This is a genomic window from Pseudomonas sp. GD03875 (assembly GCF_029840585.1).
In the GTDB taxonomy this organism is placed as follows: domain Bacteria; phylum Pseudomonadota; class Gammaproteobacteria; order Pseudomonadales; family Pseudomonadaceae; genus Aquipseudomonas; species Aquipseudomonas paralcaligenes.
The window spans coordinates 284,088-327,082 of sequence record NZ_JAOCCV010000001.1 but is presented as its reverse complement, the minus strand read 5'-3'; the positions used below and the strand labels follow the sequence as shown (position 1 = coordinate 327,082).

Sequence of the window (42,995 nt, the reverse complement as noted above, 5' to 3'; positions counted from 1 at the left end):
GCACCTGACAGGCATGCGGGAAGAGGACGCTTGCGGTACGCTTGATAGATCGTTTGCCCCATGAATTGGTCCGCTGCCTGCGCAGCCTGAACTAGAGGTTGAGGAACAACCCCGATATGCGGCTCAAGTGCATCAAGCTGGCAGGTTTCAAATCCTTCGTCGATCCCACGACGGTCAGTTTCCCGAGCAATATGGCGGCTGTGGTCGGCCCCAATGGCTGCGGCAAGTCGAACATCATCGACGCCGTACGCTGGGTGATGGGCGAGAGTTCGGCGAAGAACCTTCGTGGCGAGTCGATGACCGACGTCATCTTCAACGGCTCCAACACCCGCAAGCCTGTGACCCAGGCTTCCATCGAGCTAATCTTCGATAATAGCGACAACACCCTAGTGGGCGAATACGCTGCCTTCGCGGAGATTTCCATCCGCCGCCGGGTCACCCGGGATGGGCAGAACACTTATTTCCTCAACGGCACCAAGTGTCGCCGCCGTGACATTACCGACATCTTCCTCGGCACCGGTCTGGGACCACGCAGCTACTCGATCATTGAGCAGGGCATGATCTCCAAGCTGATCGAGGCCAAGCCGGAAGACCTGCGCAATTTCATCGAGGAAGCCGCCGGCATCTCCAAGTACAAGGAGCGCCGGCGGGAAACCGAGAGCCGAATCCGCCGCACCCAGGAGAACCTGGCGCGCCTGACCGACCTGCGTGAGGAGCTGGAGCGCCAGCTCGAACGCCTGCACCGCCAGGCCCAGGCCGCTGAGAAGTACCAGGAATACAAGGCCGAAGAGCGCCAGCTCAAGGCTCAGCTCTCGGCCCTGCGCTGGCAGGCGCTGAATCAGCAGGTGGGCGGCCGCGAGCAGGTGATAGGCGACCAGGAGGTGGCCTACGAGGCGCTGGTGGCCGAGCAGCGCAGCGCCGACGCGAGCATCGAGCGGCTGCGCGATGGTCACCATGAGCTGTCCGAGCGCTTCAACCAGGTCCAGGCCCGCTTCTATTCCGTGGGCGGCGATATCGCCCGGGTCGAGCAGAGCATCCAGCACGGGCAACAGCGCCTGCGCCAGTTGCAGGATGACCTCAACGAGGCCGAGCGGGCACGCCTGGAAACCGAGTCCCACCTCGGCCATGACCGTACCCTGCTGGCGACCCTGGGCGAGGAGCTGGCCATGCTCGAACCCGAGCAGGAGATCACCAGCGCCGCCGCCGAGGAGTCCGCCGCTGCCCTGGAGGAGGCCGAAGGCGCCATGCATGGCTGGCAGGAGCAGTGGGAGGGCTTCAACCAGCGCAGCGCCGAACCGCGTCGTCAGGCCGAAGTGCAGCAGGCTCGCATCGCCCAGCTCGAGCAGAGTCTCGAACGTCTGGTCGAGCGCCAGCGCCGTCTCGGGGACGAACTGAGCCAGCTGTCCGCCGACCCAGAAGACGCCGCCATTCTCGAACTGGCCGAACAGCTGGCCGCCAGCGAACTGCAATTGGAAGAGCTACAGGCCGCCGAGGGCGACCAGGCCGAGGGCCTGGAACGGCTACGCACCGAACTGCAGGAGGCTACTCAGGCCCAGCAGCAGGCCCAGGGCGAACTGCAACGGCTGAACGGTCGCCTCGCTTCGCTGGAGGCGCTGCAGCAAGCCGCGCTGAACCCGGGCAAGGGCGCCGCCGAATGGTTGAAAGACCAGCAGTTGAGTCATCGTCCCCGCCTGGCCGAGGGGCTGCGCGTGGAGAGCGGCTGGGAGCTGGCGGTCGAGACCGTGCTCGGTGCCGATCTGCAGGCCGTACTGCTGGACGATTTCGCGGGCCTGGACCTGGGCGGCTTCGACCAGGGCGAGCTGCGCCTGATCAATCCGCAGGGTGGCGGTTCGCGGGTGGCCGGCAGCCTGCTGAATAAGGTCGAGTCCAGCATCGATCTGGCGCCCTGGCTGGCCAAGGTACTTCCGGTGGAGAGCCTGGAGCAGGCCCTGGCCCAGCGTCTGCAGCTCGGCGAGGGCGAGTCGCTGATCAGCCGCGATGGCTACTGGGTCGGGCGTCATTTCCTGCGCGTGCGCCGGGCCGGTGAGGCTGAGAGCGGTGTGCTGGCCCGTGGCCAGGAGCTGGAGCGTCTGCAGGGCGAGCGCGAGGAGCGCGAAGCGGTCCTCGCTGACTTGGACGAGCGCCTGCAACGACTGCGCACCCGCCAGCGCGAGCAGGAAGAGGCGCGCGAGCAGCAGCGTCGCCTGGTCCAGGACGAGTCACGTCGCCAGGGCGAATTGAAGGCCAGGCTGTCCGCAGGTCAGGCCAAGGTCGAGCAGCTGGCCTTGCGTCGCCGCCGCCTGGAGGAAGAACAGGGCGAGACCGCCGAGCAGCGCGAACTGGAGCAGGAGCAACTGGGCGAGTCGCGCCTGGTACTGCAGGACGCACTGGATACCATGGCGACCGACACTGAGCAGCGCGAGGCCTTGCTGATCAAGCGGGACCAGTTGCGCGAGCGCCTCGACCGGGTGCGTCAGGAGGCCCGTCAGCACAAGGACCATGCCCATCAGCTGGCGGTGCGCCTCGGCTCGATCAAGGCCCAGCACGAATCCACGCGCCAGGCCTTAGAACGCCTGGAAATGCAGTTCGAGCGCGCCATTGAGCGTCGCGAGCAGCTCAGCCTCAATCTGGAGGAGGGCGCCGCGCCGCTGGAAGAGCTGCGTATGAAGCTCGAGGAGCTGCTGGAGAAGCGCATGGGCGTGGAGGACGAGCTGAAGCTCGCCCGACTGGCCCTGGAAGATGCCGACCGTGAGCTGCGCGAAGCCGAGAAGCGCCGCAGCCAGGCGGAGCAGCAGGCGCAGTTGCTGCGCGGACAATTGGAGCAGCAGCGCATGGACTGGCAGGCGCTGAGCGTGCGCCGCAAGGCCTTGCAGGAGCAACTGCTGGAAGAGGGCTACGACCTGCACGGCGTGCTGGCAACCCTGCCGGCCGAGGCCGGCGAGCAGGCTTGGGAGGAGGAGCTGGAGCGCTTGGCCGCGCGCATCGGCCGGCTCGGGCCGATCAACCTGGCGGCCATCGACGAATACCAGCAGCAGTCCGAGCGCAAGCGCTACCTCGACGCCCAAGACGCCGACCTGGTGGAAGCACTCGATACCCTGGAAAACGTCATCCGCAAGATCGACCGAGAAACCCGCAACCGCTTCAAGGAAACCTTCGACCAGATCAACTCCGGCCTGCAGGCGTTGTTCCCCAAGGTGTTCGGCGGCGGCCATGCCTATCTGGAGCTAACGGGCGAGGACCTGCTCGACACCGGCGTGGCCATCATGGCCCGCCCGCCGGGCAAGAAGAACAGCACCATCCACCTGCTGTCGGGCGGCGAGAAGGCGTTGACCGCCCTGGCCCTGGTATTCGCGATTTTCAAATTGAACCCAGCACCCTTCTGCATGCTCGATGAAGTGGACGCGCCGCTCGACGACGCCAACGTCGGTCGTTATGCACGCCTGGTCAAGGAGATGTCGGAGACGGTGCAGTTCATCTATATCACCCACAACAAGATCGCCATGGAGATGGCCGATCAGTTGATGGGGGTGACCATGCACGAGCCGGGGTGCTCGCGTCTGGTGGCGGTGGATGTGGAGGAGGCGATGAACCTCGTGGAGGCGTGAAACTTCAGGAAATGCCTTGCGGCGGTGCACATTTACCGTTCGTCGTGCTAGCTTAGGCCACACTTTTGTTACGCGCGAAAACGACTGCAGAAACATAGGGTTGTTCGCGTTCCAAAGGGGCAGGAAGCCCTTATTTTCATTACATTTTCATCGTTCAGGGGCTTGGGAGTTTCATGGAGCTGCGCTATTGGCTGATCGTCGTGGGAGTCATCGTCATCGTTGGCATTCTATTTGATGGCTGGCGCCGCATGCGCGGCGGCAGCGGCAAGCTGAAGTTCAAGCTGGACCACAGTTTCAGCAACCTGCCCGACGACGATACCGACCCTGACCTGCTCGGCCCCGCGCGAGTCATCGATCGCAAGCTCGAACCCGAATTCAACGAAGCGGACATGCCGACCGTCAGCGCCAGCGAGATCAATCGCCGGCGCAACATCGAGCCGAAGCAGGGCGACCTGGCGCTGGACACCGACGAGCCGGTGCCGACCCTGCTGACCCCGGTCGAGGAAGAGGACGAAGAGCCTGCCAAGCCGGCCAGGGAGCCGCTGCCGGTGGAGGAGGTGCTGGTGATCAACGTGATCGCCCGCGACGCCGATGGCTTCAAGGGCCCGGCGCTGTTGCAGAACATCCTGGAAAGCGGCCTGCGCTTCGGCGAGATGGACATCTTCCACCGCCACGAGAGCATGGCCGGCAACGGCGAGGTGCTGTTCTCCATGGCCAACGGCGTCAAGCCGGGCACTTTCGATCTGGACGATTTCGAACTGTTCTACACCCCGGCGGTGAGCTTCTTCCTCGGCCTGCCGGGCCCGCGTCATCCCAAGCAGGCCTTCGACGTGATGATCGCCGCCGCCCGCAAGCTGGCCCACGAGCTGAACGGCGAGCTGAAGGACGACCAGCGCAGCGTGATGACCGCGCAGACCATCGAGCACTACCGCCAGCGCATCGTCGAGTTCGAGCGCAAGCAGCAGCTCGCCGGCAAGCGCTGACCGCTTCGCCACATACCCTCCAAGAGCAGCCTAGGCTGCTCTTGTCGTTTCCAAGGACACGCCCACCATGACCGACTCCCAGACCGCAGCCCGACAGATCGCTGCCCGACGCGTTCTCGAGCTTCGCGCCGAACTGGACGAGCACAACTACCGCTACTACGTGCTGGACGAGCCAAGCATCCCGGACGCCGAGTATGACCGTCTGTTCAACGAGTTGAAGGCGCTGGAGGCCGAGCATCCCGAACTGGTGACGCCCGACTCGCCGACCCAGCGCGTGGGCGGCGCGGCGCTCAGCGCCTTCGGCCAGATCCGCCACGAGATCCCGATGCTCAGCCTGGGCAACGCCTTCGAGGAGACCGACCTGCTCGACTTCGACCGCCGGGTGCGCGAGGGGCTGGACCTGCCCGCCGACGACCTGTTCGGCGCCGCGGTGGAGTACAGCTGCGAGCCCAAGCTGGATGGCCTGGCGGTCAGCCTGCTGTACGAGAACGGCCAACTGGTGCGAGGCGCGACCCGCGGCGACGGCACCACCGGCGAGGATATCAGCGCCAACGTGCGCACCATCCGCAACGTGCCGCTCAAGCTGCAGGGCCAGGGCTGGCCCGCGCTGCTGGAGGTGCGCGGCGAGGTATTCATGTCCCGGGCCGGCTTCGAGAAGCTCAACGCCAGCCAGGCGGAGCAGGGCGGCAAGACCTTCGCCAACCCGCGCAATGCCGCGGCCGGCAGCCTGCGCCAGCTGGATTCGAGGATCACCGCCAGCCGCCCGCTGGAGTTCTGCTGCTACGGCGTCGGCCAGGTCGATGGCACGCTGCCGGCCACCCAGTTCGACATGCTGCACCAGCTCAAGGCCTGGGGCCTGCCGATCAGTCGCGAGCTGAAGCTGGCCAAGGGCGCCGACGAGTGTCTGGCCTACTACCGGGACATCGGCGACCGGCGCCAGGGCCTGGCCTACGAGATCGACGGCGTGGTGTTCAAGGTCAACAGCATCGGCCAGCAGCGCGAGCTGGGCTTCCGCGCCCGCGAGCCGCGCTGGGCCATTGCCCACAAGTTCCCGGCCAGCGAGGAGCTGACCGAGCTGCTCGACGTGGAGTTCCAGGTCGGCCGCACCGGCGCCGTGACCCCGGTGGCCCGGCTCCGGCCGGTCAAGGTGGCCGGCGTCACCGTGTCCAACGCCACCCTGCACAACATGGATGAGGTGGCGCGCCTCGGCCTGATGATCGGCGACACGGTGATCATCCGCCGCGCTGGCGACGTGATCCCGCAGGTGATGCAGGTGGTCGCCGAGCGCCGCCCGGCCGATGCGCGCCCGGTGTGCATTCCCGAGCTGTGCCCGGTGTGCGGCTCCCACGTCGAGCGCACCCAGCTGGTCAAGCGCAGCAAGGGGCGGGAGAGCGTCAGCGAAGGCGCGGTGTACCGTTGCGTCGGCCGCCTCAGCTGCCAGGCCCAGCTCAAGCAGGCGATCATCCACTACGTGTCGCGCCGCGCTATGGACATCGACGGGCTCGGCGACAAGATCGTCGAACAACTGGTGGATACCGGCCTGATCGCCTCGCCAGCTGACCTTTACACCCTGACCTACGAGCAGGTGGTGGCCTTGGAAGGCTTCGCCGACCTCTCCACCCGCAATCTGCTGGCCGCTATCGAGGGCAGCAAGCGGCCGCCGCTGGCACGCTTCATCTTCGCCCTCGGCATTCCCGACGTGGGCGAGGAGACGGCGAAGCTGCTGGCCCGCGCCCTGGGCTCGCTGCGGCGCATACAGGTGGCACTGCCCGAGGTGCTGACCTGGCTGCCGGACGTGGGCGCCGAGGTGGCCTACGAGATCAGCAACTTCTTCGCCGACGAGCACAACCGCACGGTCATCGCCCAGCTGCTGGAGCGTGGCGTGGAGCTGCAGGAGGAGGGCGAGCTGCACGCCGAGTTCGCCGCCTGCGCCACCCTGGGCGAGTTCCTCGACCGCCTCGACATCCCCTTCATCGCCGCCACCGGCGCGCAGAAGCTGGCGGACAAGGCCGGCAGCCTGGAGGGCGTGATCGCGCTCGCCCAGGACTGGCTGGAACTGTCGGTGCTCAAGGGCCTCAACGAGCGGGCCAAGCAGTCGCTGCGCGAGTTCTTCGCCGATCCGCTCAACATCGCCCGCGCCACCGCCATCGAGGCGCAGTTGCGCGACTTCGGCATGCACTGGGCGAGCGAGAAGAAGGTGGCCGAAGGCCTGCCGCTGGCCGGGCAGACCTGGGTGCTGACCGGCACCCTTGAGGCGATGAGCCGCGACGTCGGCAAGGAGAAGCTGGAAAGCCTCGGCGCCAAGGTCGCCGGCTCGGTATCGGCCAAGACCGCCTGCGTGGTGGCAGGGCCGGGGGCCGGCTCCAAGCTGACCAAGGCCAACGAGCTGGGCGTGAAGGTGCTGGACGAGGCGCAGTTCCTCGCCCTGCTGGGCGAGTACGGTATCGCGCCCTGAAACGGGGCGGGCTGGACGGTCAGTTCAGCCCGTCGACCAGGGCCTTGGCCGGCACCAGCTTGACCGCCCGCTTCGCCGCAATCTGGATCGCCTTGCCGGTCGCCGGGTTGCGTCCGGTGCGCGCCGGGCGCTCGGCCACCTTGAGCTTGCCGATACCGGGCAGGCTGATCTCGCCGTCGTTTTCCAGGGCATCGGCCACGATGTCGCCGAGCTGCTCGAGCAGGGCGCGCACGTCGCTCTTCTGCAGGTCGGTGGCTTCGGCAAGGTCGGAAATCAGCTGGTCTTTGGTGATGGCCATGGGGCGCTCCCTGGAGGTGAGAAAGTGCCCGGGGGCGGGCTTCGAGGCGGGCACGCTACCACAAAGCGGCGAAGAATGAGGGCGACTATGCTGGAGGCATAACAACATCATCCGCCCCGGAGTCGATCATGCCGCGTCTGTTCGCCGATCTCGGTTTCCGCTGGAAAATCGCCCTGCCGATCCTGCTGCTCGCCGTGCTGCTGCTGGTGATGGGCGGGCTGGGCATGCAGGGCATCGGCCAGGTGGCCGACTCCAGCACCCGCCTGACCAACCGCTACCTGCCCGCCATCAGCCTGCTGCTCAACGCCGACCGTGATCTCTACCAGGCCTTCGTCGCCGAGCGCAGCCTGCTCGACGAGGCCGCGGGGCAGTACGCTGATGCGCTGAAGGCTTCCCATGCGGAGAACCTGCAGCAGGCCTACGACCGCGTCCACAAGTACGCGCAGATGCAGCCGGGGCCGGAGGCGGAAAGGCTGGTGGCTGATTTCGACCGGGGCTTCGCCCAGTGGAAGGCCACTTCCAGCCGGGTGGTCGAGCTTTCCGCCAGTGACCCGACGGCGGCCTCGACGCTCAGCTACGGCGACAGCGAGGCGCACTTCGAGGCGGCGCGCGCGCCCATCGACCAGCTCGGCGAGCTGGAAGACGGCGCGGCCAACGCCGAGGGCGCCGCCGCCATCGAATTGGGCGACCGGCGCAGCTGGCAGCAGGGCATGGTGATCGCCATCGGCCTGCTGCTCTGCGTGGTGCTGGTGCTGGGCTTCCCGGTGCTGGTGACCCGCCCGTTGCACAATCTGCTCCATCGCATCGAGCAGATCGCCGAGGGCGATGGCGACCTGCGCGTGCGCCTGGAAGTGCTGTCGCGGGACGAACTGGGCCAGCTCAGTGATGCCTTCAACCGCTTCCTCGACAAGCTGCAACCACTGATCCGCGAGGTCGGCCGGGTCACCGGCGAGGTGGCCGACTCGGCCCAGTCGCTGGCCGGCATGGCGGCGGCCAACGACCGGCTGATCAGCAGCGAGCACGCGGCGGTCGATCAGGTCAGTACCGCCGCCACCGAGATGAGCGCGGCGGTGAACGAGGTGGCGCGCAACGCGCAGAACGCGGCCGATGCCGCGCGCAGCGCCGAGGTGCAGTCGCGCGAGGGCGCCCAGGTGGTCGGCGCGACCATCCACGCCATCCGTCAGCTGGCCCACGAGGTCGAGAGTGCCTCCGATTCCATCCAGACCCTGGAGCAGGAAACCGCCAACATCGGCGCCGTGCTGGCGGTGATCAAGGGCATCGCCGAACAGACCAACCTGCTCGCCCTCAACGCCGCCATCGAGGCGGCGCGGGCCGGCGAGCAGGGCCGCGGCTTCGCCGTGGTGGCCGACGAGGTGCGCGCCCTGGCCGCGCGCACCCAGGACTCGACCAAGGACATCCAGCAGATGATCGAGCGCCTGCAGTCCGGCGTGCAGAACGCGGTCACTGCCATGCATTCGGGCAGCGCCAAGGCCCGTGACAGCGTGGAGCGTGCCGCCGGGGTGGACGGCGCGCTGTCGGCCACCGGCGATTCGGTCGCCCGGATTAACGACATGGCCGCGCAGATCGCCACCGCCTGCGAGGAGCAGAGCAGCGTGACCGAGGAGATCGCCCGCAACATCAGCGATATCCGCGACCTGTCCAACGAGGCGGCGCAGACCTCGGAGCAAAGCACCCAGGCCAGCGCCCGACTGTCCGAGCTGTCCCACGGACTGGCCCAGCTGGTCGGCCGCTTCCGCGTGTAAGTGGTTGAAGCGGTTGTAAGTTATCGGTTTACCAGTACAATGGCGCGGCCCGTCGTTCGACGGGCTTCGTTATGGTGGTCCCATCGGTCCCCCCGCAACGATCAGCCGTGAACCCGGTCAGGCCCGGAAGGGAGCAGCCGTAGCGGTGACATCGTGTGCCGGGGTGTGGCTGGTGGGGCCGCCTCCAATCTCCTCCCCATTCTGTCTTTGTTGCTATCCATGGCGGCGGGCCTCTGTTCGGCCCTCGATTGGCCGGCGGGTGCAATTTGCCCGGTGCTCCGCTAGGATTAGCCACTTCCGCTCTCCCAGCCGCGACGGTTTTTCATGAGTTATCAGGTTCTTGCACGCAAATGGCGCCCGCGCAGCTTCCGCGAGATGGTCGGCCAGACCCATGTGCTCAAGGCCCTGATCAACGCGCTGGACAGCCAGCGCCTGCACCATGCCTACCTGTTCACCGGCACCCGCGGCGTGGGCAAGACCACCATCGCGCGGATCATCGCCAAGTGTCTGAACTGCGAGACCGGCATCAGCGCCAGCCCGTGCGGGCAGTGCTCGGTGTGTCGGGAGATCGACGAGGGCCGCTTCGTCGACCTGATCGAGGTGGACGCCGCGAGCCGCACCAAGGTCGAGGACACCCGCGAGCTGCTGGAGAACGTGCAGTACGCGCCGACCCGCGGTCGCTACAAGGTCTACCTGATCGACGAAGTGCACATGCTCTCCACGCACTCGTTCAACGCGCTGCTCAAGACCCTCGAGGAGCCGCCGCCCCACGTAAAGTTCCTGCTCGCCACCACCGACCCGCAGAAGCTGCCGGTCACCATCCTCTCGCGCTGCCTGCAGTTCTCACTGAAGAACATGCCGCCGGAACGGGTGGTCGAGCATCTGACCCATGTGCTGACGGCCGAGAGCGTGCCCTTCGAGGAAGACGCCCTGTGGCTGCTGGGCCGCGCCGCCGACGGCTCGATGCGCGACGCCATGAGCCTGACCGACCAGGCCATCGCCTTCGGCGAGGGCAAGGTGCTGGCGGCCGATGTGCGCGCCATGCTCGGCACCCTCGACCATGGCCAGGTCTACGGCGTGCTGCACGCGCTGCTGGAGGGCGACGCCCGTGCGCTGCTGGAGGCCGTGCGCCAGCTGGCCGAGCAGGGGCCGGACTGGAACGGCGTGCTGTCGGAAATGCTCAATGTGCTGCACCGGGTAGCCATCGCCCAGGCCCTGCCGGAGGCGGTGGACAACGGCCAGGGCGACCGCGACAGGGTGCTGGCCCTGGCCCGCGCGCTGCCGGCCGAGGACGTGCAGTTCTACTACCAGATGGGCCTGATCGGCCGCCGCGACCTGCCGCTGGCGCCGGACCCGCGCGGCGGCTTCGAGATGGTGCTGCTGCGCATGCTGGCGTTCCGCCCGGCCGATGCCGACGGGGCGCCGAGGTCACCTTTAAAGGACCTGGGGATCAGCAAGGCCACAGCTGATTCCGACCAGACCCCGGTGGCCGGCCCGGCCCCCGTCGCCGCGCCGGCCGCTATCGTTGCTCCGGTTGCTCCGGCTGTTGCGCAACCCGCGCCGCCGGCCGAACCTGTCCCGGCTCCGGCTCCGGCTCCGGCTCCGGCTCCGGCTCCGGCTCCGGCTCCGGCTCCGGCTATCAGCGCTGCGCCGGCGCCCATGCCCGAGCCCGTTGCCGTGACTGCGCCACCGGCCGAGTCCGCGGCCATGCTGGAGGCGTTGGCCGAACCCGCCGTGGCGGTCGGCGTGCCCTGGGCCGAGAGCGAGCCGGCCGCCGTGGCCGAGCCGAGCCCGCCCACGCCGCCGGAGCCGGTGCCCGCCGAGCCGCGTGCCGTGGTGGTCGAAGGGCCCGCCGATACACCCGTGGCGCTGCCCTTGGACGAGTCGGCGGAGCAGGTCGTCGAGCTGGCCGCTGACGCTGACGCCGAGGACGACGACGAGCCGCCGCCCGGCGACTACGACTATTACGAGGCCGACGCCGACAGCCTCGACTACGATTTCGACGAGCCGGCTGCGGCGCCAGCCGAGCCCGAGCCGCTTCCGGCGACGCAGCCGGCCACCGGCCTGGCCGCCGAGTGGCTGGACTTGTTCCCGCGCCTGGGGCTGTCCGGCATGACTGGCAGCATCGGTGCCAACTGCACCCTGGTCGAGGCCAGCGGCGACGACTGGCTGCTGCACCTGGACCCGGCGCACAGCGCGCTGTTCAATGCCACCCAGCAGCGCCGTCTGAACGAGGCGTTGAACCAGCACCTGGGGCGCAGCCTGAAGCTGCGCATCGAGCTGATCCGCCCCGAACAGGAAACCCCGGCCCAGGCCGCCGCGCGCAAGCGCGCCGAGCGCCAGCGCCAGGCCGAGCAGTCGATCCACGACGATCCGCTGGTGCAGCAGATGATCCAACAGTTCGGCGCGGCGATCCGCGCGGACTCCATCGAACCCCTGAACACTTGAGGACAGCATCATGATGAAAGGCGGCATGGCAGGCCTGATGAAACAGGCCCAGCAGATGCAGGAAAAGATGCAGAAGATGCAGGAAGAGCTGGCCAACGCCGAGGTCACCGGCCAGTCCGGCGCGGGCCTGGTCAGCGTGGTGATGACCGGTCGCCACGACGTCAAGCGCATCACCCTGGACGACAGCCTGATGCAGGAAGACAAGGAAGTGCTGGAAGACCTGATCGCCGCGGCGGTGAACGATGCTGTGCGCAAGGTCGAGCAGAACAGCCAGGAGAAGATGTCGGGCATGACCGCAGGTATGCAACTCCCCCCCGGCTTCAAAATGCCTTTCTGAATCCGTGACGCCCAGTCACTGCACATAGCGGCGTTGCGCTCCGGGCCGGGCATGCTCATTTACGGGCAGTAAACTCCGCTGCCCGGCCCGAAGCGCGCCTTGCTCTGCACAGCGCCTGGTCGCCACTTGCACCGAGTCGCTTCTACGCGTTTTTCCCGGATGATCCCATGAGCTTCAGCCCGCTGATCCGCCAACTGATCGATTCGCTGCGTCTGCTGCCCGGTGTGGGGCAGAAGACCGCGCAGCGCATGGCGCTGCAGTTGCTGGAGCGCGACCGCAGTGGTGGCATGCGCCTGTCGCAGGCGCTGGCGGCGGCGATGGAGGGGGTGGGGCACTGCAAGCGCTGCCGCACCCTGAGCGAGGACGAGTTGTGCCCGCAGTGCAGCGATCCGCGCCGGGATGACTCGCTGCTGTGCGTGGTGGAAGGGCCGCTGGACGTGTTCGCCGTGGAGCAGACCGGCTACCGCGGCCGCTACTTCGTGCTCAAGGGGCATTTGTCCCCACTCGACGGCCTGGGCCCCGAGGCCATCGGCATCCCCGAGCTGCTGGCGCACATCGGCGCCAGCCAGTTCGGCGAAGTGATCCTCGCCACCAACCCGACGGTGGAGGGCGAGGCCACCGCCCACTACATCGCCCAGATGCTCACCGGCAAGGGCATCGTGCTGTCGCGCATCGCCCATGGCGTGCCCCTGGGCGGCGAGCTGGAACTGGTCGACGGCGGCACCCTGGCCCATGCCCTGGCGGGGCGCCGGCCGATCAACGGCTGATGGCGCCGCGCCTCTGTTCAAAGTGACTTGAGAAGCATTACCATTCGCGCCTCATTGGGCGCGAGCGGCGAACGCTTTTCATGACAGGCAGTGCGACTTCCCGGCAGCAGGACCTGCAACGGCTCTACCACGACCACCACGGCTGGCTGCAGGGCTGGCTGCGCAAACGCATGGATTGTAGCCAGGGCGCCGCGGACCTGGCCCAGGACACCTTCCTGCGGCTGCTCGGCAAGGAGCGTGACCCGGCGCCGCTGCGCGATCCGCGCGCCTATCTCTCGACCATCGCCCACTCGCTGCTGGTCAACCACTGGCGGCGCCTGGCCGTCGAGCGCGCCTACCTGGAATCCCTGGCCCTGCAGCCTGAGCGCTACGCGCCCTCGCCGGAGGAACGCGAGCTGATCATGGCCACCCTGCTGCAGATCGACGCCATGCTGCGCCGCCTGCCGGGCAAGGTGCGCGACACCTTCCTGATGGCCCAGCTCGACGGCCTGATCTACGCGACGATCGCCGGCCGGCTCGGCGTGTCGGAGCGCATGGTGAAGAAGTACATGGCCCAGGCCATGCTCCACTGCCTGACCCTGGCCGAGGACTGAGCCATGGCCAGCCAGATCGATTTCGCCGTGCTGCAGCAGGCCGCCGACTGGTTCGCCCGGCTGCGCGACGAGCGCGCCAGCGAGCAGGACCGCCTCGCCTGGCAGCGCTGGCTGGAGGCCCAGCCGCAGCACCGCCAGGCCTGGCAGCGGGTGGAGACGATCAGCGGCCAGTTCGAGCGCCTGCCCCAGCGCCAGGCGGCGCGCTCGGCCCTGCAAACGCGCGGCATGGACCGGCGCCAGGCGGTCAAGGTGCTGTCGGTCATCGGTGGCGGCAGCATGCTGGCGCTCGCCGGCCGTTCGCTGCCCTGGCAGCAATGGCGGGCCGACCAGCGCACGGCGGTGGGCGAGGTGCGCGGCCGCCAGCTGGCCGACGGTAGCCGCCTGTGGCTAAACACCGACAGCGCGCTGGACGTGGACTTCAGCGCCGGTCTGCGGCGCTTGGCGCTGTACCGCGGCGAGGTGCTGGTCGAGGTGGCCGAGGACGCCCGGCCGCTCTGGCTGGAGACGCAGCATGCGCGCCTGCGCGTGGCGGGCGGCCGCTTCGCCGTGCGCGAGCAGGGCGGCGGCTACCTGGTGTCGGCCCAGAGCGGCGCGCTGGAGATCGTCGGCGTCCGCCGCCAGGCCCTGGCGGCGGGGCAGCAGGCGCATTTCGACGGCCTGCGGGTGGAGGCGCCGGCGCCGCTGCGCCCGGGCATGCAGGCCTGGATCCACGGCATTCTCCAGGCCGACGACATGGCGCTCGGTGAGTTCGTCGCCGAGCTGGCCCGTCATCAGCGCGGCCACCTGGGCTGCGACCCGCGGGTGGCCGACCTGCGCCTGGTCGGCGCCTTCCCCCTGGCCGAGCCGGAGCGCATCTACGCGGCGCTGGAGGCCAGTCTGCCGGTGCGTGTGGTGCGACGCCTGCCCTGGTGGATCACCGTCGAGCCGCGGCAGCCCGCCTGACGCCCGGAAAAAATTTTCACCGGCGCGGTTCCCTTTTTTCCGTCTCGCCTGGCTCCAGATGCAGAAGGGCGATTTCGCCCACTCGCTCACGCAGACCCAGGGGAATTTCCATGCGCACCACCCATACCCAACGCCCGGCCTCCCAGGCCCTGCGCCGTGCCATTCGCGCCGCCGTGCTGGCCATGCCGCTGGCCGCCCTGCAACCGGTCCTGGCCGGCCTGGCCCACGCCGCCGACGCGCAGCACAGCCTGCGCAGTTACGACATTCCGGCCGGCCCGCTGTCCGGCGCCCTCAGCCGCTTCGCCGGTGAGGCGCGCATCCTGCTGGCGGTGGACGGCCAGCTGACCGCCGGCAAGCGCACCGCTGGCCTGCACGGCCAGTATTCGGTGGACGAGGGCCTGGCCCAACTGCTGCGCGGCAGCGACCTGCAGGTGGTGCGCGACGCCAGCGGCGGCTACTCGCTGAGCCCGCTGGCCGAGGGCGCCAGCATGGCCCTGCCGGCGACCCTGATCGACGGCTTCGCCCTGGGCAACGCCCTGGGCAGCATGGACGGCTACAACGCCACCCACAGCAGCGTGGCGACCAAGACCAGCAAGGAGCTGGTGAAGACCACCCAGGCCGTGTCCGTGGTGACCCGCGAGCAGGTCGAGCGACAGGGCTCGCGCACTGTCGCCGAGGCCACCCGCTACACCGCCGGCGTGCTCACCAACCCCTACGGCAACACCCACCGCTACGACTACCTGGCCATGCGCGGGATCAACGATGGCTCGGTGGACAACATCGTCATCGACGGCCTGAAGTCCATGGGCGACCCGGGCTCCTTCACCAGCCTGCAGATCGACCCCTACTTCATCGAGCGCATCGACGTGCTCAAGGGGCCGTCCTCGGTGCTCTACGGGCGCAGCAACCCGGGCGGCCTGGCGGCTCTGACCACCAAGCGACCGGACTTCGAGCAGGCTGCCCGCATCGACCTGTCCTACGGCAGCCACGACTACAAGCAGACCGCCTTCGACGTCACCGGCCCGATCAGCGACCGGGTCGCCTATCGGGTGGTCGGTCTGGCCAAGGATGCCGACGTGCAGGTCGACCACGTCGAGGAGACCCGCTACGCGCTGATGCCCAGCCTGGCGCTGAACCTCGACGACGATACCCTGCTCAACCTCTACGCCTACCTGCAGCACGAGCCGAACGGCGGCTACCACGGCAGCGTGCCGGCCTCCGGCACCCTGCACAAACGCGACGGCGAGCGCATCTCCGGCCGCTTCTTCGAGGGTGACCCGGCCATCGAGGAATTCACCCGCACCCAGCAAATGCTGGGCTACGAGCTGGAGCACCGCTTCGACGATACCTGGAGCGCGCGGCAGAACTTCCGTTACCTGGACGCCAGCACCGAGAACAGCCAGGTCTGGGCCAACGGCTACCTGGGTGGCGACAGCAACGAGCTGTACCGCGGCTACAGCGGCGGCGAGGAGCAGCTGCACGCCTGGATCGTCGACAACATGCTGCAGGCCGACTTCGCCACCGGCGCGGCGCAACACACGGTGGTCGCCGGCCTCGACTACCAGTACTCGAAGAACAAGGTGCGCTACGACCGCGACTACAGCAGCGTCGGCCCGATCGACGTGTTCGACCCGGTCTACCGTCGCAACGACCTGGCCGGCCTGGCCACCGTCAGCAACGCCCTGCGTCGGCAGAAGCAGGCCGGCCTGTACCTCCAGGACCTGGTCGAGCTGGGCGGCTGGAACCTCAGCGTCGGCCTGCGCCAGGACTGGTACGACGTGTCCATCGACGACGGCCGGCAGAACACCAAGGACGCCAACACCGGCGAGAAGCTCAGCGGCCACGCCGGCGTGCTCTACGCCTTCGACAATGGCCTGTCGCCGTACCTGAGCTACTCCACCTCGTTCAACCCGACCTCGAACTACTCCGATGGCGCGCAGATCCTCAAGCCGACCACCGGCGAGCAGTGGGAGGCCGGTCTGAAGTTCCAGCCGCCGGGCACCGACGACCTGTACACCCTGTCGTTCTTCACCATCGAGATGGAGAACCTGTTCGCCAAGGAGAACAGCTTCACCGACAGCTACGAGTACAAGGGCGTGGGCGGTATCGACTCGCGCGGCGTGGAGCTGGAGGCGCGGGTGCAGGTCACCGACAACCTGCAGCTGATGGGCAGCTACACCTACAACGACGTGGAGTACAGCAAGTCCTATTTCGTCTTCGACGCCCTCGGCGGCGTGGTCGACGCCAAGGGCCACACGCCGTACCAGACCCCCGAGCAGATGGCCAGCCTGTGGGCCGACTACGCCTTCAAGGAAGGCCCGCTGGCCGGCCTGACCCTCGGCGCCGGTGCGCGCTACGTGGGCGAGAGCTACGGCAGCGACCTGAACGACTTCGAGGTGCCGTCCTACACCCTGTTCGACGCGGCGATCGGCTACGACCTGAGCCACGTCGGCCTGGCGGGCACCTCGGTGCGGGTCAACGCCAACAACCTCACCGACGAGTACTACGTGGCGTCCTGCTACTCGGAAACCGCCTGCTACCTGGGTGAGGAGCGCACCGTGGTGGCCACCGTCACCCAGAAGTTCTGAGGCGTCACTCCAGGCCGGTGAAGGCCGGCGCGTTGTCGCGGTAGTAGTGCAGGGCGTCGACGAAGCGTTCCGCCTGGTGGCGGTCGGCCACGCGGAATTCGCGGAGCAGGTCGCCGCCGGGGCCGTTCAGGCGTACCCGGTAGCCGCGCAGGGCATGGTCCAGGGAGATGGTGTCGAGTGAGTTGAAGTAGATACGCTCGCGGATGTCCTGTGGCGTGCCCACCGCCTCGCGCTCGTCGCGGAAGCCCAGGAATCGGCTGTCCAGGTAGGCAGAGTCGGGGCTGCGGGCGGCGGGCTGCTGCAGTGCCACCTCGGTGATGACCGCGTAGGCCTCGCGTTCGGAAATGGGCTGTGGCCGATAGTCCTCGCGGGTCACGCAGCCGGCCACGAGGCAGGTGACGAGGGCGATCCAGATAGCGCGCATGGCGTGTTCTCCCTGGCAGCGTGATCGGATGCGCCGGTCCCCCGAACCGGCCTGGCGTCGGCGGCCATCCGCTGCCAAGATGGCGCCCCGACTTCCCCCGAAAACCTTCCTGGACCCTCCGTGATCCCTGCGCCTTTCCGGTTTGCCGCTCTGTGTCTCGTCCTCGGCGTTTCTCCCGGCGCGTTCGCCGCCTGCCCCGCGGGGCAGGTCGAAATCTGCTTCAACGGCTGCCTGTGCGTGCCCGAGTTCGAGCGGGTGAAGGAGGACGTGGTCAACCTGGCCGCGCTTTCCCTCGAACGCTGGATCCTGCAGTCCCGTGCCACGGCCCTGTCCAGGGGCACACGGCCGGTTCCGCCGTCCATCCGCGAGCAGCTGCTGTCCTATTACGACCGCGAGCTGCTCGACGCGGTTCGGTTCCGCGTCGGCGGTCATGAGGAACTGGATGTCGCTACGGCCATGCTGCAGAACCCGGACGTGCAGGCGGTCACCCTGGTGGATGTGGTGGTGTTTCGCAACGAGGAGGACGCCGAGCTGGACATCGCCCTCTGGGCCCACGAGCTGCACCACGTCCGCCAATACCGGCAGTGGGGCAGCGCCGGCTTCGCCCAGCGCTACACCCGCGACTTCGAGGCGGTGGAAGGCCCGGCCTACGACGTGCAGCTGCAGGTGGCGCGGGACATACGGCGACGCTGACGTACGGTTTGGCTTGAAAACCAAGCAAGCGCTCGGTTAAGTTGGCGGGAAAACAAAACGGGAGCCACCCGCATGTCCGCCTTCCAGGAATACTTCGACGATTCCCATCAACTGATCCGCGACTCGGTGCGCCGCTTCGTCGAGCGCGAAATCCTGCCCCACGTGGCGGACTGGGAGGAGGCGGAGGAATTCCCCCGCGCGCTCTACCGCAAGGCCGGCGAGGCCGGCATCCTCGGCATCGGCTATCCGGAGCGCTTCGGCGGCAGTCACGAGGGCGACCTGTTCGCCAAGGTGGTGGCCAGCGAGGAACTGATGCGCTCCGGCTCCGGCGGCCTGGTCGCCAGCCTCGGCTCGCTGGACATCGGCCTGCCGCCGGTGCTCAAGTGGGCGCGCCCCGAGGTGCGCGACCGGGTGGTGCCGCAGGTGCTGGCCGGGGAGAAGATCGCCGCGCTGGCGGTGACCGAGCCCTCCGGCGGCTCTGACGTGGCCAACCTCAAGACCCGCGCCGTGCGCGACGGCGACTGCTACCGCGTCACCGGCAGCAAGACCTTCATCACCAGCGGCGTGCGCGCCGACTACTACACCGTGGCCGTGCGCACCGGCGGCGAGGGCTTCGGCGGGGTCAGCCTGCTGCTGGTGGAGAAGGGTACACCCGGCTTCACCGTCGGCCGCTCGCTGAAGAAGATGGGCTGGTGGGCTTCGGACACCGCCGAGCTGTTCTTCGACGACTGCCGGGTGCCGGCGGAGAACCTGATCGGCGCCGAGAACATGGGCTTCGCCTGCATCATGGCCAACTTCCAGAGCGAGCGCCTGAGCCTGGCGCTGATGGCCAACATGACTTCCCAACTGGCGCTGGAGGAAGCCCTGGCCTGGGCCCGCGAGCGCGAGGCGTTCGGCAAACCGATCGGCAAGTTCCAAGTGCTCCGTCACCGCCTGGCCGAGATGGCGACCCAGCTGGAGGTGTCCCGCGAGTTCACCTACCGCCAGGCCGCCAAGATGGCCGCCGGCAAGAGCGTGATCAAGGAAATCTCCATGGCCAAGAACTTCGCCACCGACGTGGCCGACCGCATCACCTACGACGCGGTGCAGATCCTCGGCGGCATGGGCTACATGCGCGAGAGCCTGGTGGAACGCCTGTACCGCGACAACCGCATCCTCTCCATCGGCGGCGGCTCGCGGGAGATCATGAACGAGATCATCGGCAAGCAGATGGGCCTGTAGCGCCTCCTTTCCCGCGAGCGCGGCGTCGCCGGTTTGAACCTGGCCGCCGTCTCGACCCTCCTATGCGATACGCCATCTCGCGCCTGGCCGGATGACGCCTGAGCTATGCTCGGCTGAAGCCGGTCGTTATATGCAGAATGTAATAATTTATCCATGGCTTGGATCTGATAGTTATGGATAATCGCAGCGAACCCTTCGCTGACAGAGGCAGAGCCGCGCGAGGAGACTGATCAATTCGCCCCATCCGGCCATGGACGGGGCACGGGACAGGGGAGATTCATGGAGCTGTTGCTCATCGTCGGCTTGCCGTTTCTCGGCGTCTTCCTTCCCATTCTCTTCGAGCGCCATGGGCGCCTGGCCAGCAGCCTGGCGACCTCGGTCGCGCCGCTGCTGGGCTTGGGTATCCTGCTGTGGCTGGCACCGCGGGTGTTCGTCGGCGAACCGCTGGTGGTGTCCCAGCCCTGGCTGACCCAACTGGGCTTCAACCTGTCGCTGCGCCTCGACGGCCTGTCCTTCCTGTTCGCCCTGCTGATCCTCGGCATCGGCCTGCTGGTGATCCTCTACGCCCGCTACTACCTGTCCGAGCGCGAGCGGATCGGTCGCTTCTTCGCCTACCTGCTGCTGTTCATGGGCGCCATGCTCGGCGTGGTGCTGTCGGAAAACCTGCTGCTGATGCTGACCTTCTGGGAGCTGACCAGCCTGTCGTCGTTCCTGCTGATCGGCTTCTGGAGCAAGCGCAGCGACGCCCGCCGCGGCGCGCGCATGGCGCTGGCGGTCACCGGCGGCGGTGGCCTGGCGCTGCTGGCCGGCATCCTGCTGCTCGGCCACATCGTCGGCAGCTTCGAGCTGAGCGTGGTGCTGGCCTCGGCCGAGCTGATCCAGGGTCACGCGCTGTACCCGCTGACCCTGGCGCTGGTGCTGGTTGGCGCCTTTACCAAGTCGGCGCAGTTCCCGTTCCACTTCTGGCTGCCCCACGCCATGTCGGCGCCCACCCCGGTGTCCGCCTACCTGCACTCGGCGACCATGGTCAAGGCCGGGGTGTTCCTGCTGGCACGCCTGTACCCGGCGCTGGCCGGCTCCGACCTGTGGTTCCAGCTGGTGGCCAGCGCCGGCCTGGTGACCCTGCTGCTGGGCGCGTTCATGGCCCTGTTCCAGCACGACCTCAAGGGCGTGCTGGCCTACTCGACCATCAGCCACCTCGGCCTGATCGTCCTGCTGCTGGGCCTCAACTCGCCGCTGTCCAACGTCGCGGCGGTGTTCCACATCATCAACCACGCCACCTTCAAGGCCTCGCTGTTCATGGCCGCCGGCATCATCGACCACGAGACCGGCAGCCGCGACATGCGGCGCATCAACGGCATGTGGAAGTACATGCCGCACACCGCCGTGCTGGCCATGGTGGCGTCCTCGGCGATGGCCGGGGTGCCGCTGCTCAACGGCTTCCTGAGCAAGGAGATGTTCTTCGGCGAGACCCTGCAGCAGGCGCTGCTGGGCAGCTTCTTCAACTGGCTGATCCCGGTGGCGGCCACCGTGGCCGCGGTGTTCTCGGTGGCCTATTCGCTGCGTTTCATCCACGACGTGTTCTTCAACGGCGAGCCGGTCAACCTGCCCAAGTTCCCGCCCCACGAGCCGCCGCGCTACATGAAGGTGCCGGTGGAAATCCTGGTGTTCCTCTGCCTGCTGGTGGGCATGCTGCCGGCCTACACGGTGGCGCCGCTGCTGGCGGTGGCGGCGCAGGCCAGCCTGGGCGGCCCGCTGCCGGAATACAGCCTGGCGGTCTGGCACGGCTTCAACTTCCCGCTGATAATGAGCTGCGTGGCGCTGGTCGGCGGCGTGCTCATCTACATCGGCCGCAAGCCGCTGTTCCGCTGGTACGAGGGCCTGCCGGAGCTGGACGCCAAGGACCTGTTCGAGCGCGCGGTGCTGCGCCTGGTCGGCGCGTCGGCGTGGATCACCGGGCGCCTGGAGAACGGCTCGCTGCAGCGCTACCTGGCCCTGCTGCTGCTCAGCGCCCTGGTGCTCACCGTCGTCACTCTGGCGCCGATGCCGCAACTGGTGGGCGAGCGGGCGCTGACGCCGCTCGACGGCATCACCACGCTGGGCATGCTGCTGCTGGCGGGCAGCGGCCTGCTCGCCGCCGCCTACCATCACCAGCGCCTGGTGGCGCTGCTGATCCTCGGCGTCGCCGGTCTGCTGGTGTCGCTGGCCTTCGCCCGTTTCTCCGCGCCGGACCTGGCCCTGACCCAGCTGGTGGTGGAGGTGGTGACCATCATCCTGCTGATGCTGGCGCTCTACTACCTGCCCTCCGTCACCCCCCGCGAAAGCTCCAGCCTGCGGGTGCTGCGCGACGTGGCCCTGGCCGGCGCCGGCGGTACCGTGGTGGGCATGCTGGCCTACGGCGTGCTGACCCGTGGCTACGAGACCAGCATCGGCGAGTTCTTCCTGGCCAACAGCGTCAGCGGAGGCGGCGGCACCAACGTGGTCAACGTGATCCTGGTGGACTTCCGCGGCTTCGATACCCTGGGCGAGATCACCGTGCTGGCCATCGCCGCGGTGGGCATCTTCGCCATGCTCGACGGCCTGCGCCTGACCAACCCGACCTGCGATCCCCAGGGCCGCCGCTGGGCCTGGGCGAAGAACCCGCTGATCCTGATGACCCTGTCGCGCCTGCTGTTCCCCCTGGCGCTGCTGATCTCGGCCTTCATCTTCCTGCGCGGGCACAACCTGCCGGGTGGCGGCTTCATCGCCGGCCTGGTCACCGCCGTGGCCCTGGCCCTGCAGTACATCGCTAACGGCGTCGCCTGGATGGAGGAGCGGCTGCCGCTCGACTACCAGCGCATGGCCGGCGCCGGCGTGCTGATCGCCGGGCTCACCGGCCTCGGCAGCCTGGCCTTCGGCCAGCCGTTCCTGACCTCGGCCTTCGGCCACTTCGAGCTGCCCCTGGTGGGCGAGTTCGAACTGGCCACCGCCATGCTGTTCGACCTCGGCGTGTACCTGACCGTGATCGGCGCCACCCAACTGGTGCTGGTCAACATCGGCAAACTTGCCCTGTCCCCGCCCGCGAGCAAGGAGATTCACTGATGGAAGCACTGTTCGCCGCGACCCTCGGCCTGCTCACCGCCAGCGGCCTGTACCTGCTGCTGCGCGCGCGCACCTTCGCGGTGGTGCTCGGCCTGACCCTGCTGTCCTACGCGGTCAACCTGTTCCTCTTCGCCATGGGCCGGCTGGCCGGCGACGCGGCGGTGCTGGGGCAGGGTGGCGCGCACGCCGACCCGCTGCCCCAGGCGCTGGTGCTGACCGCCATCGTCATCGGCTTCGCCATGACCGCCTTCGTCGTGGTGCTCGCCCTGCGCGGCGTCGCCAACCTGGGCAGCGACCATGTCGATGGCCAGCCCGGCGGGCGCCTGGACGAGGAGCGGCCGCGTTGAACCACCTGATCATCTTGCCGATCCTGATCCCGCTGCTGGTCGGCGCGCTGCTGCTGGTGCTGCCGTCCCACGAGCGGCTCAAGCGCACACTGTCGGTGCTCGCCGTGCTGGCCCTGGTGCCGCTGGCGCTGCTCCTGCTGCAACAGGCCGACGAGGGGCCGCTGCGGGTCTACGCCCTGGGCGGCTGGCGCCCGCCGTTCGGCATCGTGCTCATGCTCGACCGGCTCAACGCCCTGCTGCTGCTGGCCGCCGCCGTGCTCGGCAGTGCGGTGGCGATCTACGCGGTGCGCGGCGACGACCGCCTCGGCCCGCGCTTCCACGCGCTGCTGCAGTTCCAGATGCTCGGCATCAACGGCTCGTTCCTCACCGGCGACCTGTTCAACCTGTTCGTATTCTTCGAGATCCTGCTGATCGCCTCCTACGCGCTGCTGCTGCACGGCGGCGGTGCGGAGCGGGTGAGGGCGGGGCTGCACTACGTGATCCTCAACCTGACCGGCTCGGCGCTGTTCCTCATCGCCCTGGGGCTGATCTACGGCGTCAGCGGCACGCTGAACATGGCCGACCTGTCGGCGCGGGCTGCCGCCGCCAGTGGCGACCGGATGCCGCTGCTGGCCGCCGCCGGGCTGCTTCTGCTGCTGGTGTTCGCCCTCAAGGCGGCACTGCTGCCGCTGCACTTCTGGCTGCCGCGGGCCTACGCCGCGGCCAGCGCGCCGGCGGCGGCGCTGTTCGCGATCATGACCAAGGTGGGCATCTACGCCATCCTGCGGGTGTGCACGCTGATCTTCGGCGACGACGCCGGCGAGCTGTCCAACCTGGCCCAGGCCTGGCTCTGGCCGCTGGCGCTGGCCACGGTGGCGCTCGGCGCGCTCGGCGCCCTGGCCGCGGACAGCCTGCAGAAGCTGCTGGCCTACCTGGTGCTGATCTCCGCCGGCACCCTGCTGGCGGCGGTGGCCATCGGTACGCCCGAGGCCCACGCGGCGGCGCTCTACTACCTGCTGCACAGCACCTGGGTGGCCGGCGGACTGTTCCTGCTCGCCGACCTCATCGCCCGCCAGCGCGGCAGCCGTGGCGCGACCCTGGTGCCAGGGGCCGCGCTGGAGCACCCGGGCCTGCTCGGCGCGTTGTTCTTCTTCGGCGCGGTGGCCGTGGTCGGCCTGCCGCCGCTGTCCGGTTTCCTCGGCAAGCTCCTGCTGCTGCGCGCGGCGCCGTCGGTGGCGCTGTGGAGCGTGCTGCTGCTGGGCGGCTTCGCCGCGCTGCTGGCCCTGAGCCGCGCCGGCAGCACCCTGTTCTGGCGCGTCGGCACCAGCAGCCTGGACAGCGCCGAGCTGGACCGCGGCCGGCTGTTCGCTACGGTGCTGCTGCTGGCCGGCTGCCTGCTGCTGGTGGTGCTGGCCGAGCCGCTGCTCGCCTACACCGAGGCCGCCGCCGCGCAACTGCATGACCCGGCGGCGTACCGGGCGATCCTCCAGGAGGGCCGACCATGAACCGCCTGCTGCCGCACCCGGCCCAGAGCCTGCTCCTGCTGCTGATCTGGCTGATCCTGATGGGCTCCTTCGCCCCCGGCCACTGGCTGCTCGGCAGCCTGCTGGCGGTGGTCATCCCGCTGGCCTGCAACCGCCTGCTGATCGAGCACCCCCACGGCTGGAAGCCGCTCAAGCTGCTGCGCTTCCTGGGCCTGGTGATCTTCGACATCCTGATCGCCAACTTCCAGGTGGCGCGCCTGACCCTCGGCCGCATCGACAAGCTGCGTCCGGCCTTCGTCGAAGTGCCGATCGACCTGGATAACGAACTGGCCGTCAGCGTGCTGGTCAGCGTGGTGTCGCTGACCCCCGGCTCGCTGGCCGCGGACCTCAGCGTCGACCGCCGTACCCTGCTGGTGCACGGCCTCGACGTGCCGGACGCCCAGGCCATGATCGACGAGATCAAGCAGCGCTACGAGGCGCCGCTCAAGGAGATCTTCCCATGCTCGGATACGTGATCCCGATCAGCCTGGTCATGCTCGCGGCGGCCCTGCTGCTGGCCGTGGCGCGCCTGGTCAAGGGCCCGTGCCTGCCCGACCGGGTGCTGGCGCTGGACACCCTGTACATCAATGCCATCGCCATGGTGGTGCTGTACGGCATCTGGAGGAACACCCAGCTGTTCTTCGAGATCGCCCTGCTGATCGCCGTGCTGGGCTTCGTCAGCACCGTGGCCGTGGCCAAGTACATGCTGCGTGGAGACATCATCGAATGAACCTGTGGCTGGAACTCCTCGTCTGCGCGCTGCTCCTGCTCGGCAGCGGCTTCGTCCTGATCGGCGCCATCGGCCTCTACCGCCTGCCGGACTTCTTCACCCGCCTGCACGGCCCGACCAAGGCCACCACCCTGGGTGTCGGCGGCATGGTCGTGGCCTCGCTGGTGTTCTTCAGCGCGGGCGAGCGCGGGCTCAGCCTGCACGAGCTGCTGATCAGCCTGTTCCTGTTCATCAGCGCCCCGGTCAGCGCCTACATGCTGGCCAAGGCCGCGGTGCTGCAGCAGCTGCCGCTGGAGCCGAAGACCCGCGGCAAGCCCTGGGAGCAGTAGCGCTTTTATCTGTGTGTGGGAGCGGCCTCGGCCGCGATGGCGGTTGGCGGCCAATCGAAATGCCGCCCAACCGCTCCCGCACAGTTTTCGCCGCCCGCTGTGCCTGTCGGCACCCGTGCCCGGCGCCTACACTCAGGCTTTTGAGTGGAGGTGGCGATGGCCCGGCAGGGACGTGCGTTCGCGATGGCCTGCCTGGTGCTGGCGATGGCCCTGTGGGGCAGCTCGTTCATCGCGCTCAAGTTCGCCTTCGCCGAGCTGCCGCCGATGTGGGTGATCTTCGGCCGCATGTTCCTCGGCAGCCTGGTATTCCTGCTGGCCTGGCGCTGGCGCGGCCGCCTCGACTACCGCCGCGGCGACTGGCGCTACCTGCTCGCCCTGGCCGCCTGCGAACCCTGCCTGTACTTCATCTTCGAGGCGCTGGCGCTGCAGAACACCAGCGCTACCCAGGCCGGCATGATCACCGCGCTGCTGCCGCTGATGGTGGCCATGGGCGCCCTCGTCTTCCTGCGCGAGCGGGTGGCCCGCAGCACCTGGGCCGGTTTCCTGCTGGCGGTGTGCGGGGCGATCTGGCTGAGCCTGACCGGCGAGGCGGACGCCAGCGCGCCGGCGCCGCTGCTCGGCAACTTCTACGAATTCGTCGCGATACTCTGCGCCACTTGCTACACGCTGCTGCTGAAGTTCCTCTGCGAGCGCTACTCGCCCTTCGTGCTCACCGCCATGCAGGCGTTCATTGGCTCGCTGTTCTTCCTGCCGCTGGCGCTGCTCACCGAGCCGCTGCCGAGCCAGTTCGGCGCGCTCGGCATCGGCTCGGTGATCTACCTCGGCCTGGTGGTCACGGTGGGCGCCTACGGCCTGTACAACTTCGGCGTCAGCCGGCTGCCGGCCAGCCAGGCGTCCGGCTTCACCAACCTGCTGCCGGTGTTCACCCTGATCTTCGCCGCGCTGCTGCTGGGCGAGAGCCTGGCGCCGGCGCAGTACGCCGCCGCCGCGCTGGTGTTCGCCGGCGTGGCATTGAGCCAGTGGCGTAGCACGGCCCCGGCGCCGGCCGGCATACTCGACTGAGGTGATGGCATGACCGACACACGTCCCTGGACCCGCGAGGCGCTGCGCATCATCGAGGCGGATTTCCAGCGCAGCGCCGACACCCACCTGATCCCGCTGGCGCTGCCGGGCCTGCCTGGCGTCGAGCTGTACTTCAAGGACGAGTCGAGCCACCCCACCGGCAGCCTCAAGCACCGCCTGGCCCGCTCGCTGTTCCTCTACGCCCTGTGCAACGGCTGGCTGCGGCCGGGGGCGCCGGTGATCGAGGCGTCCAGCGGCTCCACCGCCATCTCCGAGGCGTACTTCGCCCGCCTGCTGGGGCTGCCGTTCATCTCCGTGGTGCCTGCCGGCACGGCGAAGGAGAAGCTGGCGCAGATCGCCTTCCACGGCGGGCAGACGCACCTGGTCGACGACCCCTCGCGCATCCACGCCGAGTCGGTGCGCCTGGCCGGCGAGACCGGCGGCCACTTCATGGACCAGTTCACCTACGCCGAGCGGGCCACCGACTGGCGGGCGAACAACAACATCGCCGAGTCGATCTTCCAGCAGATGCGCCACGAACGCTTCCCCGAGCCGGCCTGGCTGGTGTCCAGCCCCGGCACCGGTGGCACCCTGGCGACCCTGGGCCGCTACGTGCGCTACCGCCAGCACGCCACCCGCGTGCTGTGCGCCGACGCCGAGCGCTCGGTGTTCTTCGACAGCTACGTCAGCGGCGACCGCGGCCTGACCCTGGACTGCGGCTCGCGCATCGAGGGCATCGGCCGGCCGCGGGTCGAGCCCTCGTTCATGCCCCAGGTGATCGACGCCATGTGCAAGGTGCCGGACGCCCTGTCCCTGGCCGCCGTGCACTACCTGGCGCGGCGCCTGGGCCGGCGGGTCGGCGGCTCCAGCGGCACCAACCTGGTCGGCGCGCTGCTGGTGGCGCGGCGGATGGTCGAGGCCGGCCAGGCCGGCTCGGTGGTGGCGATCCTCTGCGACGGTGGTGAGCGCTACGCCACCAGCTACTACTGCGACGCCTGGCTGGCGCAGCAGGGCTATGACCTGGCGCCGCTGATCGACCGGGTGGCCGCCTGCGCTGAGCGGGGCGAGGCGCTGCCCGACATGCCGCGGAGCTGGCCATGAGCGAGACGTTCAACAGCCGCGCGGCGCAGCCCGCGGACATCCCGGCCATGGCCGCCTTCATCTTCGAGCACGGTCCCAACCCCTGGAACCACCTGCCGGAGGACGCCGTGCTGGCGCACCTGCGGGGCATCGCCGAGGGTTCGGTGCGGGCCGTGCTGGCGGAGCGGGCGGACGGTGCGCTGGCCGGCTTCGTCACCTTCCTCGCCAGCGATGACTTCGCCCACCACCAGCCGGCGGGGCGCCGCGACCTGCCCCGGGGCTACGTCGGCGAGGCGGTGGTGCACCGCGACCTGGCCGGTCGCGGCCTGGGCAGCTGCCTGCTCGGCGAGGCCGTGCGCGGGCTCGGCGAGCTGGGCATCCACGACATCTACATCGAGCGCCACGAGGAAAACGCCGGCTCGGCGGGCATGATGCGCAAGGCCGGCTTCGTCGAGGTGGCGACCTTCGCCGACCCGCAGCGCCGCACCGCCGGTTCGCGGCGCACCACGCTCTGCTACCTGCGCACGCGCTAGGCGGCGCGTGCTCCCGGCCAGGCCAGCAGGACGTCGAGCAGGCGGTTGGCGAAGGCCCACTCGTTGTCGTACCAGGCCAGCACCTTGACCAGATCGTCGCCCTGCACCCGGGTGTGGTTGAGGTCGACCACGCAGGACACCGGGTAGCCGTTGAAGTCCGCGGACACCAGCGGCACCTCGTTGCACTCCATCACCCCCGGCGGCAGCCGTTGCGCGGCCTGGCGCAGGAGGTCGTCGATCGCCTCGCGACTGGTCGGACGCTCGCTGCTGAAGGTCAGGTCGAGCAGCGACACGTTGGCGGTCGGCACCCGCACCGCCAGGCCATCCAGGCGCCCCTCCAGCTCCGGCAGTACCAGGCCGATGGTCTTCGCCGCGCCGGTGGCGGTGGGGATCATCGACAGGGCGGCGGCACGGGCGCGGTAGAGGTCGGCGTGGGTCTTGTCGAGCAGGTTCTGATCGTTGGTGTAGGCGTGCACCGTAGTCATCAGGCCCTGGCGGATGCCCACCCCGGCGTGCAGCGCCTGGGCCAGCGGCGCCAGGCAGTTGGTGGTGCAGGAGGCGTTGGAGACGATCCGCTGGTCGCCCAGCAGGTGATGGTTGACGCCATAGACCACGGTCAGGTCGGCCGTCTCCAGCGGATGCGACAGCAGCACCCGCGCCGCGCCGGCGGTCAGGTGCTGTTCGGCGAGGGCGCGCTTCTTCGACTTGCCGGTGCAGTCCACCACCACGTCTACCGCGAGCTGCTTCCAGGGCAACTGGGTGAAGTCCTTCTGGCTGACCAGGCGGATCGGCTGGTCGTCCACCTGCAGGGTGTCGTCGTGCAGCTCGACCTGGCCGCCGAAGCGGCCGAAGGTGGAGTCGAAGCGGGTCAGGTGGGCGAGGGTGGAGAAATCGCCGATCTCGTTGATCGCCTCGATCCGCAGCCGGCTTTGCAGCCCGCGCTCGAACAAGGCACGCAACAGGGCGCGGCCGATGCGCCCGTAACCGTTGAGGGCAATACGCAGCATGGTGGTTTCCGACTGTCTGGGTTCGCCCTCAGCATAGGCGCCTCCCCAGCCCTTCGAAAGCGAGGCGGGCCGCTCAGAGGCTGCGCGCGCCGCCGAAGGAGGCGCAGCCCCGGCGCACCTCGCCGTTCAGGCGCAGCTCGGCGCTGAGGTGCTGCACCGAGCCGCTCATGTCGTCCACGCAGCGCTGCGGTGTCAGCCACAGCTCCAGGCGATGGTCGTTGGCCTCGCTGCTGAGGCTGAAGCTGCCGCCTGGCAACTGTTCCTCCAGGTAGGGCACCGCCAGCGGCTCCTGGCCGGGGCGCAGCAGCACCAGGCCGCGTTCGCTCACGCCCAGGCTCCAGTCCGGCTCGTTGCCGCTGGCACGCAGCAGCAGCCGGTCGAAGCCCGGTTCGTTGCAACCCGGGCCCTCGCCCTGCAGGCGGTAGACCCGGTCCAGCCGAAGCTCGCCGTCGAGCCCCGCCTGCTGGGTGCCGCGGGACCAGCCACGGAGGTCGACGAACAGGCTGTCGTGGCCGTCGGCGAGCAGCTCGCCAGCGTCCCGCAGGGCCTGTGCGCTGCCTTCCCCGGCGACGGCGATGCGTCGCTGCTCGCCGCAGGGCTGCAGCACCAGCCGGTCGCCTTCGACGGACAGCTGGCCCTGCAGGCGCTGGGCCGGGACGACAGGTTTCGGGTCGTACACCGTGAACAACTGGCAGCCGGCGAACAGCGGCAGCAGGGCGAACAGCAACGAGCGGGCGTGGGGCATGGTGGCTCTCCTGGCGACAGCGGCCAACTTACCCAGCCAGGGCGGCCAGCTCAAGCGCTGTGGCCTGCGAGTTTTCAGGAGACGCCGGGCGTGTCAGGCTAGGCGTCTTCCACATCGCACGGGAATGCCCATGTCCAGCGTCACAGAAGACCGCGAACCGCTCAACGCCACCGAGATCCGCGTACTCGGCTGCCTGATCGAGAAGCAGGCCACCACCCCGGAAACCTACCCGCTGACCGTCAACGCCCTGGTCCTGGCCTGCAACCAGAAGACCAGCCGCGAGCCGCTGATGAACCTCACCGAAGGCCAGGTCGGCCAGGCCCTGCGCGCCCTGGAAGGGCGCGGTTTCACCCGCCTGGTGATGGGCGGCCGCGCCGACCGCTGGGAGCACCGGGTGGACAAGGCGCTGGAGCTGGTCAAGCCGCAGCAGACCCTGCTCGGCCTGCTGTTCCTGCGCGGGCCGCAGACCATCAGCGAACTGCTGACCCGCAGCAACCGCCTGTACCAGTTCGAGGACGCCGCCGAAGTGCAGCACCAGCTGGAGCGCCTGATCGGCCGCGAACTGGCCTGCCTGCTGCCGCGCCAGAGCGGCCAGCGTGAGGAGCGCTACATGCACCAGCTCGGCGAGGCCGCCGACCTGGAGGCCCTGCTGGCCGCGCGCCAGAGCGATGCCCCGGCGCCCCGTGGCGGCGCAGACGAAGGCCGCATCGCCGAGCTGGAGGCGCGCATCGCCGCGCTGGAAGAACGCCTGGCCCGGCTGGAGGAGCAGGCATGAGCCTGCTCGATGCCCTGCGTGGCGCCGACATGCTGCTGATCGACGGCCTGCACGCCTGGCAGTTCGAGCTGGACGAGCAGGCCACCGGCGAGCAGCCGCAGCTCAGCGTCGAGTGCATGGATGGCCGCGTCCGCCGCGTCTGGCAGTTCAGCACCGCTGCCGTGTCCGCCGCCGTGGCGACGGATGCCGCCGGCGGCTGGCGTATCCGCGATGCCGAAGGCGAGCACGAACTGGTCTGCCTCGGTGCGATCAGCGCCAGCAACGACGAGGACGAGGAAGACGAGCCCGAGTCGTAGGGTGCGCCATGCGCACCGGCAAGCTCCGTAGAGGGCCTTGGTGCGCACGGCGCACCCTACCAACGCCGCGACTTCGCTGCGGGAGCGCGGCGTTTTTCATAGCTGTGTATCCATTATGGGTTGTAGTGCCCTGACCCTTCTGGGTCCCCGCCTGCGCGGGGATGACGAGGCAGGGGTGAGTTTCTGCCGAAACCGTCATTCCCGCGCAGGCGGGAATCCAGAAGCAGGCAGCCGCAGTGTTCAGATAGAGGGGCTTGTCCGCGCAACGTGCAGGGTGGGTCAGTCGCTGCCGGCGTAACCCACCGTGGTGCTTCAGTCGATTGCGCTGGTGGTTACGGCATGTGGCCTAACCCTCCCCACGGGTTCTCCAGGCAGGCCGTTTTCGCAGGGCAGCTGTAGCGTCTGCAACACGCAACAGGGACATAGCCTTTTTCGTAGCTATGTCCCCGTTAAATCTTGCATACCTTCCTTGTGGGAGCGGATTTATCCGCGAATTTCGCGGCCAATCGGAATCCAACCGCTCCCACAAAAAGCAGGATTGCGCCACCAATACGCAACGGGCCATAGCCTTTTCATGACCCGGAGAGCCTGAGCGTCAGAACCGCAGCTGAACGCTCAGGTTGGCCGTGCGGCGGTCGCCGACGTAGTCCACGCCGAGCTGGTCGCTGGCTGTGATGTAGCGGCGGTCGAAGGCGTTGCGCAGTTCGCCGACCACCAGCAGGTTGTCCTGCTCGTAGCCCAGCCTCAGGTTGGTCAGGCTGTGGGAGCCGATCCGCTGGTCGCGGGCGTTGAGGGTCGAGCCGGTGCTGTAGTACCAGTCCTTGTAGCTCAGGTCGCCGCCGGCGAACCAGTGGTCGGCGAAGCGGTAGGTGACTTCCAGCGAGCCCGACCACTGCGGCGCCTCGGGGAAGCGGTTGCCCTCGTGCTCCGGGTGCTGGGTCAGTTCGGTGCGCAGCCAGCCGACCGCGGTGCGGATGTCCAGGTTGTGCAGCGGGGTGGCCTCCAGGCTCAGTTCGGCGCCGTAGGCCTCGGCCTTGCCGATGTTGCGGGTGACCGCACAGGGCATCGGTACGCCGTTGTTGTCGCAGAAGCCGGTGGCGGTGTGCTGCATGTCGCTCCAGTCGTAGTAGAACAGGTTGCCGTTCAGGCGCAGGCGGTCGTCCAGCCAGTGGCTGCGCGAGGCCAGTTCGTAGGACCAGAGGTGCTCGGGATCGACCTCGAAGGCTTCCCGGGACTGCGGGTTGCGCTCGATGAAGCCGCTGCGGTAGCCCTTGGTCGCCGTCAGCGCGAGCCGGTGGTTGTCGGCCAGCTGGTAGGCCAGGCCCAGCTTGGGCAGCAGCGCGTCGAAGCGGGTGTCGCCGGTGAACGGGGCATCGGCCTGGCGGTTGAGGAAGTCGTAGTCGTGCTTCTCGTATTCGTAGCGCAGGCCGGCCAGCAGGCTCAGGCGCGGGGTGAGCCTGTACTCCAGGTCGCTGTAGGCCGCCAGGTTGTCGCGGTCCAGCTGGTCCTCCAGGCTCTGCAGCTGCAGGTAGTCGGTGCCGAGCAGGTATTTCATCTCCGAGTCCACGCTGTGGCGCAGACGGCCGTAGAACACGCCGAACAGGCCGGAGAGGCGGTCGTCGGCGTGGCCGACGCGCAGGCGCAGGTCCTGGGTCAGGTCGCGGTCTTCGCGCAGCTCGTCGCGGACGAACACGTTGGTCGGCGTGTCGAAGTGGGTCCGGGTCTCGGTGAAGGTGGTGGTGCTTTCCAGCGTCAGCCGGTCGCTCAGCGGATAGCGCACGTCGAGCACGTGGTTGTCGACCTCGTTGAGGCGGGTCTCCAGCCAGTGGTACTCGGAGCTGTTCATCACGTAGCGGCGATGGCGGGCGTCGGTGGTCGAGGTGATGGCCGGGTCGTCCTTGCCCCGTGCGAAGCCGTACTGGATGGACAGGCCGGGAACGAACGAGGGGGTGTACAGCAGCTTGGCCCGGCCCTGCCAGTATTCCCCTTCCTGCAGGTACTGCAGTTCGTCCAGGTTGTAGCGGATGCCTTTCTCTTCCCACAGCTTCTCGCCGGCCATGCGGAAGGACAGGTCGTCCGTCAGCGGGCCGGACAGCATCACGGCCTCGTCGTGGCTGTGGCCCGAGCCGAGGGAGGCGCGGGCGGCGCCTTCCCAGTAGGGCGTCGGGTCGTTGGTCTTGACCACCACGGCGCCGGCCATGGCGTTGCGCCCGAGGGTGGTCTGCGGGCCGCGCAGCACTTCCAGCTGCTGCACGTCCCACAGGCCGCGCAGGCCCCGGCGCACGCCTTCCAGGGACTGGGGCGCGCCGTCGATGTACAGGGTGCTGAGGGGCGCCTGGTTGCCGTCGGCGCCCCACAGACCCTCGGAGTTGATGCCGCGAATGGTGAAGCCGTTGTTGTTGCCCCGGCTGGGCGAGGCGTTGACGTTGGGCAGCAGGCGGAAGCTCTCGCGCATGTCGCGGATGCGGCCGGTCTCGATGCGCTGCTGGTCGATCACGCTGACGCTGGCGGGGTTGTCGTCGACGCTGCGCAGGCTCTTGTCGCCGTAGATGGTCAGCGAGTCCAGCTCCAGTGCCTTGGGCGCGTCCTCGATCTCTTGCAGCAGGAAGTGCCGGTCGTCCTGGCGCACCGCCCGCAGGCCGGAGCCTTCCAGCAGCCTGGCCAGCGCTTCCTCGGGCGCGAATGAGCCCTGCAGGCCTGGGCTGTGCAGGCCGCGGACCCGTTCGCTGGCCATCATGACGCTCAGATCGCTGTCGCGGGCGAAGTGGTCGAGCGCCTGGCTCAGGCTGCCGGCCGGGATCGAGTAGTGGCGCGGCGCCTGGTCGGCCTGGGTTCGCTCGGCCAGCGCCACGGGCGCGAGCGTCGGTATGGCGAGGCCGATGAGGGCGGCGAGCAGCAGCTTGTGGTGGGTGGGGGCGGGCATGGCAGATCCTTTTTCGTTCTGTTTGCCTGTTTCACACGCGAGCAGGAAAAAGGTGCCAAACGATGTTCAGGCGGCCTCGACCACCACCCAGTAGCGACTGCGGAAACGCACCGCGACCGGCAGGATGGCGGCCAGGCCGCGCAGGATGGCGTCGGTGTCGTCCAGGCGGAAGCTGCCCGACAGCCTCAGGTCGGTGACCTCCGGCGCGCAGCGCAGGAAGCCCGGGCGATGACGCTCCAGTTCGGCGAGGAACCGGCCCAGCGGCATCTCGTCGGCGAACAGTCGCCCGTCGGTCCAGGCGTCCGTGTGCGGCGGCAGGGCCTCGACGGGCCAGGCGCGGTGTGTGCTGAAGCTGACCTGGTAGCCCTGTTCGACCCGCAGGGGCGGATCGCCGGCAGCGGCCAGGCGCACCTCGACGGCGTGCTCCAGCACGCCCAGCCGGGTGTGGTCGTCGGTTCGGCGGACGTCGAAGCGGGTGCCCAGGGCGCGCATCGCTCCGTGCTCGGTGACGACGACGAAGGGGCGGCGCAGCGGGTCCGCCGTGGTGATGACGAGAATCTCGCCGTCGATCAGCTCGACGCTGCGCCGGTTCTCGTCGAAGTGGAGGTTGAGCCGCGTGTCGCTGTTCATGTGCAGCAGGGAACCGTCCGGTAGCGCCAGCCGCCGTCGTTCGCCCTTGGCCGTGCGCTCCTGCGCCAGCCAGCGCTGGCCCTGGGTGGTCCAGGCCAGGCTGCCGGCGCCGCCTGCCAGGAGCAGCAGGGAGAGCACCTTCAGCGCATGGCGGCGCGCTTCGACAGGGGCGTCCAAGGTGGCGAGGGCGGCCGGGCCGGAGACGCTGCCGAGCATGCCGCAGAGCTTCTCGGCCCGCTGCCAGGCGTGGCGGTGGCGGATGTCCCGCTCGTACCAGCGCCGCCAGTCGGCGAGCAGCGTTTCCGCCACCGGCTGTTCCTGCAGCGCCAGGTACCAGCGGGCGGCCTCCAGCGCGATCTCCGGGGTAAGGGTTTCGTCGGCGCGGCTCATGGTTCCATGGCCAGGATGCAGTGGGCCAGGGCCTGGGCGACGTAGCGCTTGACGCTGCGTTCGCTGACGCCGAGGCGCTCGGCGATCCGCGCATAGCCCAGGCCCTCCAGCTGGGCCAGCAGGAAGGCGCTGCGCACCTTGCCGGGCAGGTCGTCCAGCAGCAGGTCTATCTTCAACAGGGTCTCGATGATCTGCAGGCGCTCCTCGGGCGAGGGAGCCTGCAGTTGCGGTTGCTGCGCCAGCACGCTCAGGTAGGCCGCCTCCAGGGCGCGCCGGCGCTGCAGGTTGGACATCAGGCGCTTGGCGACCAGGGTGAGATAGGAGCGCGGCTCCTGCAGCTGCCAGCCTCCTTGCTTCTCGCGACTGTGCTCGGGCGCGGTGAGCAGGCGCAGGAAGGTGTCGTGGGCGATGTCCGCGGCATCGCTGTGGTTGCCCAGGCGCGACTGCAGCCACTTCTGCAGCCAGCTTCGGTGCAGGCGGTACAGGTGCTCCAGCTGGCGAACGGCGGGGTCGGGCTGTGTCAGTAGGGTCATAACGCTCGCTGTTCTCGGGCGCGGTTTTCTGGGGGATTGCTGCTATTGAGAATTGTTATTGATTGTGCGGCGAGCATGCAAGGTGATTGTCGGCCCGGCCGCGACGAGGAGGAGAGGAGATGATCCGCTGCAAGCGTGTCTACGAGCCGGTCGAGGAGGCGGACGGGCAGAGGGTGCTGGTCGACCGCCTGTGGCCGCGCGGCTGTCGCAAGGATGGCCTGGCGCTGGCGGGCTGGCTCAAGGAGGTGGCGCCTTCGGACGCCCTGCGCAAGGCTTTCGGCCACGACCCCGCGCTGTTCGAAGACTTCCGCCAGCGCTACCGCGCCGAACTGGCCGGCCACCCCGAACACTGGCAGGGACTGCTGGAGATGGCGGAGAAGGGCACCCTGACCCTGCTGTACGCTGCCCGCGACGAACGTTGCAACAACGCCCAGGTGCTCGCCGAGTTCCTCGAGGACGAACTGGACCGGCGCGGACCTTCCAGTTCGCCGGTGTGCTACGCCAGGGACTAGGGGCTGTTGCCGTTTCGCCGAGACCGCAACGTAGCCAGGCTCTATCGCATCATCTTGTCCAGCGCGCGTTTTTCTTCCGCCAGCTCCTGCTGGCGCGCGTCGATCCGTGAGGCCAGGGGGAAGTTGCTGCTGGCGCGGCGCTTGGCCAGATCGAGCTGCTGCAGGGCCTGGTCGTAGTCGCCGACCAGGGCGAAGTATTCGGCGCGCGCCTGGTGCAGGCCGACGATGTGGCGGTTGAGGCCGCGCACTTCCGCCATCTGGTACCACACGTCCGGGTCGTTGCCGCGTCGCTTGAGCAGGGCGTCCAGCGCCGTCTCGGCTTCCTGGTTCTGGTTCTGCTTGAGCATCAGGTCGATGCGCGCCTGTTCCAGGGGGTAGCTGTCCGGGTACAGGCCGCGCAGGCGGTCGACCCGCTGGCGGGCGTCGGCCAGGCGGTTGGCGGCCTCGTCCAGATCGACCATGGCCAGGTTGTAGGTGAGGTTGTCGGGCTCCTTGCCCAGCAATTCGCCCAGCTCCTTGCGCGCCTCGTTCAGACGGCCACCCTTGATCTGGGCGATGGCCAGGCCGTAGCGGGCGGCGTCCAGCTTGGGGTTGCTGTCGAGCATGGCGCGGAAGCGCTTGGCGGCGATGCCGGGCGTTTCCTCGAAGATCAGCTGCACGCGGGCGCGCATCAGTTGGTAGCGCAGGCTGTCTTCCACGCCCTTGGATGGGTACTGCTCGGCGCGGTTGCGGGTGTCGGCGATGCGCGACTCCGTCACCGGGTGGGTGAGGAGGAATTCCGGCGGCTTGGAGTCGTAGCGGTACTGGCGCATCAGGCGCTCGAACATGCTCGGCATGGCCCGTGGGTCGTAGCCGGCCTTCTCCAGGTTGAGCAGGCCGATGCGGTCCGCCTCCTGTTCGTTCTGCCGGGAGAAGCGGCGCTGCTCCTGGATGGCCGCCGCCTGGGTCGACATGATGGCTGCCATGCCCGCGTCGCCGGCGCCGGCCGCGGCGGCGACGATGCCGGCCAGCATCGCGGCCATCATCGGCACCTGCATGCGCTGCTGGGCCTCCAGGCCACGGGCGAAGTGGCGCTGGGAAAGGTGCGCCAGTTCGTGGGCCATGACCGAGGCGTACTCGGCCTCGGTCTGCGCGTTCAGCAGCAGGCCGCCGTTGACCCCGACGATCCCGCCGGGCGCGGCGAAGGCGTTGAGTTGCGGGCTGTTGAGCAGGATGAACTCCAGGCGCCGGTCTTCCAGCTGGCTGGTTTCCGCCAGGCGGTAGACGCTGGACTCCACGTAATCCTTGATAAGCGGGTCGGACAGCTGCGGGACCTGGCCGCGCAGCACGCTGAGCCAGGCGCGGCCGAGTCGGTGCTCCTGCTCCGGCGAGACGATGGAAGAGCTGGCGTCGCCCAGCGAGGGCAGATCGCTGGCGCCGACCGGCACGGCGAGGCAGGCGCAGGCGAGGGCGAACAGGGAAGGGCGCAGAAGATTCATGCACTGGGCTCTTGGTCGAAAGGCTCTACTGTAGCCGCCCCGCCGCTCTGCGTGCCAGGGTTGTGCGGTATCCTTGCCGGCCTGCAAGGAGACTGCCCATGTCCGACATTCCCGCCTGCGATGCCGAGCTGGACGCCAGCGGCCTGAACTGCCCGCTGCCGCTGCTCAAGGCCAAGCTGGAACTCAACCGCCTGCCCAGCGGCGCGGTGCTCAAGGTGACCGCCACCGACGCCGGCTCCCAGCGCGACTTCCGCACCTTCGCCTCGCTGGCCGGCCATGCGTTGCTGCGCGAGGAAGAGGGCGACGGCGTGTTCCGCTACTGGCTGAGGAAGGGCTGAATCTCGGAGGCTGGGCACGTCTAGGCTGTTGATCATCAAGACGGCTGAGGTTTGCATCACGCTTTGACGCGGGTTATTTGACAGCGGATCAAGGCTGGCGTTACCTGAGCCACCGCTTGGCTGCTCTGGATACTGTCGGCCTTGCTCCCAACGTGTTTCAAGGATGGAACCATGGCTGACCAGGGACCGGAATCAGCACCTGACATCTGCCCGGACACCGGGCTCGCATGTCTGGTCATGCTCGCGCGCTTTCACAATGTTGCTGCTTCTGTGGAGCAACTTGCCCACGAGTTCGCGGAGGATGGGCGCCATTTCGGCCGCGCCGAGCTCCTGCTCTCGGCCAGGAAGCTGGGCCTCAAGGCCAAGTCCGTCCGCAGTGCCCTGAGCCGTCTGGACACCACCCCATTGCCTGCGATTGCCGCCGATCACGACGGCCGCTATTTCATCATCGCCCGCATCGACGACGGCAAGGCGCTGATCCACGACCCCCGGGCGCAGCGCCCCGAGATACTCGATTTCGAGCATCTGGAGCAACGCTGGACCGGCGAGCTGGTACTGGTCCGGTCCGAGGCCTCGCTAGCCACCGAACTCTCCAGGTTCGACTTCACCTGGTTCATTCCGGCAGTGGTCAAGTACCGCAAGCTGCTTGGCGAAGTGCTGCTGGTGTCCTTCGTGCTGCAGATATTCGCACTGCTGACGCCACTGTTCTTCCAGGTGGTGATGGACAAGGTGCTGGTGCACCGTGGCCTGTCGACCCTGGATGTGATCGCCATCGGCCTGCTCGGCATCATGATCTTCGAGACCCTGCTCAGCGGCCTGCGCAGCTACGTGTTCGCCCATACCGCCAGCCGCATCGACGTGGAGTTGGGCTCGCGATTGTTCCGCCACCTGGTGACCCTGCCGCTGGCCTACTTCCAGGCGCGCCGGGTGGGCGACTCGGTGGCGCGGGTGCGCGAGCTGGAGAACATCCGCAGCTTCCTCACCGGCAACGCCATCACCCTGATCCTCGACGTGCTCTTCTCGGTGGTGTTCATCGCCGTGATGTTCTTCTACAGCGGCTGGCTGACGCTGGTGGTGATCATGTCGCTGCCGCTGTACTTCATCATCTCGATGTTCATCACGCCGCTGCTGCGAGCCCGGTTGCAGGAAAGCTTCAACCGGGGGGCCGAGAACCAGGCCTTCCTGGTGGAAACGGTCAACGGCATCGACACCCTGAAGTCCATGGCGGTGGAACCGCAGATCGGGCGCAAGTGGGACAACCAGCTCGCCGGGTACGTGGCGGCCAGCTTCAAGACGCAGAACCTGTCCACCATCGCCAACGAAAGCGTGGGCTTCGTCGGCAAGCTGGTCACGGTCGCCACACTCTGGCTGGGCGCGCGCCTGGTGATCGAGGGCGACCTGACGGTCGGCCAGCTGATCGCCTTCAACATGCTCGCCGGCCGGGTCTCGCAGCCGATCATGCGCCTGGCCCAGCTGTGGACCAACTTCCAGCAGGCCGGCGTATCGGTGCAGCGCCTGGGTGACATCCTCAATACCCGTACCGAACTGTCCCAGGCCACCCGCAGCAGCCTGCCGCCGTTGCGCGGGCGGGTCGAGTTCGACCAGGTGCACTTCCGTTATCGCCCGGACGGTTCGGAAATCCTGCGCGGCATCAGTCTGCAGATCGAGGCCGGCGAGGTGATCGGTGTGGTGGGGCGCTCCGGCTCCGGCAAGAGCACCCTGGCCCGCTTGCTGCAGCGCCTCTACACACCGGAACGGGGGCGGGTGCTGGTGGACGGCATGGACCTGGCCCTGGCCGACGTCTCCTCGCTACGCCGGCAGATCGGCGTGGTGCTGCAGGACAACATGCTGTTCGCCCGCAGCATCCGCGAAAACATCGCCCTGACCGACCCCGGAGCGCCGTTGGAGGCCGTGATCGAGGCGGCCAAGCTGGCCGGAGCCCACGAGTTCATCCTCGAGCTGCCGGAAGGCTACGACACCGTGGTCGGAGAGCATGGCGCCTCGCTCTCCGGGGGCCAGCGCCAGCGCATCGCCATCGCCCGCGCGCTGATGGGCAACCCGCGCATCCTGATCTTCGACGAGGCCACCAGCGCCCTGGACTACGAGTCCGAGCGGGTGATCCAGCAGAACATGCAGGCCATCTGCAAAGGCCGCACGGTGATCATCATCGCCCACCGTCTTTCCGCCGTGCGCGATGCCAACCGCATCATCGTCATGGACCGCGGCCAACTCGTCGAGCAGGGCACCCATGCGGAACTCCTCTCCCACCAGGCCGGCCACTACTCGCGCCTGCACCGACTGCAGCAGGGCTGAGCCATGGGCGCCAAACGTGAATTGCTGAACCGCTACCGCAGTGCCTGGCGTCATTCCTGGCGCCAGCGCAAGGCCATGGACGCGCCTGCGCGCATGACTCACGAAGTGCAGTTCCTGCCCGCCGCCCTGGCCTTGCAGGATGCACCCGTCCATCCCGCGCCCCGGATCATCCAGTGGACCATCATGGCGTTCGCCGTCCTGACGTTGCTCTGGGCCTGCATCGGCGAGATCGACGTGGTGGCCACCGCCAGCGGCAAGATAGTCCCCAGTGGCAAGAGCAAGATCATCCAGCCCAGCGAAGTGGCGGTGGTCAAGGCCATCCATGTGTACGACGGCCAGCAGGTCAAGGCCGGTGAACTGCTGGTTGAACTGGACGCCCGGATCACCGGTGCCGACGTGCAGCGTCTGAAGAACGACCTGCTTGCCGCGCAGGTCGACAGCGCCCGTGCCGACGCGCTGCTGGAATCGATCCAGCATGACCGGCCACCGGCTTCGCTGGCCGAACGCATTCCCCAGGCCTTGCCGCAGCAGCAGGCTTCGGCGCAGGCCTGGCTGCAGGGCCAGTACCTGGAACTCAAGGCCGCGCTGGAGCAGGGCGATGCCGAGATCGCCCAGCGCACGGCCGAAATCCAGGCTGCGAAGGCCTGGGTGGCGAAACTGCAGGAATCCCTGCCCATCACCCGCCAACTGGCCGACGACTACAAGCGCCTGCTGGACAAGGCCATCATCGGCAAGCACGCCTTCCTGGAAAGAGAGCAGCGGCGGATGGACCAGGAGCGCGAACTGGCCATCCAGCAGGCCCGCGTGATCGAACTCAACGCCGCCAGGCTGGAAGCCGAACGCCGCCGCCAGGGCGTCATCGCCCAGACCCGCCGCGCCATGCTCGACCTGCAGCACGAGGCGGAACAGCGCGCCGCCGCCTTGGTGCAGGAGCTGGCCAAGGCCGAACAACGCGACCGCCTGATGCGTCTCACCGCCCCTGTGGAGGGCACCGTGCAGCAACTGGCGATCCACACTCCGGGTGGCGTGGTCACCGAGGCCCAACCACTGATGGTGATCGTGCCGAAGGATCAGCCGGTGGAAGTGGAAGCGATGCTGGAGAACAAGGACATCGGCTTCGTGCGGGCGGGCCAGGAAGTGGAAATCAAGGTTGAGACCTTCACCTTCACCAAGTACGGAGTGGTGCATGGCACCGTGCTGAACATCTCCAATGACGCTATCGAAGACGAGCGACTGGGGCTGGTGTACAGCACGCGGATTCAGTTGAAAGAGAACAGCATCCGGGTGGGCGAGCAGCAGATCCAACTCTCGCCGGGCATGGCGGTGCGGGCGGAGGTGAAGACGGACAAGAGGAAGGTGATCGATTACTTCCTCAGCCCGTTGCAGCAGTACGTGGACGAGAGTATGGCCGAGCGCTGACCACCCAAAAGGGAACCAAGGAGGGCTGCACATGAACGTGCTTTTCATCCATCAGAACTTTCCTGGACAGTTCCGTCATATCGCTGTGCACATGGCAAAAATGCCAGGCGTTCAGGTATTAGCCATTGGTCGCCAGCAAGCGCCTGGGCTGCCAGGTATACGGCTCTTGCGTTATACGCCCCATCGCAGGGCTAGCGCTCATACACATCCCTATGTCCGTACTTTCGAGGACGGTGTGCTGCATGGCCAACAGGTCCTGCGCCTGCTCCTTGATCTGAAAGCCAAGGGTTATCGACCGGATGTAGTAGTCGCTCACCCTGGCTGGGGGGAGGCGCTGTATGTCAAAGACGCATTCCCCAATGTGAAGCTGATCCACTTCTGCGAGTACTACTACCAGCCTCAAGGGGCTGACGCTGGCTTCGACCCGGAATTCCCGCTAGCAGTTAACGGCGCGGCTAACATTCGCAGCCGCAACGCCCTGCATTTACTCAACTTGGAAAACTGCGACCTAGGTATAACCCCGACCCGCTGGCAGCACAGCCTGCATCCAGCCGCCTATCGCGACAAGATTCAGGTGATTCATGAAGGAATTGACACCGCGAATCTGGGTCCAGACTCCGAGGCGACTTTGCAACTGCCCAATGGCCGGGTGCTTAAGGCTGGTGAACCGATCATCACGTACGTAGCGCGTAATCTGGAACCGTACCGGGGCTTTCACAGCTTTATGCGCGCGCTGCCCGAAATCCTCAAAGAACATCCAACCTGCCAAGTAGTGATCGTCGGTGGCGATGGGGTGAGCTACGGCAGCAAGCCCAAGAACGCGCCCAACTGGCGCAGCAAATTACTGGCGGAAAATCCGCTCGATCTTAATCGCGTGCACTTTCTTGGCAAGGTGCCTTACGCCACTTATAAGAAAGTGCTGCAAGTTTCTGCTGTGCATCTCTATCTGACGTACCCCTTTGTGCTGTCTTGGTCGTTATTGGAGGCTATGGCTAGCGGATGCTTAGTTGTCGGCTCCGACACTGCGCCAGTGCGTGAGGTTATTCGTGATAAAGAAAACGGCCTGTTGGTGGATTTTTTTAAGTCAGATGAAATTTCCATGCGAGTTATGCAGGGCCTTGTCAGGCAAGAGATATTTAGCGAGTTGCGAGAGGCGGCCTTTATAGCAGCGCAAAGTTATTCCATTGAGCATGGGAATAACTATTACTTTCGGGCAGTTCTAGAGAACTCCGGTGAGGTGGTGTTGGGTAAGGAGGGCTGTGGGGCTGTTTGCCAAGCCAAGCAGGTCGCTAGGTCGGTGTGTGAAAGTTAATATGAGATGCACTGCAGTATTTCTGTACTGAAGGATTTATATGGTTCACTTGATTCTACAAGTGTTTAGTCATTTATTTATTAGGTGTTTTGAGTATTTATCTATTTGATTGATCGGTTGTGGGGGCTATGGAATGATAGGGCTAATTTTTTTGGTGGGAGTTGTTTTGTATTTGGCGCTTTCCGTTGGTGTAGTCGTTCTGGTTGGGAAATGGGCGAAGAAGCGTGGGCGGCGAAGGTGGCCTTGGTTTACTGCAGCAGGGTTTTTCATGTATCTGCTGGTCGCTTGGGAACAGATTCCTACATATGTGGTTGGTAGATATTATTGTGCGACTCAGGCAGGTATTACAGTCTACAAAACGCCGGGTCAATGGTTGGCTGAAAATTATGGGTTAGAGAATACGCTGGTGTTGCAGAAAGTTCCTTCGCGTACGTACATTAGCGATGGAGAGTCAGATGTGTTTCTGAATAAAAGATTGGTGTACTCAGTTCGTAGATATCTTATGAGTGCTTTGCCTGTAAATATCACGACTCGAGAAATACA

37 protein-coding genes and 1 other RNA gene (1 of these 38 only partly in view) are annotated in these 42,995 nt (G+C 67.6%); 30 read left to right on the top strand and 8 right to left on the bottom strand.

Annotation, left to right across the window (positions count from 1 at the left end):
* Window positions 1–116: 116 nt before the first annotated feature.
* The 3 genes from smc to ligA all read left to right on the top strand — a co-directional run bounded on the left by smc (window position 117) and on the right by ligA (window position 7,043).
* Entirely contained in the window at window positions 117–3,605 is a 3,489-nt protein-coding gene (gene smc, locus N5D30_RS01450) for a chromosome segregation protein SMC (RefSeq protein ID WP_279907347.1), read from the top strand.
* Between the two features lie 173 nt (window positions 3,606–3,778).
* Window positions 3,779–4,588, top strand: coding sequence for a cell division protein ZipA (gene zipA / locus N5D30_RS01445; RefSeq protein WP_220812724.1), 810 nt, complete (start codon window positions 3,779–3,781; stop codon window positions 4,586–4,588).
* 67 nt (window positions 4,589–4,655) lie between these two features.
* Window positions 4,656–7,043 (top strand): NAD-dependent DNA ligase LigA, encoded by a 2,388-nt coding sequence (gene ligA / locus N5D30_RS01440; protein ID WP_279907345.1) that lies wholly within the window; start codon window positions 4,656–4,658, stop codon window positions 7,041–7,043.
* Between the two features lie 19 nt (window positions 7,044–7,062).
* On the opposite strand, the gene N5D30_RS01435 is transcribed toward ligA, so the two are convergent.
* The gene (locus N5D30_RS01435; RefSeq protein WP_220812726.1) at window positions 7,063–7,341 is read right to left on the bottom strand and encodes an HU family DNA-binding protein; all 279 of its coding nucleotides are present in this window, start codon (window positions 7,339–7,341) and stop codon (window positions 7,063–7,065) included.
* Window positions 7,342–7,469: 128 nt separating this feature from the next.
* Between N5D30_RS01435 and N5D30_RS01430 the strand changes: the two genes are divergently transcribed.
* The 8 genes from N5D30_RS01430 to N5D30_RS01395 all read left to right on the top strand — a co-directional run bounded on the left by N5D30_RS01430 (window position 7,470) and on the right by N5D30_RS01395 (window position 16,779).
* Entirely contained in the window at window positions 7,470–9,104 is a 1,635-nt protein-coding gene (locus tag N5D30_RS01430; protein WP_279907343.1) for a methyl-accepting chemotaxis protein, read from the top strand.
* Window positions 9,105–9,185: 81 nt separating this feature from the next.
* An RNA gene (gene ffs, locus N5D30_RS01425) (signal recognition particle sRNA small type) lies at window positions 9,186–9,282 on the top strand.
* Window positions 9,283–9,428: 146 nt separating this feature from the next.
* Window positions 9,429–11,552, top strand: a complete 2,124-nt coding sequence (gene dnaX, locus N5D30_RS01420; RefSeq protein WP_279907342.1) for a DNA polymerase III subunit gamma/tau — start codon at window positions 9,429–9,431, stop codon at window positions 11,550–11,552.
* 10 nt (window positions 11,553–11,562) lie between these two features.
* On the top strand, window positions 11,563–11,889 hold the full coding sequence (locus N5D30_RS01415) for a YbaB/EbfC family nucleoid-associated protein (RefSeq protein WP_003460931.1): 327 nt from the start codon (window positions 11,563–11,565) through the stop codon (window positions 11,887–11,889).
* A 167-nt stretch (window positions 11,890–12,056) separates the two neighbouring features.
* Window positions 12,057–12,656, top strand: coding sequence for a recombination mediator RecR (gene recR / locus N5D30_RS01410; protein WP_220812729.1), 600 nt, complete (start codon window positions 12,057–12,059; stop codon window positions 12,654–12,656).
* Window positions 12,657–12,736: 80 nt separating this feature from the next.
* Entirely contained in the window at window positions 12,737–13,249 is a 513-nt protein-coding gene (locus N5D30_RS01405) for a sigma-70 family RNA polymerase sigma factor (RefSeq protein WP_279907341.1), read from the top strand.
* A gap of 3 nt (window positions 13,250–13,252) precedes the next feature.
* The gene (locus tag N5D30_RS01400; protein ID WP_279907340.1) at window positions 13,253–14,191 is read left to right on the top strand and encodes a FecR domain-containing protein; all 939 of its coding nucleotides are present in this window, start codon (window positions 13,253–13,255) and stop codon (window positions 14,189–14,191) included.
* A gap of 110 nt (window positions 14,192–14,301) precedes the next feature.
* Window positions 14,302–16,779: a TonB-dependent siderophore receptor gene (locus tag N5D30_RS01395; protein ID WP_279907339.1), complete on the top strand. Its 2,478-nt coding sequence runs from the start codon at window positions 14,302–14,304 to the stop codon at window positions 16,777–16,779.
* 4 nt (window positions 16,780–16,783) lie between these two features.
* On the opposite strand, the gene N5D30_RS01390 is transcribed toward N5D30_RS01395, so the two are convergent.
* A complete protein-coding gene (locus N5D30_RS01390) occupies window positions 16,784–17,203 on the bottom strand; it encodes a hypothetical protein (RefSeq protein WP_279903970.1) in 420 nt (139 codons plus the stop codon).
* Between the two features lie 120 nt (window positions 17,204–17,323).
* Here N5D30_RS01390 and N5D30_RS01385 point away from each other — a divergent pair, with 120 nt between their 5' ends.
* From N5D30_RS01385 to N5D30_RS01335, 11 genes are all read left to right on the top strand, one after another.
* A complete protein-coding gene (locus tag N5D30_RS01385; protein WP_279907338.1) occupies window positions 17,324–17,896 on the top strand; it encodes a DUF4157 domain-containing protein in 573 nt (190 codons plus the stop codon).
* Window positions 17,897–17,968: 72 nt separating this feature from the next.
* On the top strand, window positions 17,969–19,117 hold the full coding sequence (locus N5D30_RS01380; RefSeq protein ID WP_279907337.1) for an acyl-CoA dehydrogenase family protein: 1,149 nt from the start codon (window positions 17,969–17,971) through the stop codon (window positions 19,115–19,117).
* Window positions 19,118–19,396: 279 nt separating this feature from the next.
* Window positions 19,397–22,198: a monovalent cation/H+ antiporter subunit A gene (locus N5D30_RS01375; RefSeq protein WP_279907336.1), complete on the top strand. Its 2,802-nt coding sequence runs from the start codon at window positions 19,397–19,399 to the stop codon at window positions 22,196–22,198.
* Entirely contained in the window at window positions 22,198–22,545 is a 348-nt protein-coding gene (locus tag N5D30_RS01370) for a Na+/H+ antiporter subunit C (protein WP_220814401.1), read from the top strand. Before N5D30_RS01375 ends, N5D30_RS01370 begins: the two co-directional genes overlap by 1 nt.
* The gene (locus N5D30_RS01365) at window positions 22,542–24,029 is read left to right on the top strand and encodes a monovalent cation/H+ antiporter subunit D (protein ID WP_279907335.1); all 1,488 of its coding nucleotides are present in this window, start codon (window positions 22,542–22,544) and stop codon (window positions 24,027–24,029) included. The genes N5D30_RS01370 and N5D30_RS01365 overlap by 4 nt, the downstream gene beginning before the upstream one ends.
* Window positions 24,026–24,523, top strand: coding sequence for a Na+/H+ antiporter subunit E (locus N5D30_RS01360; protein ID WP_279907333.1), 498 nt, complete (start codon window positions 24,026–24,028; stop codon window positions 24,521–24,523). The genes N5D30_RS01365 and N5D30_RS01360 overlap by 4 nt, the downstream gene beginning before the upstream one ends.
* Window positions 24,508–24,777: a K+/H+ antiporter subunit F gene (locus N5D30_RS01355; RefSeq protein WP_279907331.1), complete on the top strand. Its 270-nt coding sequence runs from the start codon at window positions 24,508–24,510 to the stop codon at window positions 24,775–24,777. The genes N5D30_RS01360 and N5D30_RS01355 overlap by 16 nt, the downstream gene beginning before the upstream one ends.
* Window positions 24,774–25,106 carry a Na+/H+ antiporter subunit G gene (locus N5D30_RS01350; protein WP_220814405.1) on the top strand — a complete coding sequence of 111 codons (333 nt, stop codon included), beginning with the start codon at window positions 24,774–24,776 and terminating at the stop codon, window positions 25,104–25,106. The genes N5D30_RS01355 and N5D30_RS01350 overlap by 4 nt, the downstream gene beginning before the upstream one ends.
* Before the next feature lie 156 nt (window positions 25,107–25,262).
* Window positions 25,263–26,168, top strand: a complete 906-nt coding sequence (locus N5D30_RS01345; protein ID WP_279907330.1) for a DMT family transporter — start codon at window positions 25,263–25,265, stop codon at window positions 26,166–26,168.
* Window positions 26,169–26,177: 9 nt separating this feature from the next.
* Window positions 26,178–27,269, top strand: coding sequence for a PLP-dependent cysteine synthase family protein (locus tag N5D30_RS01340; RefSeq protein WP_279907329.1), 1,092 nt, complete (start codon window positions 26,178–26,180; stop codon window positions 27,267–27,269).
* On the top strand, window positions 27,266–27,781 hold the full coding sequence (locus tag N5D30_RS01335; RefSeq protein WP_279907328.1) for a GNAT family N-acetyltransferase: 516 nt from the start codon (window positions 27,266–27,268) through the stop codon (window positions 27,779–27,781). Before N5D30_RS01340 ends, N5D30_RS01335 begins: the two co-directional genes overlap by 4 nt.
* Here the strand turns inward: N5D30_RS01335 and gap are convergent.
* Together gap and N5D30_RS01325 are read right to left on the bottom strand one after the other, a co-directional pair.
* Complete coding sequence (gap, locus tag N5D30_RS01330; protein ID WP_279907327.1) at window positions 27,778–28,788, bottom strand: type I glyceraldehyde-3-phosphate dehydrogenase; 1,011 nt, start codon at window positions 28,786–28,788, stop codon at window positions 27,778–27,780. The genes N5D30_RS01335 and gap overlap by 4 nt on opposite strands.
* A 73-nt stretch (window positions 28,789–28,861) precedes the next feature.
* On the bottom strand, window positions 28,862–29,533 hold the full coding sequence (locus N5D30_RS01325) for a hypothetical protein (protein WP_279907326.1): 672 nt from the start codon (window positions 29,531–29,533) through the stop codon (window positions 28,862–28,864).
* 130 nt (window positions 29,534–29,663) lie between these two features.
* On the opposite strand from N5D30_RS01325, the gene N5D30_RS01320 reads away from it, so the two are divergent.
* Window positions 29,664–30,308 (top strand): DUF480 domain-containing protein, encoded by a 645-nt coding sequence (locus tag N5D30_RS01320; protein WP_279907325.1) that lies wholly within the window; start codon window positions 29,664–29,666, stop codon window positions 30,306–30,308.
* On the top strand, window positions 30,305–30,604 hold the full coding sequence (locus tag N5D30_RS01315; protein ID WP_279907322.1) for a DUF5629 family protein: 300 nt from the start codon (window positions 30,305–30,307) through the stop codon (window positions 30,602–30,604). The genes N5D30_RS01320 and N5D30_RS01315 overlap by 4 nt, the downstream gene beginning before the upstream one ends.
* A gap of 595 nt (window positions 30,605–31,199) precedes the next feature.
* On the opposite strand, the gene N5D30_RS01310 is transcribed toward N5D30_RS01315, so the two are convergent.
* From N5D30_RS01310 to N5D30_RS01300, 3 genes are all read right to left on the bottom strand, one after another.
* Window positions 31,200–33,527, bottom strand: coding sequence for a TonB-dependent receptor (locus N5D30_RS01310; RefSeq protein WP_279907321.1), 2,328 nt, complete (start codon window positions 33,525–33,527; stop codon window positions 31,200–31,202).
* Between the two features lie 66 nt (window positions 33,528–33,593).
* Window positions 33,594–34,547: a FecR domain-containing protein gene (locus N5D30_RS01305; RefSeq protein WP_279907320.1), complete on the bottom strand. Its 954-nt coding sequence runs from the start codon at window positions 34,545–34,547 to the stop codon at window positions 33,594–33,596.
* Entirely contained in the window at window positions 34,544–35,080 is a 537-nt protein-coding gene (locus N5D30_RS01300; RefSeq protein ID WP_279907319.1) for a sigma-70 family RNA polymerase sigma factor, read from the bottom strand. Before N5D30_RS01300 ends, N5D30_RS01305 begins: the two co-directional genes overlap by 4 nt.
* Before the next feature lie 119 nt (window positions 35,081–35,199).
* Between N5D30_RS01300 and N5D30_RS01295 the strand changes: the two genes are divergently transcribed.
* The gene (locus N5D30_RS01295; protein ID WP_279907318.1) at window positions 35,200–35,592 is read left to right on the top strand and encodes a DUF488 domain-containing protein; all 393 of its coding nucleotides are present in this window, start codon (window positions 35,200–35,202) and stop codon (window positions 35,590–35,592) included.
* A gap of 41 nt (window positions 35,593–35,633) precedes the next feature.
* Here the strand turns inward: N5D30_RS01295 and N5D30_RS01290 are convergent, their stop codons facing one another.
* Window positions 35,634–37,070 carry a M48 family metalloprotease gene (locus N5D30_RS01290; RefSeq protein ID WP_279907317.1) on the bottom strand — a complete coding sequence of 479 codons (1,437 nt, stop codon included), beginning with the start codon at window positions 37,068–37,070 and terminating at the stop codon, window positions 35,634–35,636.
* A 98-nt stretch (window positions 37,071–37,168) separates the two neighbouring features.
* On the opposite strand from N5D30_RS01290, the gene N5D30_RS01285 reads away from it, so the two are divergent.
* The 5 genes from N5D30_RS01285 to N5D30_RS01265 form a co-directional block, all read left to right on the top strand.
* Window positions 37,169–37,408 carry a sulfurtransferase TusA family protein gene (locus N5D30_RS01285; RefSeq protein WP_279907316.1) on the top strand — a complete coding sequence of 80 codons (240 nt, stop codon included), beginning with the start codon at window positions 37,169–37,171 and terminating at the stop codon, window positions 37,406–37,408.
* Between the two features lie 171 nt (window positions 37,409–37,579).
* Window positions 37,580–39,721: a type I secretion system permease/ATPase gene (locus N5D30_RS01280; protein ID WP_279907315.1), complete on the top strand. Its 2,142-nt coding sequence runs from the start codon at window positions 37,580–37,582 to the stop codon at window positions 39,719–39,721.
* A 3-nt stretch (window positions 39,722–39,724) separates the two neighbouring features.
* A complete protein-coding gene (locus tag N5D30_RS01275) occupies window positions 39,725–41,140 on the top strand; it encodes an HlyD family type I secretion periplasmic adaptor subunit (protein ID WP_279907314.1) in 1,416 nt (471 codons plus the stop codon).
* Window positions 41,141–41,171: 31 nt separating this feature from the next.
* On the top strand, window positions 41,172–42,452 hold the full coding sequence (locus N5D30_RS01270) for a glycosyltransferase family 4 protein (RefSeq protein WP_279907313.1): 1,281 nt from the start codon (window positions 41,172–41,174) through the stop codon (window positions 42,450–42,452).
* Window positions 42,453–42,720: 268 nt separating this feature from the next.
* A protein-coding gene (locus N5D30_RS01265) for a hypothetical protein (protein WP_279907312.1) crosses the window boundary here: on the top strand, window positions 42,721–42,995 show its 5' portion. The gene runs 184 nt beyond the window's last position; 275 of the gene's 459 nt are visible here — the first part of the coding sequence; its start codon is at window positions 42,721–42,723; its stop codon lies off the right edge, out of view.

Coding starts and splice junctions, on each gene's coding strand:
- N5D30_RS01370 (WP_220814401.1), top strand. CDS start 22,198: ATGGAAGCACTGTTCGCCGCGACCCTCGGCCTGCTCACCGCCAGCGGC.
- N5D30_RS01350 (WP_220814405.1), top strand. CDS start 24,774: ATGAACCTGTGGCTGGAACTCCTCGTCTGCGCGCTGCTCCTGCTCGGC.
- N5D30_RS01300 (WP_279907319.1), bottom strand. CDS start 35,080: ATGACCCTACTGACACAGCCCGACCCCGCCGTTCGCCAGCTGGAGCAC.
- smc (WP_279907347.1), top strand. CDS start 117: ATGCGGCTCAAGTGCATCAAGCTGGCAGGTTTCAAATCCTTCGTCGAT.
- N5D30_RS01310 (WP_279907321.1), bottom strand. CDS start 33,527: ATGCCCGCCCCCACCCACCACAAGCTGCTGCTCGCCGCCCTCATCGGC.
- N5D30_RS01335 (WP_279907328.1), top strand. CDS start 27,266: ATGAGCGAGACGTTCAACAGCCGCGCGGCGCAGCCCGCGGACATCCCG.
- N5D30_RS01270 (WP_279907313.1), top strand. CDS start 41,172: ATGAACGTGCTTTTCATCCATCAGAACTTTCCTGGACAGTTCCGTCAT.
- N5D30_RS01315 (WP_279907322.1), top strand. CDS start 30,305: ATGAGCCTGCTCGATGCCCTGCGTGGCGCCGACATGCTGCTGATCGAC.
- N5D30_RS01395 (WP_279907339.1), top strand. CDS start 14,302: ATGCGCACCACCCATACCCAACGCCCGGCCTCCCAGGCCCTGCGCCGT.
- N5D30_RS01360 (WP_279907333.1), top strand. CDS start 24,026: ATGAACCGCCTGCTGCCGCACCCGGCCCAGAGCCTGCTCCTGCTGCTG.
- N5D30_RS01280 (WP_279907315.1), top strand. CDS start 37,580: ATGGCTGACCAGGGACCGGAATCAGCACCTGACATCTGCCCGGACACC.
- N5D30_RS01405 (WP_279907341.1), top strand. CDS start 12,737: ATGACAGGCAGTGCGACTTCCCGGCAGCAGGACCTGCAACGGCTCTAC.
- dnaX (WP_279907342.1), top strand. CDS start 9,429: ATGAGTTATCAGGTTCTTGCACGCAAATGGCGCCCGCGCAGCTTCCGC.
- ligA (WP_279907345.1), top strand. CDS start 4,656: ATGACCGACTCCCAGACCGCAGCCCGACAGATCGCTGCCCGACGCGTT.
- N5D30_RS01390 (WP_279903970.1), bottom strand. CDS start 17,203: ATGCGCGCTATCTGGATCGCCCTCGTCACCTGCCTCGTGGCCGGCTGC.
- N5D30_RS01320 (WP_279907325.1), top strand. CDS start 29,664: ATGTCCAGCGTCACAGAAGACCGCGAACCGCTCAACGCCACCGAGATC.
- zipA (WP_220812724.1), top strand. CDS start 3,779: ATGGAGCTGCGCTATTGGCTGATCGTCGTGGGAGTCATCGTCATCGTT.
- N5D30_RS01290 (WP_279907317.1), bottom strand. CDS start 37,070: ATGAATCTTCTGCGCCCTTCCCTGTTCGCCCTCGCCTGCGCCTGCCTC.
- N5D30_RS01435 (WP_220812726.1), bottom strand. CDS start 7,341: ATGGCCATCACCAAAGACCAGCTGATTTCCGACCTTGCCGAAGCCACC.
- N5D30_RS01295 (WP_279907318.1), top strand. CDS start 35,200: ATGATCCGCTGCAAGCGTGTCTACGAGCCGGTCGAGGAGGCGGACGGG.
- recR (WP_220812729.1), top strand. CDS start 12,057: ATGAGCTTCAGCCCGCTGATCCGCCAACTGATCGATTCGCTGCGTCTG.
- N5D30_RS01285 (WP_279907316.1), top strand. CDS start 37,169: ATGTCCGACATTCCCGCCTGCGATGCCGAGCTGGACGCCAGCGGCCTG.
- N5D30_RS01325 (WP_279907326.1), bottom strand. CDS start 29,533: ATGCCCCACGCCCGCTCGTTGCTGTTCGCCCTGCTGCCGCTGTTCGCC.
- N5D30_RS01415 (WP_003460931.1), top strand. CDS start 11,563: ATGATGAAAGGCGGCATGGCAGGCCTGATGAAACAGGCCCAGCAGATG.
- N5D30_RS01345 (WP_279907330.1), top strand. CDS start 25,263: ATGGCCCGGCAGGGACGTGCGTTCGCGATGGCCTGCCTGGTGCTGGCG.
- N5D30_RS01375 (WP_279907336.1), top strand. CDS start 19,397: ATGGAGCTGTTGCTCATCGTCGGCTTGCCGTTTCTCGGCGTCTTCCTT.
- N5D30_RS01275 (WP_279907314.1), top strand. CDS start 39,725: ATGGGCGCCAAACGTGAATTGCTGAACCGCTACCGCAGTGCCTGGCGT.
- N5D30_RS01380 (WP_279907337.1), top strand. CDS start 17,969: ATGTCCGCCTTCCAGGAATACTTCGACGATTCCCATCAACTGATCCGC.
- N5D30_RS01430 (WP_279907343.1), top strand. CDS start 7,470: ATGCCGCGTCTGTTCGCCGATCTCGGTTTCCGCTGGAAAATCGCCCTG.
- N5D30_RS01400 (WP_279907340.1), top strand. CDS start 13,253: ATGGCCAGCCAGATCGATTTCGCCGTGCTGCAGCAGGCCGCCGACTGG.
- gap (WP_279907327.1), bottom strand. CDS start 28,788: ATGCTGCGTATTGCCCTCAACGGTTACGGGCGCATCGGCCGCGCCCTG.
- N5D30_RS01305 (WP_279907320.1), bottom strand. CDS start 34,547: ATGAGCCGCGCCGACGAAACCCTTACCCCGGAGATCGCGCTGGAGGCC.
- N5D30_RS01340 (WP_279907329.1), top strand. CDS start 26,178: ATGACCGACACACGTCCCTGGACCCGCGAGGCGCTGCGCATCATCGAG.
- N5D30_RS01355 (WP_279907331.1), top strand. CDS start 24,508: ATGCTCGGATACGTGATCCCGATCAGCCTGGTCATGCTCGCGGCGGCC.